Source organism: Parafrankia sp. FMc2 (genome assembly GCF_041008525.1).
In the GTDB taxonomy this organism is placed as follows: domain Bacteria; phylum Actinomycetota; class Actinomycetes; order Frankiales; family Frankiaceae; genus Parafrankia.
The window spans coordinates 1-56,372 of sequence record NZ_JBFLUG010000022.1 but is presented as its reverse complement, the minus strand read 5'-3'; the positions used below and the strand labels follow the sequence as shown (position 1 = coordinate 56,372).

The 56,372-nt window shown below is 72.7% G+C and carries 48 protein-coding genes and 2 pseudogenes (1 of these 50 running past the window's edge); 19 read left to right on the top strand and 31 right to left on the bottom strand.

The window, feature by feature from the left end; translation table 11 throughout:
- Both AB1460_RS10745 and AB1460_RS10740 read right to left on the bottom strand, forming a co-directional pair.
- On the bottom strand, window positions 1–632 hold the 5' portion of the coding sequence (locus AB1460_RS10745; protein WP_368960727.1) for a glutamate ABC transporter substrate-binding protein. It extends 451 nt beyond the left edge of the window; only the first 632 of its 1,083 coding nucleotides appear in the window; the start codon lies at window positions 630–632; its stop codon lies beyond the left edge, outside the window.
- A 14-nt stretch (window positions 633–646) separates the two neighbouring features.
- The gene (locus AB1460_RS10740; RefSeq protein WP_368960725.1) at window positions 647–2,086 is read right to left on the bottom strand and encodes a hypothetical protein; all 1,440 of its coding nucleotides are present in this window, start codon (window positions 2,084–2,086) and stop codon (window positions 647–649) included.
- A gap of 186 nt (window positions 2,087–2,272) precedes the next feature.
- Here AB1460_RS10740 and AB1460_RS10735 point away from each other — a divergent pair, with 186 nt between their 5' ends.
- Window positions 2,273–3,304, top strand: coding sequence for a sigma-70 family RNA polymerase sigma factor (locus AB1460_RS10735; RefSeq protein WP_368960724.1), 1,032 nt, complete (start codon window positions 2,273–2,275; stop codon window positions 3,302–3,304).
- Between the two features lie 30 nt (window positions 3,305–3,334).
- Here AB1460_RS10735 and AB1460_RS10730 read toward each other — a convergent pair whose 3' ends face one another.
- Window positions 3,335–3,694, bottom strand: a complete 360-nt coding sequence (locus AB1460_RS10730; RefSeq protein ID WP_368960722.1) for an STAS domain-containing protein — start codon at window positions 3,692–3,694, stop codon at window positions 3,335–3,337.
- A gap of 95 nt (window positions 3,695–3,789) precedes the next feature.
- Window positions 3,790–4,728 (bottom strand): sulfotransferase family protein, encoded by a 939-nt coding sequence (locus tag AB1460_RS10725; RefSeq protein WP_368960720.1) that lies wholly within the window; start codon window positions 4,726–4,728, stop codon window positions 3,790–3,792.
- A 248-nt stretch (window positions 4,729–4,976) separates the two neighbouring features.
- Here AB1460_RS10725 and AB1460_RS10720 point away from each other — a divergent pair, with 248 nt between their 5' ends.
- From AB1460_RS10720 to AB1460_RS10710, 3 genes are all read left to right on the top strand, one after another.
- Complete coding sequence (locus tag AB1460_RS10720) at window positions 4,977–5,897, top strand: hypothetical protein (RefSeq protein ID WP_368960719.1); 921 nt, start codon at window positions 4,977–4,979, stop codon at window positions 5,895–5,897.
- 111 nt (window positions 5,898–6,008) lie between these two features.
- Window positions 6,009–7,958: an amino acid transporter gene (locus AB1460_RS10715; protein ID WP_368960718.1), complete on the top strand. Its 1,950-nt coding sequence runs from the start codon at window positions 6,009–6,011 to the stop codon at window positions 7,956–7,958.
- 24 nt (window positions 7,959–7,982) lie between these two features.
- Complete coding sequence (locus tag AB1460_RS10710; RefSeq protein ID WP_420497242.1) at window positions 7,983–8,732, top strand: VIT1/CCC1 transporter family protein; 750 nt, start codon at window positions 7,983–7,985, stop codon at window positions 8,730–8,732.
- A 153-nt stretch (window positions 8,733–8,885) separates the two neighbouring features.
- On the opposite strand, the gene AB1460_RS10705 is transcribed toward AB1460_RS10710, so the two are convergent.
- From AB1460_RS10705 to AB1460_RS10690, 4 genes are all read right to left on the bottom strand, one after another.
- Window positions 8,886–10,382: a class I adenylate-forming enzyme family protein gene (locus AB1460_RS10705; protein WP_368960716.1), complete on the bottom strand. Its 1,497-nt coding sequence runs from the start codon at window positions 10,380–10,382 to the stop codon at window positions 8,886–8,888.
- 15 nt (window positions 10,383–10,397) lie between these two features.
- Window positions 10,398–10,712 (bottom strand): hypothetical protein, encoded by a 315-nt coding sequence (locus tag AB1460_RS10700; protein ID WP_368960714.1) that lies wholly within the window; start codon window positions 10,710–10,712, stop codon window positions 10,398–10,400.
- A 198-nt stretch (window positions 10,713–10,910) separates the two neighbouring features.
- Window positions 10,911–12,320, bottom strand: a complete 1,410-nt coding sequence (locus tag AB1460_RS10695) for a TetR/AcrR family transcriptional regulator (protein WP_420497241.1) — start codon at window positions 12,318–12,320, stop codon at window positions 10,911–10,913.
- Between the two features lie 260 nt (window positions 12,321–12,580).
- Window positions 12,581–13,600, bottom strand: a complete 1,020-nt coding sequence (locus AB1460_RS10690) for an SAM-dependent methyltransferase (RefSeq protein ID WP_368960710.1) — start codon at window positions 13,598–13,600, stop codon at window positions 12,581–12,583.
- Window positions 13,601–13,953: 353 nt separating this feature from the next.
- Between AB1460_RS10690 and AB1460_RS10685 the strand changes: the two genes are divergently transcribed.
- Window positions 13,954–14,448, top strand: coding sequence for a pyridoxamine 5'-phosphate oxidase family protein (locus AB1460_RS10685; protein ID WP_026310741.1), 495 nt, complete (start codon window positions 13,954–13,956; stop codon window positions 14,446–14,448).
- 10 nt (window positions 14,449–14,458) lie between these two features.
- Here the strand turns inward: AB1460_RS10685 and AB1460_RS10680 are convergent, their stop codons facing one another.
- Window positions 14,459–15,139: a metalloprotease gene (locus AB1460_RS10680; RefSeq protein WP_368960708.1), complete on the bottom strand. Its 681-nt coding sequence runs from the start codon at window positions 15,137–15,139 to the stop codon at window positions 14,459–14,461.
- Window positions 15,140–15,397: 258 nt separating this feature from the next.
- Window positions 15,398–16,231, bottom strand: a complete 834-nt coding sequence (locus AB1460_RS10675) for a lysophospholipid acyltransferase family protein (protein WP_368960706.1) — start codon at window positions 16,229–16,231, stop codon at window positions 15,398–15,400.
- Window positions 16,232–16,326: 95 nt separating this feature from the next.
- On the opposite strand from AB1460_RS10675, the gene AB1460_RS10670 reads away from it, so the two are divergent.
- The 3 genes from AB1460_RS10670 to AB1460_RS10660 all read left to right on the top strand — a co-directional run bounded on the left by AB1460_RS10670 (window position 16,327) and on the right by AB1460_RS10660 (window position 20,521).
- Window positions 16,327–17,061, top strand: coding sequence for a TetR/AcrR family transcriptional regulator (locus AB1460_RS10670; protein ID WP_368960704.1), 735 nt, complete (start codon window positions 16,327–16,329; stop codon window positions 17,059–17,061).
- A gap of 329 nt (window positions 17,062–17,390) precedes the next feature.
- Complete coding sequence (locus tag AB1460_RS10665) at window positions 17,391–19,586, top strand: ATP-dependent RecD-like DNA helicase (protein WP_420497240.1); 2,196 nt, start codon at window positions 17,391–17,393, stop codon at window positions 19,584–19,586.
- Window positions 19,587–19,846: 260 nt separating this feature from the next.
- Complete coding sequence (locus AB1460_RS10660; RefSeq protein WP_368960758.1) at window positions 19,847–20,521, top strand: helix-turn-helix domain-containing protein; 675 nt, start codon at window positions 19,847–19,849, stop codon at window positions 20,519–20,521.
- On the opposite strand, the gene AB1460_RS10655 is transcribed toward AB1460_RS10660, so the two are convergent.
- The 3 genes from AB1460_RS10655 to AB1460_RS10645 form a co-directional block, all read right to left on the bottom strand.
- Window positions 20,474–21,130 carry a ClpP family protease gene (locus tag AB1460_RS10655; protein ID WP_368960703.1) on the bottom strand — a complete coding sequence of 219 codons (657 nt, stop codon included), beginning with the start codon at window positions 21,128–21,130 and terminating at the stop codon, window positions 20,474–20,476. The genes AB1460_RS10660 and AB1460_RS10655 overlap by 48 nt on opposite strands.
- Before the next feature lie 219 nt (window positions 21,131–21,349).
- Window positions 21,350–21,808, bottom strand: coding sequence for a MerR family transcriptional regulator (locus AB1460_RS10650; protein WP_368960702.1), 459 nt, complete (start codon window positions 21,806–21,808; stop codon window positions 21,350–21,352).
- A 205-nt stretch (window positions 21,809–22,013) separates the two neighbouring features.
- Complete coding sequence (locus AB1460_RS10645) at window positions 22,014–22,490, bottom strand: MerR family transcriptional regulator (RefSeq protein WP_407673501.1); 477 nt, start codon at window positions 22,488–22,490, stop codon at window positions 22,014–22,016.
- A gap of 707 nt (window positions 22,491–23,197) precedes the next feature.
- Between AB1460_RS10645 and AB1460_RS10640 the strand changes: the two genes are divergently transcribed.
- Both AB1460_RS10640 and AB1460_RS10635 read left to right on the top strand, forming a co-directional pair.
- Window positions 23,198–24,022, top strand: coding sequence for an NUDIX hydrolase (locus AB1460_RS10640; RefSeq protein WP_368960701.1), 825 nt, complete (start codon window positions 23,198–23,200; stop codon window positions 24,020–24,022).
- A gap of 220 nt (window positions 24,023–24,242) precedes the next feature.
- Window positions 24,243–26,180 (top strand): serine/threonine-protein kinase, encoded by a 1,938-nt coding sequence (locus AB1460_RS10635; protein ID WP_368960700.1) that lies wholly within the window; start codon window positions 24,243–24,245, stop codon window positions 26,178–26,180.
- A gap of 13 nt (window positions 26,181–26,193) precedes the next feature.
- Here the strand turns inward: AB1460_RS10635 and AB1460_RS10630 are convergent, their stop codons facing one another.
- Window positions 26,194–26,817 carry an XRE family transcriptional regulator gene (locus tag AB1460_RS10630; protein ID WP_368960699.1) on the bottom strand — a complete coding sequence of 208 codons (624 nt, stop codon included), beginning with the start codon at window positions 26,815–26,817 and terminating at the stop codon, window positions 26,194–26,196.
- Between the two features lie 479 nt (window positions 26,818–27,296).
- Here AB1460_RS10630 and AB1460_RS10625 point away from each other — a divergent pair, with 479 nt between their 5' ends.
- Complete coding sequence (locus AB1460_RS10625; protein WP_368960698.1) at window positions 27,297–28,316, top strand: DEDDh family exonuclease; 1,020 nt, start codon at window positions 27,297–27,299, stop codon at window positions 28,314–28,316.
- Window positions 28,317–28,384: 68 nt separating this feature from the next.
- Here the strand turns inward: AB1460_RS10625 and AB1460_RS10620 are convergent, their stop codons facing one another.
- Window positions 28,385–29,026: a DUF309 domain-containing protein gene (locus tag AB1460_RS10620; protein WP_368960697.1), complete on the bottom strand. Its 642-nt coding sequence runs from the start codon at window positions 29,024–29,026 to the stop codon at window positions 28,385–28,387.
- Window positions 29,023–30,552 carry a serine/threonine-protein kinase gene (locus AB1460_RS10615; RefSeq protein WP_368960695.1) on the bottom strand — a complete coding sequence of 510 codons (1,530 nt, stop codon included), beginning with the start codon at window positions 30,550–30,552 and terminating at the stop codon, window positions 29,023–29,025. The genes AB1460_RS10620 and AB1460_RS10615 overlap by 4 nt, the downstream gene beginning before the upstream one ends.
- Before the next feature lie 184 nt (window positions 30,553–30,736).
- Here AB1460_RS10615 and AB1460_RS10610 point away from each other — a divergent pair, with 184 nt between their 5' ends.
- On the top strand, window positions 30,737–32,392 hold the full coding sequence (locus AB1460_RS10610) for an ABC-F family ATP-binding cassette domain-containing protein (protein WP_368960694.1): 1,656 nt from the start codon (window positions 30,737–30,739) through the stop codon (window positions 32,390–32,392).
- 136 nt (window positions 32,393–32,528) lie between these two features.
- Window positions 32,529–33,014, top strand: a complete 486-nt coding sequence (locus AB1460_RS10605; protein ID WP_368960692.1) for a DUF456 domain-containing protein — start codon at window positions 32,529–32,531, stop codon at window positions 33,012–33,014.
- Between the two features lie 120 nt (window positions 33,015–33,134).
- Here AB1460_RS10605 and AB1460_RS10600 read toward each other — a convergent pair whose 3' ends face one another.
- Complete coding sequence (locus tag AB1460_RS10600; RefSeq protein ID WP_368960691.1) at window positions 33,135–33,467, bottom strand: hypothetical protein; 333 nt, start codon at window positions 33,465–33,467, stop codon at window positions 33,135–33,137.
- 268 nt (window positions 33,468–33,735) lie between these two features.
- Window positions 33,736–34,008 (bottom strand): hypothetical protein, encoded by a 273-nt coding sequence (locus tag AB1460_RS10595; protein ID WP_368960689.1) that lies wholly within the window; start codon window positions 34,006–34,008, stop codon window positions 33,736–33,738.
- A gap of 151 nt (window positions 34,009–34,159) precedes the next feature.
- Between AB1460_RS10595 and AB1460_RS10590 the strand changes: the two genes are divergently transcribed.
- Window positions 34,160–35,551: a M20/M25/M40 family metallo-hydrolase gene (locus AB1460_RS10590; RefSeq protein WP_368960688.1), complete on the top strand. Its 1,392-nt coding sequence runs from the start codon at window positions 34,160–34,162 to the stop codon at window positions 35,549–35,551.
- 152 nt (window positions 35,552–35,703) lie between these two features.
- Here the strand turns inward: AB1460_RS10590 and AB1460_RS10585 are convergent, their stop codons facing one another.
- The 5 genes from AB1460_RS10585 to AB1460_RS10565 form a co-directional block, all read right to left on the bottom strand.
- Window positions 35,704–37,227, bottom strand: a complete 1,524-nt coding sequence (locus tag AB1460_RS10585; protein WP_368960686.1) for an NAD(P)/FAD-dependent oxidoreductase — start codon at window positions 37,225–37,227, stop codon at window positions 35,704–35,706.
- Between the two features lie 222 nt (window positions 37,228–37,449).
- Entirely contained in the window at window positions 37,450–37,653 is a 204-nt protein-coding gene (locus tag AB1460_RS10580; protein WP_368960684.1) for a DUF5703 family protein, read from the bottom strand.
- A gap of 289 nt (window positions 37,654–37,942) precedes the next feature.
- Window positions 37,943–39,319, bottom strand: a complete 1,377-nt coding sequence (locus AB1460_RS10575) for a mannosyltransferase family protein (protein ID WP_368960683.1) — start codon at window positions 39,317–39,319, stop codon at window positions 37,943–37,945.
- 182 nt (window positions 39,320–39,501) lie between these two features.
- Window positions 39,502–41,334: a glycosyltransferase family 39 protein gene (locus tag AB1460_RS10570; protein ID WP_368960681.1), complete on the bottom strand. Its 1,833-nt coding sequence runs from the start codon at window positions 41,332–41,334 to the stop codon at window positions 39,502–39,504.
- Between the two features lie 210 nt (window positions 41,335–41,544).
- Window positions 41,545–43,026, bottom strand: a complete 1,482-nt coding sequence (locus AB1460_RS10565) for an NAD(P)/FAD-dependent oxidoreductase (RefSeq protein WP_368960679.1) — start codon at window positions 43,024–43,026, stop codon at window positions 41,545–41,547.
- A gap of 283 nt (window positions 43,027–43,309) precedes the next feature.
- Here AB1460_RS10565 and AB1460_RS10560 point away from each other — a divergent pair, with 283 nt between their 5' ends.
- Window positions 43,310–44,974, top strand: a complete 1,665-nt coding sequence (locus AB1460_RS10560) for a glycosyltransferase (protein WP_368960677.1) — start codon at window positions 43,310–43,312, stop codon at window positions 44,972–44,974.
- Here AB1460_RS10560 and AB1460_RS10555 read toward each other — a convergent pair.
- Together AB1460_RS10555 and AB1460_RS10550 are read right to left on the bottom strand one after the other, a co-directional pair.
- Window positions 44,932–46,755 (bottom strand): glycosyltransferase family 39 protein, encoded by a 1,824-nt coding sequence (locus AB1460_RS10555; RefSeq protein ID WP_368960756.1) that lies wholly within the window; start codon window positions 46,753–46,755, stop codon window positions 44,932–44,934. The two genes, AB1460_RS10560 and AB1460_RS10555, sit on opposite strands and share 43 nt — an antisense overlap.
- Window positions 46,756–47,111: 356 nt before the next feature.
- Entirely contained in the window at window positions 47,112–49,415 is a 2,304-nt protein-coding gene (locus AB1460_RS10550) for an AAA family ATPase (RefSeq protein ID WP_368960675.1), read from the bottom strand.
- 262 nt (window positions 49,416–49,677) lie between these two features.
- Here AB1460_RS10550 and AB1460_RS10545 point away from each other — a divergent pair, with 262 nt between their 5' ends.
- From AB1460_RS10545 to AB1460_RS10535, 3 genes and pseudogenes are all read left to right on the top strand, one after another.
- Entirely contained in the window at window positions 49,678–50,631 is a 954-nt protein-coding gene (locus tag AB1460_RS10545) for a histidine phosphatase family protein (RefSeq protein ID WP_368960673.1), read from the top strand.
- An 8-nt stretch (window positions 50,632–50,639) separates the two neighbouring features.
- Window positions 50,640–51,149 (top strand): hypothetical protein, encoded by a 510-nt coding sequence (locus AB1460_RS10540; protein WP_368960671.1) that lies wholly within the window; start codon window positions 50,640–50,642, stop codon window positions 51,147–51,149.
- Between the two features lie 57 nt (window positions 51,150–51,206).
- Window positions 51,207–51,341: pseudogene (locus AB1460_RS10535) on the top strand (RNA-guided endonuclease TnpB family protein); the annotation flags it as partial.
- A 31-nt stretch (window positions 51,342–51,372) separates the two neighbouring features.
- Here AB1460_RS10535 and AB1460_RS10530 read toward each other — a convergent pair.
- Window positions 51,373–51,564, bottom strand: a complete 192-nt coding sequence (locus AB1460_RS10530; RefSeq protein WP_368960669.1) for a hypothetical protein — start codon at window positions 51,562–51,564, stop codon at window positions 51,373–51,375.
- A 115-nt stretch (window positions 51,565–51,679) separates the two neighbouring features.
- Between AB1460_RS10530 and AB1460_RS10525 the strand changes: the two are divergent.
- Window positions 51,680–51,832, top strand: a pseudogene (locus AB1460_RS10525) (IS3 family transposase); the annotation flags it as partial.
- 146 nt (window positions 51,833–51,978) lie between these two features.
- Here AB1460_RS10525 and AB1460_RS10520 read toward each other — a convergent pair.
- The 5 genes from AB1460_RS10520 to AB1460_RS10500 all read right to left on the bottom strand — a co-directional run bounded on the left by AB1460_RS10520 (window position 51,979) and on the right by AB1460_RS10500 (window position 55,697).
- A complete protein-coding gene (locus AB1460_RS10520; RefSeq protein WP_368960668.1) occupies window positions 51,979–52,308 on the bottom strand; it encodes a hypothetical protein in 330 nt (109 codons plus the stop codon).
- 132 nt (window positions 52,309–52,440) lie between these two features.
- Window positions 52,441–53,181, bottom strand: coding sequence for a recombinase family protein (locus AB1460_RS10515; protein ID WP_368960667.1), 741 nt, complete (start codon window positions 53,179–53,181; stop codon window positions 52,441–52,443).
- Window positions 53,178–53,657 (bottom strand): DUF6326 family protein, encoded by a 480-nt coding sequence (locus AB1460_RS10510; RefSeq protein WP_368960754.1) that lies wholly within the window; start codon window positions 53,655–53,657, stop codon window positions 53,178–53,180. The genes AB1460_RS10515 and AB1460_RS10510 overlap by 4 nt, the downstream gene beginning before the upstream one ends.
- Window positions 53,658–53,901: 244 nt before the next feature.
- Complete coding sequence (locus AB1460_RS10505; protein WP_368960665.1) at window positions 53,902–54,558, bottom strand: response regulator; 657 nt, start codon at window positions 54,556–54,558, stop codon at window positions 53,902–53,904.
- Window positions 54,555–55,697, bottom strand: coding sequence for a sensor histidine kinase (locus AB1460_RS10500; RefSeq protein ID WP_368960664.1), 1,143 nt, complete (start codon window positions 55,695–55,697; stop codon window positions 54,555–54,557). The genes AB1460_RS10505 and AB1460_RS10500 overlap by 4 nt, the downstream gene beginning before the upstream one ends.
- Window positions 55,698–56,372: the final 675 nt, after the last annotated feature.

Here is a 56,372-nt window from a genome sequence, read left to right as displayed (position 1 = left end):
GCCGAGAAGTCGACCTTGGCGCGCCGCTCGCAGTTGGTGGTCATGGTCGCCACGACCAGGTCGACGGTGCCGTCGAGCAGGACGGGGATCCGCTCCGCGTACGTCACCGCCCGGAAGCGCACGTGGTCGTCCGCTCCGAAGATCGCCCGGCCGATCAGGCGGGCGATCTCCACGTCGAAGCCCGCGAACTCCCCGCTGAGCGGGTCGATGTATCCGAACGGCGGGACGTCCGCGAGGACACCGACAGTGAGGTGGCCGCGGTCGGCGATCGCGCGCAGGTGCGACCCCGCGGGCATGGCGCCAGGCGCGGGCAGCACGGCGGGCGGGCGCAGGCTGGCCCGCGGGTCACCGCAGTCCGCCGGCGCGGGCGCTCCGCCGGTTCTGGTGCCGGTGCCGGTGCTCGTGCCGGCAGCGGCGGTGGCGGTGGCGGCGTCGGGAAGCGGCAGGGCCTGTTGGGGGAGCTGGTTGCCGACGGTGCCGCAGGCCGCGGTCAGCGCCAGCGCCAGCACCAGCACCGCGACGACCAGCGCTCCCGGCGGCCTTGTGGCCGCCTGGCGGCCGGGCCGTGTGTCTCGGCGCGCGGGCGGCGTCCCGTGGGGGTGCCTGCCGCCGTCTGCCCGGACTGCCGCCATCGTCGCCTCCGCTCTCATCGCCGGTAGTCGTTGATCCGGGCCTGGACACCGGCGAGGCCGGCCAGGACGGCCAGGCCGAGGAGCGCCCCGGTCACGGCCGGCAGGTGGTCGTAGGCGCCTGCCGCCGAGGACAGCCCGCCGGTGAAGCGGCGCTGGCCCGCGTCGAAGGCCGTGGCGGCATCGTCGTCGAAGCGGGTGAAGGTCGTGGTGCCGTCGCCGAGTGCGAGGCGGACCGCGTTCTGGAAGCCCCCGACGCGGCTGACCAGCTTCCGGACCTCGACGGCGGTGACCTGGTAGGCCTCCCAGCCGGGCACAAGGGCGTCCCGTGCCTGCTCGTCGGGGCCCTCGCCCGCGGTCGCGGCGGCGAGCACACCGGTGCCGGTCGGGTGGCCTGCCGGGTCGTAGCCGAGGCGTTCGACCGTGCGCCGGGCATCGGCGTCGAGCGCGTCGCTGTTGCCGCGGGCGATCAGAGAGAGGCTCTCGTCGTCCCAGGCCCGCAACGCCAGCACCCTGGCCTGGGCGACGACCGCCATCGGGCGGTAGGCCTCGTCCCGGCTGTCGATCAGGCGGGCGCGCCCGGTGCCGAAGGCCGCCAGGACGAGCCCGGTCGCGGCCAGCGTCAGCGCGGTCGCGGCGACCAGCGGCGGGTTGAACATCCGGTGCGTCCGCCGGAACAGGCGAAGCTGGATGTGGAGCAGAACGCCGGCCGCGAGCGCGCCGACCGCCGCGATCAGCACCGGCTGATACCAGCGGGTGGCGGCGGCGTAGCCGCGGTCGATGTCGCGCGCGTCGGCGGCGGCGAGGCGGTCGACGGCGGGCAGGATCGTGGTCTTCATCAGCTCGGCGGCCTGGCGCAGGTAGGCCCCGCCGACGACGTTGCCGACCCGGTTGTTGGCCCGGGCCCGTTCGACCAGGCCGGTGTAGACCGGCAGCTGGGCGGTCAGCACGCTGAGCGGCTCCCGCGGCCCGCCGGCCAGGGCGAGGTCGATGATCCGTCCGCTGGCGGCGGCGAGGCCCTCCTGGTAGGCCGTGACCTGTGCGGGGGGCTCGACCCCACCGGCCAGGAAGGCACGGGCGATCGTCGCGTCCGCGCCGGAGAGCTCGGCGTGCAGCTGCTGCGCCGCGACGAAGGACGGGCCGGAGTCGCCGTCGAGGGTGGCCAGCGCGCGCTGCCGGGCAAGCGTGGTCAGCAGGGAGACGACCAGCAGGGCCACCAGCGCAGCGGTCAGCACCGCGGCAAGCAGGCGCAGCCGGCCGGGTGGTGACTGGGTCACTGCCCGCAGTGCCCGCAGTGCCCGCACGGCCGCCGGACCCGGCCGGGATCCGGGGGTGGTGGCGGGCGCCCCCGCGCGTCGCGGAACGGATGCCGGAGTGGCGATGGGGGGAGCGGGCACCGCGGCGGTGGGATTCCCCGTTGCCGGGCCCCCGGCCGGAAGCGTGCCTGCGGCGCTCATAGCTGTTGATCTTCCCCTGCGTAGTCGCGGGGGAGAAGTGCCCCGGGATGTCGGTTGGCCGTCACCGCCATCACGATTTCTGTCGGAGGCGGGAGTCACACTGGCGGTCGTGGGGATGGCGACAGCAGGCGGTACCGGCGATCAGGGCAGGCCAGCCGGGTCGTCTCAGAGGAGTGAGGGTGTGCGATGAGCGAGGTTCTTTCGGACCCGCGGGCTGATGAGCCCGCCACCGGCGAGGCCCGGGCCGAGGCCGCGAGCCTGCTGGAGCCCTTCCGCCGGGAGCTGACCGGTTACTGCTACCGGATGCTCGGCTCACCGTTCGACGCGCAGGACGCGGTGCAGGAGACGATGATCCGTGCCTGGCGCGGCCTCGACCGGTTCGAGGGGCGCTCGGCGCTGCGGTCGTGGCTCTACCGCATCGCGACCAACGTGTGCCTGACGATGCTCAGCGCCGGCCAGCGCCGGGCCCGCCCGATGGATCTGGCCGGCCCGTCCACCGCCCAGACCGCGCTGCGCGCCCCGCTGCCGGAGACGGCCTGGATCGTGCCCGCGCCGGACGGGCAGGTCCTCGCCAGCGGCACCGACACCACCGACCCGGCCGACCTGGCCGACCGCCGTGAGACGGTGCGGCTCGCCTTCGTCGCGGCGCTGCAGCATCTGCCGGCGCGCCAGCGCGCGGTCCTGATCCTGCGGGAGGTGTTCGGCTGGTCGGCGAGCGAGACCGCGCAGCTGCTGGACTCGTCGGTCGCCTCGGTCAACAGCGCGCTGCAGCGAGCGCGGGCCACGATCGCCTCCGCCGGGATCTCCGAGGCGGAGCCGCTGCGCCCCGCCGACGACGCGCAGCGCGCCCTGCTCGCCCGCTACGTCGACGCCTTCGAGCGGTACGACATCGAGTCGCTGGTGGCGCTCCTGCACGAGGATGTGACGATGTCCATGCCCCCGCTGGACCTCTGGCTGCGCGGCCACGCCGACGTCCGCGGCTGGCTGGTCGGCACCGGCAGCGGCTGCGCGGGCTCGCGGCTCGTGGCGACCGTCGCGAACGGTCACCCGGCGTTCGGGCAGTACCGGCCGAGCGCCACCGGTTCCGGCCACGACGCCTGGGGGCTGGTGGTGCTGGAGATCTCGGCCGGCCGGGTCGCCGGCATCAACACCTTCCTGGACGTCGAGCGGGTGTTTCCGCTGTTCGGTCTGCCCGGGCACATCTCGGGGCCGGCGTAGGCGGGCCGGTGCGGGCCCGCCCCCGCCCGGTCAGGGGCGGTCGCCGCCCGGTGGGCCGTCGGCTGGTCGCCCGTCGAGCAGCTGGGTGAGTCCGGTCAGCCAGAGCAGCTCGCGCAGCGCCGGCGGGGCGACCACCCGCAGCGCCCGGCCGTGGCGACGGGCGAGGAGGGTCAGTCGGGCGACCGTCTCGACCAGGACGGCGTCCACCCCCTCGACGGCGGACGCGTCCAGGACGACGGGCGGGCTGGTGTGGTCACGGAGCAGTGCCTCCAGCCGTCCGCACAGGTCGGGCAGGGCCGCCCGGTGCAGCAGCGCGGGCAGCCTGAGCACGGAGCTGCCGCCGTCGCCCGCGGCCGGGAGCGGCGGCAGGGCTGAGGTGTCGTCGGGCATGACCGGGCCTCCCGTCCGCGGGGGAGCAGATGGCTCGCCCACCGGCGCCACCTGTCCACAGACAGAGACCGCCGGGCCGCCGGGAACTCATCGGCTCAGTCGTCGAAGAGCTCCGGTTCGAGGCCGGCGGTGAGCCAGTCCGCGTAGAACTCGCCGGTGACCTGCTCCAACAGGGCGATGTCCTCGACGAAGAAGGGCAGGATCGCGGCCCGCTGCGCGGGTGTGATCGTGGGCCGGCCACCCCGCTGGCGCTGCAGGGCCCGCAGCAGCGGCCGGTGGACCGTCGTCCGGACCCGGGATGGGAAGTGGTGGCCGATCCGCCCACCGGTGCGCAGCACGGCCCGCAGACCGGCGTTGACCGCGGTGTCGGCGACGTAGGGGGTCACGTTCTCGGACGGGACGGCGTCCAGCAGCCCGGTCTGCACGCCGAGGAAGTCGCACACCCGGTCCAGCGTCCGCACGGGGGAGTCCCGCAGGTCGCGGTAGCGCAGCAGCAGGACCTGCTCGCGGCCGAACAGGGTGAGCAGGTGCTCCAGCTGACGCCCGTAGAGCCCCTGTCCGAGGTAGTGCCAGAAGTGGGCCCAGCCGTCGGCGCGGCGGCGTTCCTCCAGCGCGCAGGCCCGGACGAAGTCGCGCTCGGGCTCCAGGCCCGCGGCCCACAGATGCGTCCAGTTGGAATGGGCGCGGTCGACGGGGTTGCGCAGCATCACGATCAGCTTCGCCTTCGGGACGAGCCGGCGGATGCGGTTCTGCGCGTCCAGGTCATACAGGTAGAACGGCGTCGCCTCGCCACACAGCGCCTCGGCGGGCGCGGGCGCGAACAGGGCCTCGTAGTCCGCGCGGCGCCAGACGTGCTCCTGATAGGTCTGGGCGTCGCCGGGGCCGCCGCGGGCGGGCGGCGGCCCGTCGGACAGGAAGAACTTGGGTTCCTTCACCCGCGACAGGTACAGCTCGGGGTGGCGGGTGAGTGCGGCGTGCATGGCGGTGGTGCCGGCCTTGGGCACCCCGAGCACGAAGAAGTCGGGCAGGGCCATCGGTCGTAACGCTCCCAGGGGCCGACGTGGCGGTGGCGGGCACCGCGGTGACCAGGCCGGAGCAGCATAAGTACTTTCTCGATCGGGAAACACCGAAAACGCCGATCCCGTGGCGGACGACGCAGCGGGCCCGGCCCCCCGGACCGGCCACCTGGCCTGGCCGGCTGGACCGGGCGGTGGAGCGAGGGCGGGGCGCGGGGCCGCGGCGTCCAACGGCAGTTGTCTACCAGCTAAGTAGGATGCGGCGCGTGGTGACGTACGAGACCGGCCAGACCGCCCCGGACATCCCTCTGCCGACCCAGGACCGCGCCGTGACGGTGGTGGCGCCGCCCGGTGACGGCCCGGGCTACTGGGCGGGAGCGCCGAGCGCCGTCCTCGCGGATGGCGTGTTCTACCTCGCCTACCGGCTGCGGCGTCCCGTCGGGCACGGCCGTGGATACGCGGTGATGATCGCCCGCTCGGTCGACGGTGAACAGTTCACACCGCTCCAGCGGATCGACCGGGACGACTTCCCCGCGGAGTCGCTGGAGCGGCCGGCACTGGTGCGCGCTCCGGACGGCCGCTGGCGGCTCTACGTGAGCTGCGCCACGCCCGGCAGCCCGCACTGGTGGGTCGACGTGCTGGAGGCGGACACCCCCGACGGGTTCGACCCGGCCACGCGGCGGACCGTCCTGCCCGGTGACCGGGCGACGGCGGTGAAGGACCCGGTCGTCGTCTGGCATGACGGGCAGTGGCATCTGTGGGCGTCCTGCCACCTGCTGGACGACCCCGCCGCGACCGACCGCATGGACAGCCGCTACGCGACCAGCCCCGACGGGGTGTCGTGGACGTGGCACGGCACCGCGCTCGCGCCGCGGGCCGGCGCCTGGGACGCCCGCGGCGTGCGTATCGCCTCGGTCGTCGTCGGCTCCGACGGCGGCACCTTCGCCTACTACGACGGCCGGGCCAGCGCGGCGGAGAACTGGTCCGAGCGCACCGGTCTCGCGGTCGGCACCTTCGAACGGTTCGAACCGGTCGGGGACGGGCCGGTGGCGGTCTCGCCGCACGGCGGCGCGCTACGGTACGTCAGCGTGGTGGCACTGCCCGGCGGCGGCTACCGGCTCTACTACGAGCAGGCCCGCGCCGACGGGTCCCACGAGCTGCGCACCGAGGTGTACCCACCGCGCTGACCCAGCGCCGCGATCGACCGGGGGCCCACCGCCGTGCCGTCAGCGCCAGGGCCGCCCGGGCCGACCACACCCGCCGCGACCACACCCGCTGGGCCCGGCCCGCCCCCTGGCGTGACCACGCCGGCCGGTCCGACGGCGCGTCAGCGGCTGGGGGACTGGTTGCTCGCTGGGTCCGAGCAGGCCCGCCGGCACAGCGGCCCCCACACCCAGCCCGAACCCGAGCACCAGCGGCACCACTGGCTGCGGGTCATGTGCCTGACCGGGGTGGACTACTTCTCCACCCTTGGCTACCAGCCCGGTATCGCGCTGCTCGCGGCCGGCGCGCTGAGTCCCGTCGCGACCGCGGTGCTCGTCGTGGTCACCCTGTGCGGTGCCCTGCCGGTCTACCGCCGGGTGGCGGCGGAGAGCCCACACGGCGAGGGCTCGATCGCCATGCTCGAGAAGCACCTTTCCTGGTGGAAGGGAAAGCTGCTGGTCCTGGTGCTGCTCGGCTTCGCCTGCACCGACTTCCTGATCACGATCACACTCTCGGCGGCGGATGCCTCCGCCCACCTCCTCGAGAACCCGTACGCGCCGGACGTCTTCGCCGGCCACCACGTGGCGCTGACGCTTCTGCTGCTCGTGGCACTCGCCGCCGTGTTCCTGCGCGGGTTCACCGAGGCGGTGGGCGTCGCGACCATCCTGGTCGCGGTCTACCTCGTCCTGAGCCTGACCGTGATCTCGGTGTCGCTGGTCAAGGTCGCGAGCCATCCCTCCCTGCTCGGGGACTGGCACCGGCTGCTCGTCGCCGAGCACCCGAACCCGGCGGCGATGGCGGGCGTCGCGCTGATCGTCTTTCCGAAGCTCGCGCTCGGGCTCTCCGGCTTCGAGACGGGTGTGGCGGTGATGCCGCTGATCCGCGGCGCGCCCGGCGACACGGAGGACCGGCCCGCCGGGCGGATCCTCGGCGCCCGGCGGCTGCTCACCACGGCGGCGCTGATCATGGCGGTGCTGTTGCTCTCCAGCAGCCTCGCGACCGCCGTCCTCGTTCCGGAGCGGCTCGCCGAGCCGGGCGGGCCGGCGAACGGGCGGGCGCTCGCCTACCTCGCCCACCAGGAGCTGGGCAACGCGTTCGGCACCGCCTACGACGTCAGCACGATCGCCATCCTGTGGTTCGCCGGGGCGTCGGCGATGGCCGGCCTGCTCAACCTGGTGCCGCGCTACCTGCCCCGGTACGGCATGGCACCGCACTGGGCCCGCGCGATCCGTCCGCTCGTGCTCGTGTTCACCACGGTGGGGTTCGTGGTGACCATCGTCTTCGACGCGAGCGTGGACAAACAGGCAGGCGCCTACGCGACCGGTGTGCTGGTGCTGATCACCTCGGCATCGGTCGCGGTCACCCTCTCCGCGTCCCGCCGCGGTGACCGGCGGGCCACCGGAGTCTTCGGTGTGATCTCCGCGGTGTTCGTCTACACGACCGTCGCCAACATCATCGAGCGGCCGGACGGCCTGATCATCGGATCGATCTTCATCGTGACGATCCTGGTGGTGTCGTTCCTGTCCCGGGCCGTGCGCTCGTTCGAGCTGCGGGTGACCGGTGTCGAACTCGACCCGACGGCTGCCCGCTGGGTGGCGGAGGCGTCGCGGGCCGGGCCACTGCATCTGGTCGCCAACGAGTTCGACACCGGTGACGCCGCCGAGTACGCGGACAAGGCCAGCAAGGCCCACGAGCAGCTGCATGTGCCGGGCGCCCAGCATCTGCTGTTCCTGGAGGTGGCCGTCCTCGACTCGTCGGAGTTCGAGAGCGAGCTCACCGTCCACGGCCGCCAGCGGCACGGGTACCGCATCCTGCGGCTGACCAGTACTTCGGTACCGAACGCCATCGCGGCGCTGCTGCTGCACCTGCGGGACACGACGGGTGCGCGGCCGCACGTGTACTTCGAGTGGTCCGAGGGAAACCCGGTGCAGAACCTGGCCCGCTTCGTGTTCGCCGGCGTCGGGGAGGTCGCCTCCACCACGCGGGAGATCCTGCGCGAGGCCGAGCCGGACCCGGAGCGCCGCCCGTTCGTGCACGTCGGCTGACCGCGATCCGTACCCTCGTCTACCGTGGCACCTGACGCGCGCGACCCGAAGCGGTCACCGTCCGAGAGCGGCCACGGATCCGGGAAGCATCATGGGAAGCAGCACGGGCCCGGCAGTGGCTGGCTGCGCCCCGCCGTCTTCGGCGCGATGGACGGGCTGGTCAGCAACGTCGCGCTGATCAGCGGCTTCGCCGGCGGTGCCGCGGCGCGGCCGGCGGTGATTCTGGCCGGCCTCGCGGGCCTCGCCTCCGGCGCCTTCTCGATGGCGACCGGGGAGTACACCTCGGTCCGGTCCCAGAACGAGGCGATGCGGGCCCAGATCGAGGTCGAGCGCCGGGAGCTCGAGCTGTACCCGCAGGCCGAGCAGGCGGAGCTGGCCGCGTTCTTCCGTGCGCAGGGGGTGGAGGAACGAACCGCCGACGCGGTGGCCCGGCAGCTGGGCCGCAGTCCCGACAGCGCGTTGCGGGCCCATGTGCAGAGCGAGCTCGGCCTGGATCCGGACGAGCTCCCGTCACCGCTCGCCGCCGCCGTGGCGTCGTTCGGCGCGTTCGCGCTCGGGGCGCTGATCCCGGTGACGCCGTACCTGCTCGGGTTCGCCTCGTTCGCCGCCGCCGCGCTGCTTGCCGGCCTCGCGCTGTTCCTTCTCGGTGTCGCCGTCAGTCGGTTCACCGACCGGTCGGCGCTCTACAGCGGCGCGCGCCAGCTCCTGCTGGGCTTCACGGCCGCCGCGGCCACCTACGGCGTCGGCATGCTCGTCAACACGTCCGTCGGCTGACCCCGGCCGGGTCGACGGACGGACCCGGACCGCTCGAAAAGCGGGAACAGACCGGCTGAAAAGCGCACAGGCCTCAGGCCTGAGGCGCTGACTGCGCGGGGGCGGGTCGCCGCACCGGCCGATGCCCGGCCCGGCGACCCGCCCCGCGCGCTGTCAGGCGAAGGCCTGCTCCAGCTCGGTGCGCAGTACCCGGCGCAGCAGCTTGCCGTTCTCGTTGAACGGCAGCTCGGTGCGGAACTGGATGTGCTCCGGCGTGCGGCTGGAGCGCAGCTTGGCCCGCACGTGGCTCCGCAGCTCGTCCTCGGTCACCTCACCGGTGACGACGACGGCCGCGACGACCTGCTCGCCCCAGTCGCGGTGCGGGATGCCGACGACCGCGGCCTCCTCGACAGCCGGATGGGTGATCAGGACGGCCTCGATCTCACCCGGCGACATGTTCTCGCCGCCGCGGACGATGACGTCGTCCAGCCGGCCGTGCACGTACAGGTAGCCGCCGGCGTCGAGGTGGCCCTCGTCGCGGGTCGGGAACCAGCCGTCGTTCTCGATCCGGCCGATCCCGAGATACTCGCCGGACACCTGCCCGCCGCGGACCCAGATCTCCCCGTGCTCACCGGTCGGGACCTCGACGCCGGCGGCGTCGCGGATCGAGACCTCGAGGCTCGGCAGCGGGCGCCCGACAGAGCCGAGGCGTGCCCGCACCGCGGGGTCGTCACTGCTGATCGCGGCCTGGTGGTCGTCGGGGCCGAGCACGGCGATGGTGCTGGACGTCTCGGTGAGCCCGTAGGCGTTCACGAACCCGACGCTCGGCAGCATCGTCACCGCGCGCTCGATCACCGGCAGCGGCATCGGACCGCCGCCGTAGGAGATCGACCGCAGCGAGGGCAGGCCCTGCCCGTCGGCCTCGATGACGTCGAGGATCCGGCCGAGCATGGTCGGCACGACCATCGCGTGGGTGACCGCCTCCGCCCGGACCAGGTCGACCCAGGCCCGCGGCTCGAAGCTCTCCAGCTGGACGATGCGGCGCCCCGAGTAGGTGGACGAGCACGCGGCCGACACACCGGCGATGTGGTACGGCGGCACGCTGACGACCGCGACCTCGTCCTCGGCGGAACCGGCGAACTCGACCGTGGTGATCACGTACTCGGTCAGGTTGCGGTGGCGCAGGACGGCGGCCTTCGGCTCGCCGGTCGTGCCGCTGGTGAACAGCAGCACGGCGATGTCCTCGGCGTCGCCGCCCCAGCCGTCAGCCTCCTTCGCCTCGGGATCCGCCCCGATGGCGAGCAGCTCGTCCCGGGTGATCAGGTGGATGCCCTCGATCTCCCCGAGGCGCTCGGCGACGCCGGCCCCGACGACGACCGTGGCGGGGGCGGTGCGGGTGACGATCGCCCGCAGCTGCTCGTCCGCCAGCCGGTAGTTGATCGGCACGAACGGCTTGCCCGCGATCGCCGACCCGAACAGCGTCAGCGGCACGGCCGGGGAGTTCAGGTCGATCAGGCCGACACGGTCGCCGGGCAGGGTTTGCAGGGCGGCGCCGATCCGGCGGGCCCGGTGCGCGAGTTCGGCGAAGGTGAGCCCGCCCACGCTGGGCCCGAGGGCGATGCGGTCGGCCAGGCCGTCCGCCGCCATCTCCAGCAGCATCCCGAGGTGCATGTGCGTTCCCGCCCGTCAGTCAGAGGAGGGGAGCGGCTTGGCGTCCTTCAGTGGCAGCGGCACCTCACCGATCGACAGCGAGCCGGCACCACCCTTCGTGGCCAGCAGCTCCAGGCCCGACTCGGGGTCGGAGAACCGCTTCCCCAGCGGCGTGCCGCCGGAGAACGCCGGGTCGAGAGCAAGCCCGGCGGGAACCTCCGCGCCGACCTCGACCACCGGCTGCCCACCGCAGCGCAGGTCGATCGGGCCGGACGATGGCTTGACTATGATCACCTCGGTGTCGCACACCGTGGACTTGTAACGCGTACCCGGCTTGACCAGGGTGCTCACCCGTGTGACCTCCTCGATCGGGCGTCCCGCCGTGCATTGTGCGGGTGGTCCGTGCGTGGGACAGGCCAACAGGTTATGCGTGTTCTGTACATCACGCGCGAAGTCGCTGCATGCGACAGCGTGACGCCCCGGGGTGACTGACCTGGTCGAACGGCGGCGGTCGAACGGCGGCGGTCGGGCGGTGGCGGTCGAACGGGGCTACGAGGGGGTCTGGCCCGCCGGGCCGGCCGCGGGCGTGGCGGGCGGGCGGAGCCGGGTGCGCTCGAGTGCCGTCGCGACCAGGTCGACGATCCCCGCGACGGGGCGGCCGCGGTCCATGCCGAGCAGCGCCTCGGGCAGCTGCTCGACGAGAGCGAAGAACGCGATGCTCGCCACCTGCGGGTCGAGCGGGTGCGGCAACCGGCCGGCCCCGACGAGACCGCCGTACCCGGTGCGCAGCCGCTCGCCCACCGCGGCCCGGGCCGCCTCCAGCCGCGGATGCTGCGGCTGCTGGTCGAGCCAGATCCGGGTCACACCGAGGTAACGCAGCGCGAAGGTGACGACGTCGGTCAGCCAGCTCCGCAGCGCCAGCGGATCAGGAACGGTGGCCGACCCGGCCCGGCACATCCGGTCGTCGAGTTCGGAGATCGTACGGAGTGCCTGGTCGCTCAGTGCGACCAGCAGGTCGAGTTTCTCGTCGAAATACTTGTAGAAGGTTCCACGGGCGTAGCCGGCGATCGAGACGACGTCATCCACCGAGCATTGGTGGTAACCCTTTTCGGTAAAGCACTCGACGCCCGCGTCGAGCAGTCGGCCGACTGTGGCGGAGGCGCGGCTGCTGAGTGCCGCGAACCTGTCCTCGGGCGGCGGCGGGAGGACCGCGGGGCGAAGCGGTGCGACCGGCGGTGCCGACCAGAGACGTTCACCGGTGCTGGGCGGCCGCGGTGCCGGAATATCGCGCCCCAGCTGGGCGAAAACGGTCGGCGGGGTCTGCGGGAAAAGAAGGAGCTGGACGATCACGGCCAGGCTGTCGGTCAGCTGCTCCGCACCGATCACACCGGCGGCGCCGGCCCGGGGGGAAGGACCGCCCATGCCCGCGGCGCTGGTCGCGGAGCCAGGTGTGGTGCCGGCGGGGCCGCCAGACCGCCCGCCCCGTGCCGCCGGGCCGGCGTGCCTCGCGTAGTTACAGGCGTTCACCAGCGTCGTCAGCATGATGGCCGCATCCGTGGGGTCGATGCCAGACACCCCGGAGGAGGCCAGCCGGCGGGCGATCCGCTCGTGGTAGTCGGCCAGGAAGCGGCTGGCCATGTCCGGGATGGACGTGCCGGGAGAGCTGATGTTCGCCCACTGGACGAACATCGTGGCGTACTTGTCGTAGACCCAGGCCCACTCGCCGAGCCACCAGTGCAGATTGTCGAACCCGAGCTCGGTGGGTTCCAACGGGCCGATCCGGCGGACCACCCGCATGAGTGCGGTTCCGCATTCCTGGAGCAGCTCGACGAAGATCTGCTCCTTGCTCTCAAAATACTGATAGAGCGTGGCGCGGGACACACCGGCAGCCGTGGCGATGTCATCCACCGACGTGCCGTGGAAGCCCTGGGTCTCGAATAGCGCCAGTGCCGTCTCCACGACGCGTGCGCGTGTGCGTGAACCGCGCGTCCCGACCACCGGACTGGTCGGCCCGTAGCTCGATCGTCGAAGGATCTCGTTCTCGGACATCCATGTCAGAGTATGCGAACAGGCGGCATCGCATTCACTTCCGCGCGGCCGGGCGCCCACGTCCGCCGGAAAGTGGAATTGGTCGTGTGCGGCGCGGGCCCGGGCGGCCGGGGTGCGGGCAGACGGGTGTGGCGGGCAGACGGGTGTGGTGGGCTCGGAGTCCGGGTGCGCTACGAAATGTCGCCGCCGTGACCGTTGGAGCCCTGCACAGGGCCCGAGCCGCGGCCCGTGCCGACACCGACACCCGCGCTGACACCCGCGCCGGCGCCCGCGGCGGTCGGTGCGGTGGCGCGGGTGACGCCGGTCTCCTCCCACGACCCGGCCCGGCGGGCTGTCACGAAGTAACCCTCGACTGGCAGCGCGGCGGAGATCGACCGGTTCAGGTTGGCGGCGATCCGGGCGAACGGGGTCTCCCGCCCGCGCCAGCCGTGCGCGCCCAGCCACGCGGGTGACTCTCCTTCGAGCCCGCCCTTCCACAGGTCGGCGAACTGGCCCATCGGGGAGTTCCGCCGGATCTGGTCGAGCATGCCCCCGGCCAGGTTCCTCGCGTCCTCCAACGCGAACCGGCTGGACGGCGCGGAGAGGTCGGTGATCTCGGCCAGCAGCCGCTCGGCCTGGTCCTCCGCCAGATACACGAGGATGCCCTCCGCCAGCCACGCGGTCGGCTCGGCGGGACGGAAGCCAGCCTGGAGCAGCCGGTCGGCCCAGTCCTCGGTCAGGTCGGCAGGGACGACATGGCGCTCGCACCGGGGCCGGACGCCGGTCCCGGCAAGCACCCGCTCCTTGAAGGACATCATGGCCGGCTGGTCCAGCTCGAACAGCCGCGTCCCGGAAGGCCAGGGCAACCGGAAGGCACGGCTGTCGAGGCCGGCGGCCAGGATCACCACCTGCCGGCAGCCCGCGGCCGCGGCGGCGGTCAGCTCGTCGTCGAAGAAGCGGGTGCGGACGACCAGGTAGCTGCTCATGGTCTCGACCAGGTCGTCAGCCCCGTCAGCCTCGCTGGTCGCGTCAGCTCCGTCGGTTCCGTCAGCCCGCAGGGCGCCATGGATGGGTACCGCGTCGCCGGCGGCATCCACGAAGGACCGCGCGAGCCAGTCGTCGAACAGGCGGTCCGGCCGGCAGCTCGCCTCGGCCCGGATCCAGGCCGTCGCGAGCGCTGTCCGGCCCACGCCCTGAGGAACCTCGTCCATGTACTGAAGGTCCATGTACCGAAAGTAGTCGCCTCTTCTCGGATGGTGGTGGCGCCTGGTGGCTACGCCCCCGGACGTGCGCTTTGTCGCCTGGAGCCTGCGTCCGCGTTGATGCGGGCGGCCGGCCGGGAGGCGGCCATCCGGCCCCGCACCGGACCGCCGGACGGCGGATCGGGCGCCGGCCGCACGAACCACCCGAACACGGCGACCGACACTGCCCGCGCCGGGCGGCCCGCGCCTACGGTGGCCCCGTACCCACGCAGAGCCGTCCCCGCGCGCCACCCGGCGGGCGGGCTGCGGACCGCACGACCACGGACCACACGACCACGCACCACACGATCACGGAGGCCGTCATGACGCGGACCGACGCCCCTGCCCCGGCGCCCACCGACCTGGGCGGCATCCCGGGGCAGGACATCCCGCGCGACCACGCCGGCTTCGGCGTCCTCACCTTCGACATCTGCCTGCGGCTTGTCGGCGGGGAGCGGATCGGCCGGGTCGCCTTCTCCGCCGACGGCGAGGTCCTCGTGCTGCCCGTGAACTTCATCGTGGATGGGAACACCATCGCGTTCCGTTCCCGGGTGGGCTCGAAGCTGTCCGCGGCGACCAACCACAGCACCGTCGCCTTCGAGGTGGACGGGTACGACCCCACCGTCCGTGTCGGCTGGAGCGTGCTGATGAACGGCTACGCCGAGGCGGTCCGCGACGACGCCGAGATCGCGCGGCTGGAGGCATCCGGCCTGGCCCCGTGGGCGGCGAACCTCGAGCGGCCGACCTGGGTCCGCATCCACTGGGACTCGGTCTCCGGCCGGACGACGACCCCCGGCCCCGCCACCAGGAGCCGCTGAGCCGCCGGCCTCAGACGGTGCTGACGCTGCCGTCCGGGGACTGCCCGATGTGCCGGCAGGTCGTGATGCCCTGCTGGTAGCCGAGGGAGAACGACTGCGCGCGCTGCGACGGGGTGCCGTGGGCGTCCGGTGCCGACGAACCCTCCTGGTCGAACCAGCCGCCCCGGGTGTCGCCGAGGCTGTAGAACAGCATCGAGCCGTTCACCGCCTCGCTCGAGGTGAGCCGGCCGGCATCCACGGCGTAACGGGCCTGACTGCCGGCGTGGCAGTCCGCCTGGTTCTCCTCGGCGCGGGACACCGGCCCGAGCGTGCCGCTGATCTTGTCCGCGCGGTGGCCCAGCTCATGCATGATCACGAATGCCGGGTAGGAAGGCCCGCCGGTGTCGGAGAGCTGGGCCATGAAGTCCATGCTGTACGCCACGGTGTCGTCCAGCGTGCAGTACAGGGCGTTGTCGGCGAACACCCGCGGATCGTCGACGCCCTCGGCGCAGGCGATTGCCGGGATCTCGCCGTTGCGATAGGGGACGTAGTGCGGCTGGCTCCAGGACGTGCCGAGCTGGCCGCGCCAGTAGCCGTTGACCGAGCCCGGGCAGTCCGCCGACTCGCTGATCAGCGTGGTGACGTCCTCGTTGGACTCGATCCGGCCCCCGCACGCCGCCCCCGGGGTCTGCGCCTGCGCGGCTGCGTTCATCCCCGGCGAAAGACCTGTCCAGCTCCCAAGCAGAAGGATCGAGAGGGCGAATACGGCCACAAAGGCCCTTCTGGCGCGCACGAAGGTCACCGTAAAGGCGGAGGTGCGGCTTTTGTGGCGCGCGATGGCCTGTGCGGATACCCGAAACCGGGGGGATGGCCTTTCCGGGTGCGCTCGGAAACACCTGTCGTGACGGTTCGGCCAGGCCACCGCCACTGTGGCGGCCGCCGCTCCCGGCTTTCGGGTCGGGTGTGACGGTCATCCCGTGCCCGGGGGAGGCGGCACCGACGGGTCACCCGTCGGCCCCGTTGGCGAAGTGCCGATCGCCCCGGGCCGGACACCGCCGAAGCCCCCGAGGGAGGTCGGCCCACCGTCGGGTCCCGGTGCCTTCCGGTGGTCCCCTGCATACCTGTCGACGTACTCCTGCGGCGAGTGCTGGGCGATGACGCGCATCACCTCGTCCGTCACCGCCCGGACCACGGCTCGCTGCCGCATGGAGGGCAGGCCTGAGGTCTCCAGCCCGGCCGGCCCCAGCGCACCGCGGTAGCGAGAGACGTCCAGTGGTTCGCAGACAGTGATGTGAACCCGGCCGCGTCGCCAGCGGCGGCTGCCACGCGGACTCACCTGTGCGCTGCCGGTGATCACCACCGGGACCAGCGGGGCACCCGTGGCGAGCGCGACCCGGGCCACGCCGGTCCGGCCCCGATAGAGCCGTCCGTCCGGGGAGCGGGTTCCCTCCGGGAAGACGCCCCAGACCCCGCCGGCCCGCAGCACCCGCGCGCCCGCGGCGAGTGCCCCCGCCGCGGCGGCGCCTCCGGACCGGTCGACGGGCACCTGCCCCGCAGCGGTGAACATCCAGGCCACCAGTCGGCCGCGGACACCCCGGCCGGTGAAGTACTCCCGCTTGGCGACGAACGAGATCTTCCGGGGAACGAGCCGAACCAGGAAGAAGGAATCCGAGACGGCCAGGTGGTTGCTGGCGAGAATGACCGGCCCGCGGCGCGGAATGTGCTCGGCGCCCGTGACGGTCGGCCGGGACAGCAGTCCGAGGAACGGGCCGATGAGCAGGATTCGGAAAAGCCAGTACCACATGCCGGCTCCGTGGATCAGTGCGGTGAACGGACCGGGAGCCAGGTGGCTCCCGTCGGGTAGACAGTGTCTACCAGTTGGTGGTAGACACTGTCTACATGACGGCTGACGGGTCCCTGCGCGAGCGCCTGGTCGAGGTGGGCGTCGAGATGCTCGACGCGGAGGGCCTGGGCGCGCTTGGCCTGCGCGCGATCGCGCGGCGGGCGGGTGTCTCCCACGGCGCTCCCCGCAGGTACTTCCCCACGCACGCCGCGCTGCTCGCCGCCATCGCGGGCGAAGGGCTGTCTGATCTCTCGTCCCGGTTCGACCGGGTGCTGAGCACGTCATCGCCGGCCCCCGACTCGACCGGCGTCACCTTCGGCGCCAGCGTGGCCGCGGACCGGGCGGTGCGCGTCGGGATCGAGTACGTCCGCTTCGCGCGCGAGCGACCCGGCATGTTCGAGCTGATGTTCCGACACGATCTCCTGGTCGGCTCCGGGGAGAACCTTCGCTCCCGCAGCCTGCCGATGGTCGAGCACTGGACGGGCCTCGTCGCCGCGGTGCTCGCCGAGCGCGCTGCTGGCCCGCCCGCGGAGGGCCCGCGAGCCGGCGGGCCGCCAGCGGGTGGTCTCGTCGTGGCTGGTTCGGGGGTGGACGACCCGCCGCCGACCGGCTCGGAGCGGGCCCGCCGGCAGGCGCTGCTCGCCTGGACGCACCTGCACGGCATCGCCGTGCTCGCGGCCCGGCACAGCCTGGACCTGGTCACCGGATCATCCGACCCCACGGACATGGTCGTCGAGGCGCTCGGCGCCCACCTGTTCGCGGGCCCGGGGGCGGAGGCCGTCGGGTGGTGACCCGGCAGCCGTAGCCGGCGGGCCGATGGGCGAGGATGGCGGGATTCCCGCCGCTGCCGCCGGGGCGCGGCGCCCGGCGCGTCCGCCGGTTCAGGTACCGGCGGGAATCAGTCGGACAGTCCAAGCCCCGCGGAGACAACGTGCACCGTCCCGAATCCGGCCCGCCCCCCGGCTCCGCGCCCGTGGATGCGCCGCCCGCCGGGCCGCGGCCTGCCGATTCGCGGCCCGCCGGGTCACCGTCCGCCGGGTCACCGTCCGCCGGTTCGCCTCCGGGCCGGGGGCGCCCCGCCCCGCAGGGCCCGGCCGGACGCCCACCGTTCCAGCTGGCAGTGCTCGAGGCTGTCCTGGAACGGGTCACCTTCGCGAACGAGGAGACCGGCTACACCGTCGCCCGGGTCGACACCGGGCGCGGCGGCGAGCTGCTGACCGTCGTCGGGGCGCTGCTCGGCGCGCAGCCGGGGGAGTCGCTGCGGATGCGCGGGCGGTGGGGGTCGCACCCGCAGTACGGCCGCCAGTTCCAGGTCGAGGACTACACCACCGTCCTGCCGGCGAGCATCCAGGGCATCCAGCGCTACCTGGGCTCCGGGCTGGTCAAGGGGATCGGGCCGCGCTTTGCCGAGCGGATCGTCGACCACTTCGGCACCGCCGCGCTGGACGTCATCGAGAGCACGCCGGAGCGGCTGATCGAGGTGCCGGGCCTGGGCCCGAAACGCACGAAGGCGATCGCGGCCGCCTGGGAGGAGCAGAAGGCCATCAAGGAGGTCATGCTGTTCCTCCAGGGTGTGGGGGTCTCCACCTCGTTGGCCGTGAAGATCTACAAGAAGTACGGGGATGCCTCGATCGGTGTCGTGCGTACCGAGCCGTACCGGCTGGCGGCGGACGTGTGGGGCATCGGCTTCCGCACCGCGGACACGATCGCGCAGGCCGTCGGCATCCCGCACGACAGTCCCCAGCGGATCAAGGCCGGTCTGCTGTTCACCCTGTCCGAGGCGACCGACGGCGGCCACTGCTTCCTGCCGGAGAACCGCCTCATCAGTGACGCCGTGCGCATCCTGGGCGTCGACACCGGCGCGGTGATCGAGAGCCTCGCCGAGCTGGTCGCCGAGGAGGGAGTGACCCGGGAGGAGGTTCCCGGCGAGGACCCGGAACAGCCCGTCACCGCGGTCTACCTGGTGCCGTTCCACCGGGCCGAGGTCTCGGTGGCGGCGCAGCTCCTGCGGCTGCTGCGGGCTGGCACCGACCGTCTCGGCGCGTTCGCCACCGTCGACTGGGAGCGGGCGCTGGACTGGCTGCGCGGGCGCACCGGTTCCGAGCTGGCCGAGGCGCAGCGTGCCGCGGTCGCCCTCGCGCTCACCTCTCGGGTGGCCGTCCTGACCGGTGGCCCGGGCTGCGGGAAGAGCTTCACCGTCCGCTCCGTCGTCGAGCTCGCCCGCGCGCGGGGGGCGAAGGTCGTGCTCACCGCCCCGACCGGACGGGCCGCCAAGCGGCTCGCCGAGCTCACGGGGCATGAGGCGTCCACCGTGCACCGGCTGCTGGAGCTGCGCCCCGGCGGCGATGCCGCCTTCGACCGCGACCGGCCCCTCGACGCCGATCTCATCGTGGTCGACGAGGCGTCCATGGTCGATCTGCTGCTGGCCAACAAACTGATCAAAGCGGTCGCGCCCGGCGCGCACCTGCTGCTCGTCGGGGACGTCGACCAGCTCCCGTCGGTCGGCGCCGGGCAGGTGCTCCGCGACCTGCTCGCGCCGGGCACCCCCATTCCGCACGTCCGGCTGACCCAGGTGTTCCGCCAGGCCAGTGAGTCGGGCGTGGTCACCAACGCGCACCGGATCAACCGCGGCGACCATCCGCTCGTCCGCGGGTTCGACGACTTCTTCCTCTTCACCGCCGAGGACGCCGAGGAGGCCGCCCGCCTCACCGCCGACGTGGTGGCCCGGCGCATTCCGGCGAAGTTCGGCCTGGACCCGCGGCGTGACATCCAGGTCCTCGCCCCGATGCACCGCGGCCCGGCCGGCGCGGGCGCGCTCAACATTGCGCTGCAGGAGGCGCTCACCCCGAGCCGGCCCGGCCGGCCCGAGCGCAGGTTCGGCGGGCGGGTCTTCCGGGTCGGCGACAAGGTCACCCAGATCCGCAACAACTACGACAAGGGCGCGAACGGGGTGTTCAACGGGACCCTCGGCGTCGTCACCGCGCTCGACGACGAGAACCAGACGCTCACCGTGCGCACGGACGAGGACGAGGACGTCGACTACGCCTTCACCGAGCTGGACGAACTGGTCCACGCCTACGCGGTGACGATCCACCGCTCGCAGGGCAGCGAATACCCGGCCGTGGTGATCCCGCTGACCACCAGCGCCTGGATGATGCTGCAGCGCAACCTGCTGTACACGGCGGTCACCCGGGCGAAGAAGCTGGTCGTGCTGGTGGGATCGCGGCGTGCGATCGGCCAGGCGGTCCGCTCGGCCGGGCATGGCCAGCGGCACACCGCCCTCGCTCACCGTCTCCACGCCGCCGCCGGCGACTGACCGCCGGCCGCGCCGCGCCCGGTGACTGACCGCCGGCCGCGCCGCGCCCGGCGGCTCCGTGCCGTGCCGCTCCGTGCCGCGCTGGGGCGGTCCCGGGCAATGCCGGACCTCAGTGCTGTTCCGTCCGCCCGCCCGCGTACCCTGCGCGCAGGGGTCGATGGTGTCGGGAACGGTGGAGAGGCGGGGGCAGCGCGGTGACGAACGGAGCAGGGGCCGCCGGAAGCGGTGTCACACCCGAGCACCGGGTGGCCACGCCACCGCTGCGTGACCTGTTCGGCGAGGTGCTGCGCAGGGTGCGACGCCAGCAGGGCCGCACCCTGCGGGACGTCGCCGCGGCCGCCCAGGTGTCGATGCCCTATCTCTCGGAGGTGGAGCGCGGGCGCAAGGAGGCCTCCTCGGAGGTGCTCGCGGCGATCTGCCGCGCGCTGGGTATCCGGGTGGTCGACCTGCTCGCGGCGGCGATGAGCGAGCTGGTGCGGTATGAGCCGCTGCCGGCGCGGCACACCATGCCGGCCAGCCCCGACCGGATCCGGCCCGACAGTGTCGTGGCCAACGGTGTCATGGCCAACGGTGTCGTGGTCGACGGTGTCCTGGTCGTGGTCTCCGGAACGCACCCGACCGTACCCGCAGCGGGAGCCGGTGCCGCCGCCCACGAGATCGTCGCGGGCCCGGAGCGGCGGGGTCCGGTCGCCGCCGTGGGCGGGGCCCGGGTGATACGGCCGGCCGGCCGGTACGAGGCGCGTGCGGCCACGGGCCGGCAGGTGATCCACCTGGGCACCGGCGGCCCGCGGCGCGGCCCGTCCGTGCTCCGGCACGCGGTCCGGCCGGGGCCGGGGCGCCCGGCCCATGTGCGCGCCCACACGCGCACCCGCGCGGGAACCGGCGGCTCAGGCGGTGCGTGGCACGGAGCGTGGGGCGTGCCGGTCTCGGTGTGAGGCGGTGGCCATCCGGCCGGCGCTGTCGATGACCTCGTCGACCAGGCCGTATTCCCGGGCCTGGTCAGCGGTGAACCAGCGGTCGCGGTCGGAGTCGGCCTCGACCCGTTCCACCGGCTGCCCGGAATGCGTCGAGATCAGCTTCTGGATCAGGTGCTTGGCGGCCAGCAGCTGCTCCGCCTGGATCGAGATGTCCGCGGTCGATCCGCCGATCCCCCCGGACGGCTGATGCATCAGCACCCTGGCGTGGGGCAGCGCGTACCGCTTGCCGGGCGCACCGCTGGTGAGCAGCACCTGCGCCATCGACCCGGCCATCCCCAGGGCGACGGTGGCGACGTCGTTCCCGATGTACTGCATCGTGTCGTAGATGGCCATGCCCGCGCTGACCGAGCCACCCGGCGAGTTGATGTACAGGAAGATGTCGGCTGTCGGGTCGTCGGCGGCGAGGAGCAGGAGCTCGCCGCAGATGGCGTTGGCCATCGCGTCCTCGACCACCGCGCCGAGGAAGACGATGCGGTTCGCGAGCAGCCGCTGGAACACCTGGTCCTCGAACGGTGCGGACGCGGCGGCAGGCGCGTGCCCGGTGTGCTGCGTGTGCAGGGTGCTCATGGCTGTGGTGACCTCCCGCCGGCCCGGCGGGGTCGGGGATCACGTGCAGGGGCCGGCGAGGCCAGCCTCGCCGAGAAGGCACCCCGCGGGAGGGGATGTCTGCCCCCGGCAGATCTGCCCGTGGCAGACGGCACCTGGCACCTGTGCCGCCCGGCCTGGCGCGGGTGCGGCGCAGGGAGGTGGGCCAGGCGGGAGGCGGGCCAGGGCGGGCCCGTCAGATCAGAAGATGCCCGGGTCGCCGTCGAAACGCAGCCGGGTCCGCGCGGTGTCGTCGTGCAGCATCACCATGAACGCCTCCGCGACGCGGACCTGCTCCTGCAGAGAGGCCAGCTTCTCCTCGGCGAGACTGACCCAGGTGGCGAGCCGCTCACGCAGTTCCTCCCGGCGCTCGTGGGGGAGACCATCCCGGTCGATCTCCTCGCGGAGACCGACCAGCGCCCGCATCTCGTCGAGCGTGAATCCCAGCGGCTTCATCTTCTTGATGAGCAGGAAGCGCTCGAGTGCGTCGTCGTCGTAGAGCGGATAGCCGCCAGCGGCCTGCCCGACGGCCACGAGCAGACCGGCCTCCTCATAGAAACGGACCGTCCGCAGGGACAGCCCGACCAGGGTGGCGACCTCGCCGATCTCGTAGACGCCGCGGTGGGCTGCGGAGGGGGTGATGTTCCCTGTCGTGGACAATTCGACCCTTATGTCGGTATCGCGGGCAGATGACGGTGGGTGGGCGCGACCGCTGGCGGTACCGGATCCGGATGGCGCGCTGCCGCCGGCGGGACCCGTCCCAGCATATTGCGGGCCCGCCGTGCCCCGACGACCCGGCGCCGGGCATATTGCCCGTCCGGGCACGGTCCCATCGGCAGGGCCGCCCTGGTGCTCCGGTGGCTCGTCAGTGCTCCGGCAGCTCGTCGTGGCTCTCGCCCTGGACCGTTGTCTGTGATCTCTCGACATCATCGTGCAGACCGACGACGAAATCCTCCGCGACACCGGCCTGCTCGCGCAGGGTGGCAAGTTTCTGCTCGGCCAGAACGACCCAGGTACGGAGCCGCTCCCGCAGCTCGGCCCGCCGCTCGGATGCCAGCTGCGGGTCGATGAGCTCATCACGAACGGCCAGCAGCGAGCGCATCTCGTCGAGGGTGAAACCCAGCGGCTTCATTTTCCGGATGAGGAGCAGGCGGCTGACGGCGTCGTCGTCATACAGACGGAATCCGCCCGGGGTCCGGCCGGTCGGAACGAGAAGCCCGGCCTCCTCGTAGTAGCGCACCGTACGCAGCGACAATCCCACCCGCTCGGCAACCTCTCCGATCTGGAGAGTGTTGCGTCGGACCAGACTGGGAACGGATTCGTCCCTGCGCATCGTCGACAAAGCTACCCTTACGTCAGGGCCGGGAATCGCGGGCCGTGGCGCTGACCGGTGGCCGAGCGGGTGACTCCCGAGCACTCTACTTAGACCGTGTCATTGGTACGGAGCACTGTACGACGTCCCGGAGCCCGGCGAAAATCGGCCCGAGGGCTGATCTTAACGGTCATCTCGGACACGACGACGTCCGTACCGTACGCGTTCGCGTCACGCCGTCCTGTCACCATCCCGGTGCGGATCGCGCCCCGGGGGCTGCGTCAGGTGATCCGGCCAGATCTCCGCGGCCGGTTCACCGCCATGGCGGACGGCCGGTTCACCGCCATAGCGGAGTGTTCTCCTGGTGCCCGTGCCGCGTCGGGCGGATCTGCGGGCGGTGCGACCGCGGGCGCGGGGCGAGATGCCGAACCGGCCGGGGCGTGCCACCGGCCGCGGCGGGCACGTCCCGTCGAATCCACCGGCCTGCCCGGTGGTCCGCCTCCGGGCAGCCCAGGCGGTATCGGAAATACACGGACGGCGTAAAGGTGTCGTAAATCGGACTGAGCGCCCGGGAGTTCTTCGACATACTTCCGCGGCCCGCCCGGTGAGTGGCGAAGGAGCGTTCTCCGCGCCGCGCGAAAGCTCGTGATACCGCCCTGTTCCCCCGCGATGGCCCGGGTTGGGCGATGATCGGGGTGGCTGGGTCCGGCGGCGGGCACGGAATCGGAGGCGGCGCAATGAGCATCACCAACGAGGCGGTCGGGCAGGCACTGCGTTCCTGCCTGGCCCGCCACCCCGGTGACCACAGGCGGCTCGCGCCACTGCTGCGGGCCGCCGACAGGGCCGGCGCCGGTTCCTCCCGGCTCACCTGGCGCAGGACACTGCCAGGCCACGTCACCTGCTCGATGGTGGCGGTCAACGTGGAGGGCCGCGTCCTGCAGATCCATCACCGGGCTTCCGGTCTGTGGCTGCAGCCCGGCGGCCATGTCGAGGACCGCGACCTCTCCCTGTTCGGCGCGGCCCTGCGGGAACTCGCCGAGGAGACCGGAATCGGCCGCCGTGGCGTCGATCCGGTCGTCCCCTACCCGGTGGACGTCGACATCCACTGGGTGGGCGCGCACCCGCACCGGCGCGAGCCACAGGATCACATGCACTACGACTTCCGTTTCGTGGTCACGATCCGCAGCGACGACCTGTCCGCCGGCAGCGCCGCCGAGGGCCGCCCCGTCCCGGTGAGCCCCACCTCGCCGGACCCCACCACTTCGGTGGGCGGACGGTCAACCGCATCCGGGGGAGCCGGCCCGGCCAGGCTGCGGACGGGTCGGGTGGCGCTCGGCGCCGGCGGGCCGGGCGGGGTTCCCGCCAGCAGGGTGGAGCCGGCGCCGCGCGCCGGCACGGGCGGTACCCGGAGCCACCAGCCGGGCGGGGCCCACGACCTCCTTGTTCTCGCCGCCGACGAGGTCGCCGGCGCCCGTTGGGTGGAGGTCGCGGACCTCGACGGGCGCCTCGCCGAGCGGGTCGCCGCGGTGCTCGGCCGGCCCGGCGGCCCCGCGAGGCCCTGAGCGCTCCGGGCTGCGCCGGCTGGTCCGAACGGGTGTAAGCGGCGGCACGGTCCGGGCCGAAAGCCCCTCATGCCCCCTGGGCCAGGCACGCTTCTCCTGGGCGCTCGTCGGCCTCGTCCCGGTTCGGGACGGGGCGCCGTGGAGATCTGGACGCCGGACATCGACGTCCCGCCCCGGACGGCAGCGCCCCATGCCAGTCAGACCGGGGGGAGGCCGGCGGATGGAGATTCCGCGGAAGTTGGGGCCGTTCCTGCTGACCCGCCGCATCGGTACGGGCGGCATGGGGACGGTCTACTACGGGACCCAGGACGGTCCGGACGGTCCGCCGGCCGCGGTGAAGGTCATCCGGGCGGAGTTCGCCGATCATCCTGAGTTCCGCGCGCGTTTCCGGCGCGAGATCGAGGTTGTCCGCCGGGTGGCGGGCGCGTGCACGGCCCGCGTTCTGGCGGCGGACCCGGACGGTGATCCGCCCTACCTGGCCACCGAGTACCTCGCTGGTCCCAGCCTGGCCGAGTACGTGCGCGAGCACGGCCCGCTGGCCGGCGACGCGCTGCGGACGCTCGCGGTGGGCCTGGCCGAGGCGCTGGTCGCGATCCACGAGGCCGGGGTCGTGCACCGTGACCTGAAACCCTCCAACGTGCTCCTCACCCGCGACGGCCCGCGGGTCGTCGACTTCGGCATCGCGCAGGCTGCCGACACCATCTCGCTGACCGGCGCCGGATGCTCGGTCGGAAGCCCCGCCTACATGAGCCCCGAGCAGGTCAGCGGGCGGTTCAGCGACCCGGCGATGGATGTCTTCGCCTGGGGGTGCACGGTTGCCTACGCGGCCACCGGCCGTTCTCCCTTCGGGGGCGGCTCGGCCGACGCGGTGCTGTTCCGCGTCCGGCACGACCCGGCGAACCTCGACGGGGTTCCCGGCCGGCTCTACGGGCTTCTCGCCCGGACGCTCACGAAGAACGCTCGGGCCCGCCCGAGCATCCCCGCGGTGCTCCGCGAGGTCCTCGCGATGTCGGACGTCGGTGCGGCGGTCAGCAGCGACGCCGAGGACGCGGATCTCACGGCACTGGTCAACCAGGTGATCGCGGAGGGCTGGCTGTCCACCGCGCATCTCGACCCCCGGATCCTCGACCTCGACGCACACGACCGGCCGCGACTGCCGATCGTCCGTGCCCCGAGCCCGGCGCCGACACCCGTACCGGCGTCGGTGCCGGTTCCAGCAGCACCGTCGGTTCCAGCAGCGCCGTCGAAACCGGCACCCGGGCGCAGGCCGGTGCACTCCGCGGAGTCGCCTGCGCCCAACCCGCTGCCCGCACCGACGGTCAGCCCCGGACGGGCGACCCGGCCGGCCGCGGCGACCCGCTCCGGCGCCGCCGGCTCGGCGACTCCGGCGAGCCGGTCGGCTTTCATGCCTCGGGCTGCCGCCGGGGAACCGGCCCGGTACGCGGTTCCCCGGCAGCGCACGGAGGACCAGCACCTCGGCAGTGCCGACACCACGGATCCGGGCCAGCCCAGCGCACCTGGCGCGCCGCGGGGAAGCGGCGCGCCTCGCGGGTCCGGCCGGACGGGCGGGGCCGGCGGCAGGTCGGGCGGCGCCGGCGGATCGGCTGGCGCCGGCAGCCGCCACAGCGCCTCCGGACGGCCGACCCGAGGTCTCGGCGTGCGCGGGGCCGGTGGGACGAGCGGGCGTGTCCGGACGGGATCGTCCGCCGGGCGGGCTGAGCCCGGTGGTCCCGCCACCCGGGGAAGCCGCCCGGGTGGCGGGACCGGCTCGGCGACGTCCGTCATGCCCCGCCTCACCCTGTCGGTGCCCACTCCGTCGGTGCCCACCGCGGTGGCGGACGACCGCGGGCCTGCCCGGCCCCGGCATCGGCGGGCGGGCGGCGCCCATTCCCAGCGGGCCCACGCCCGGCGCCAGACAGCCGAGAGGCAGGCAGCCCAGAGGGCGACCGTCGGCCTGCCTGCCCGACCCATGGCCAGGGCCGTCGTGGCGCCGGCAGGGCGGAAGGCCCCCCGGCGGGGGAGAGGAGCGCACCGAGGCTCCCGACAGGTGCACCTCCCGATCGGGTGGATGACCATGGGACCCGGCACCCCGCTATGGATCATGATCGTGTGCCTCGCGGTCATGCTGGTCGCGCTGATCGCGGTGGCTACCCGCTGAGGGCGGGCAGCGGTCATCTCCGCACGGCCCGCCCGTGCGGCGCCCGCTCACCGAGGTCGCGCCGGGGGGCCTCGGCCTCCCGCCGACCCGCGACCGTGAGGTGGCCCGTACCAGTGCGGGCCGGCCCGCCGTGGCGGCCCGCGCGGGCCATTGCGACGCGCACGGCCGAGCTGCGGATCAGGGTCGTGTCCAACACCAGATCGTCGACCGGGACGGTGAGACCCTCCTCGACCAGCACCGCCGCCGTCATGCTGTCACCGGTGAGCAGCACCTCCCGGAGCTGCTCGAGGATGCCGCGCAGCGTCGCGATCTGCTGGGCGCATGACGGTGTGCCGAGCGTCGGCAACCAGGCCGGCCACGGGTGGGCCGTCACCTCCTGGTCCGGCACACCAAGCTCCCGGGCGAGGGCGAGCTGCGAAATACGATCGGGGATTACCCCACGGTTCTCCCAGCGCCAGATCTTCTGGCGCTGGGCCGCCATACTGGCGACACCGAGTTCACGTGCCCGGGCCGCGACGATACGTGCCACGGTTTCGTAGGACCAGCCATGCAGCGAGCGAAGCCGGCGCAGGGGGTGGGTCGACTCGGAGACTGATTCCTGCAGAGGAAGCGGGTGGTCGGGCTGTATGACGAACATTCGTTCCACCTTTTCGTGTGCGCCCCCGCCCTCCCATCCCTCGCCTGGTCCCGAAACCGCTCGGGTGTCGCCTGGCCGCGGCATCTCGGCCCGCACTCCTGACCGGACGACGCCGCCGTGACGCATCCGGGTGTTTCCCAACAGGCGCAGGACGCGCCTGGCCGTCCCCGACAACGACCGGCGCACGCCCGGTGGGGCCTCACGGGCACCACCGGGCCAACCACCTGTCAGGCCCTGACTCCCACCACCCGCGAGTTCGGGGGACCACCCGCGAAGCGGGCCCTCCACGCGCGTGACGACGGGCACATAAACAACGGGAGAACAATAGCATTACTGCCTGTCGCGGTCCGCTTGTTTCCCTCGCGCGGCACTCCGCGTCACTCCGGGTCACTCCGGTCGCACCAGGATCGCTCAGCCGCCGCACTGCACCCGGCCGCGGGGCAACGTCCTGTCGGTGGTCTGCGTCATGATTCCCCGCTGTGAGTGCTGAGAATGCTGACCCCCTCGGCTCCGCCGCCAGGTTCACCCACCCGTACGCGGTCGTCGACGTCGAGACCACCGGTCTTTCCCCGGTGCGGGACAGGGTGCTGTCCATAGCCGTGGTCCTGACCTCGCCGGACGGCACCGTCGAGGGTCGCTGGTCGACCCTCCTCGACCCCGGGTGCGATCCCGGGCCGGTGCATATCCACGGCCTCACCAGGCAGCGCCTGGCTGGCAGCCCCACGTTCGCCGCCGTCGTCGATGAGCTGGCGGACCTGCTCGCCGGCCGGGTGCTGGTGGCTCACAACGCGGCGTTCGACTGGCGGATGCTCGCCGGGGAGGCCCTGCGCATCGGGCGGACACTGCCGGTCGAGTGGCGGCTGTGCACCCTGACTCTCGCCAGCCGTCTCGGTCTGGAGCTGACAAGCCTGCGGCTGGCGGCACTGGCGGCCCACTGGGGGATCGCCCAGCGCCGCGCCCACGACGCCGAGGACGACGCCGAGGTACTGGCCGCGCTGCTTCCACGCATTCTCGAGCGGGCCAGGGAGCAGTATCTGGAGCTGCCGCTGACACGGTGCGGCGTCGAGCGCGAGGGCATCGCCGTGTACCCCCCGCGCTACTCGGCGTCGGGTCGGCCGCCGCCGTGCCGGTACCACAACCCCGGCCCGCTGGCCCCTGGGGCGCCCCTGGTCCAGGGCATGCGGGTGGTCTTCACCGGTCCGACGACGACGGAGCGCGCCGCCCTCGTCGACCGTGCTGCCGCGGCCGGTCTGCAGGTGTCCGCAAACGTCAGCCGCCGGACGAGCGTGCTGGTGACGAATGTCCCGGGCGGCGCCACCGAGAAGGCAAGGGCGGCTGCGCGCCTGGAGATTCCCGTCCGGAACGAGCAGGACTTCCTCGCGCTGCTGGAGGCGGTCGCCCCCGGCGATCCCGTTGCGGAGCTCGCCACCGCGTCGGCTGGGCCCCCTGCGAAGGCCGGGGCTGCCGGGCCGCAGGAGCCGGTGGGCCGTCGGGAGTAGGCGCGCAGTCGGGAGGGCTGTGCCCGCCGGTTGGTGTGTGCAGGTCCCCGAGCAGAATGCCTGCCGGGTCAGCGTCTCAGGAGCCGCGGTGGCCGGAGATCCGCGCTCGGCCGGCAGTCCCGCTCAAGCAGGCCGAGCTGCGCGGTGGCCCACCGGGCCACGCCAACCAGATCAAGGTCCTGCCCCCAGTCGCTCCTGGGCGCCTCTCCGGTGGTCGAGGGCTGTCTGGCGGTCGGTGTCTCTCCGCCGAGGTCGGTTGGTCGGGGGGTGGGACGGGTCTCATGCGCCCCTCGCGCTGTCGCCTCGCAGAGTTCTCGCAGGTGGGGCTCGAGCTCGGTCAGCCCGCGTCGCAACAGCGCGACCGCACCGCGGCAGTTCCCCCGTGCGGCATGCACCAGACCGACCACGATCTGGGTGAGACCACGCCAGAGGCCACGCTCCGCGCTCGGCGCCGCTCGCCAGGCCGCCTCCAGCACCTCGTGAGCCTGGAAGTAGAGACCATCGTCGAGGAGGTTCTGAGCAGTCTCCAGGATCGCCCGCGGGCTGTCCGGGAGATGCTCCGGCAACGGAGGGACGCCGACTGACCCATGCGGCAGCGGGCGGCCGAGACGGTCGCGGGGCCGCTGCTCCACCTCTCGCCGGGTTCGCTCCCCGTGGGTCAGCGGGGCAGCCTGCTCCGGGTGGTCACCGCGCGGCGGCGGATCCGTCATGTCGCCAGGAAGGTGATCATCACAAGAACGAGCATCGCTGCCACGGCGATGCCAACCACGGCGATGCCGATCCGCACCGCCCGCGCACCTGGCCGCATTGTTGCGTCAGGCCCCGCCGGTTCGTGCCCGTCGCCGGGAGCGATCTGCACCGTGGCGAGGGCACCCGCCCGGCTGTCCGCGCCCCGTCGGGTCTGCGTGCCCGTCTCCCGCTCGGAGGCCTCGGTGCCCGGTCCCGGTGGGGTCCCCACGGGCACAGTGCTCCCCATGACCTGCGCAGCGTGCTCCGTTGCCGGCCCTGCGCCGGCCGGTCGAGTGGCACCGGTGGGCGCCGCGTCTCCGGCGGGAGCGCTCGTAACCGGCGGAGCGGCCTCCGCGGGCGGGCGGGCGTCGGCTGGCGGTTTGTCCTCGCCTGGCGGTGCCGTGTCGGCTGGATCGGCTGGATCGGCTGGATCGGCTGGCGGTGTGCTCTCGCCTGGCGGAGCGGCGTCGGTGTCGGCGACCGCGGAGTCATCCAGCACCAGTTCCAGCCCGTGGTCGGTGCGGCCCGGGCGGTTCGGGTGGTCCGGTGCCGGTGCTGGCGCGGCCGGCGCGGGATGAGGGCTGGCGGCGGCCGCGACCGCCTCGTCCAGGACAGCGGAGACGCCCGAGCGGGCGAGCCAACCAGGGCCGCGGGAGCGGGCCATGGCCTGGGCCATGGCGAGCGCGAACTCGCGCGCATCCGCCGGGCGGCGTGCCGGCTCCTTGGCGAGAGCGTGCTCGACGACCCGGGCGACTGGCGCCGGGACGCCGGTGAGCGGCCGTGGCGTGACGGTGAGGTGGTGCCGGGCCCAGTGCTCGGCTGTGGGCGGCCGCACGTGGAACAGCGGGCGACGGGCGAGCAGTTCGTACAGCACCACGGCGAGCCCGTACAGATCGGTCGCAGGCCCCAGTTCGTCCAGGGTGAACTGTTCGGGCGCCATGTACCGGGGGGTTCCCCCGGGAGCGGGCCCGCGGCGTCCGGAGCCGGGGCCCTGGGCGTGCGCGATGCCGAAGTCGGTCAGCTTCGGCGTCCCGTCGGCGGTGAAGAGGATGTTGGACGGCTTGATGTCGCGGTGGAGGATGCCGCGGGCGTGCACGTGCTCGAGCGCCGCGGCGGTGGCGAGACCGATCGCGCAGGCCGTCTCGGCGGAGACGCCGGCCGCGGCCCGGCTCTGCAGGCTGCCGCCGTCGAGCAGCTCCATGACGATCAGCGCGAGGTCCTCGTGTACGAGGTGGTGGGAGACCTGCACAAGGTGCGGGTGGTCGAGCGCGGAGAGCAGCCGGGCCTCGGCCGCGGCGTCGGGCCCGGCGGCCGCGACGGCCCTCGGGGCGCCGGTGGCGCCGAACACGGCTCGTTCCTCGACACCGAGCGCCATCGCCTTGACCGCGACCCGGCGGCCGGCATCGTCGGTCGCGGCGAGGACCACGGCAGACCCGCCGCGGCCGAGCTCGGGTCCGAGGTCGTAACCGGGCAGCGCCGCGGCCACCCGGGCCCGATCGATGATCATTTTGGGCCCCGGGTCGCGGTGACGGAGATCCCGATTTCAGGCGCATGTCGGGAAGCGTGGGAAGAGTGCATGGTCGCACCATTGTGGGTGTTCCGGCCCTCCCGTGGCGGGTCGGCAGCCCGCCTGACGGGCGGCGGGGTCACCAGCCCGCTCGGGCGGTACGGCCCCCGGCGACACTGGACCCATGTCCGCCACTCTTGTCGCGTCCGATCTGACTGTGCTGCGCGGCGGCGCCGTCGTCCTGGCGGGGATCTCGCTCACTGTCGTGCCCGGTGACCGTCTCGGCGTGGTCGGGCCGAACGGGGTGGGCAAGTCGACCCTGCTGAGGGCCCTCGCCGGCCAGGTGCCGCCGGACAGCGGCCGAGTCGACCTCTCGCCGCCCACCGCTGCCGTCGGCCTGCTGCCCCAGGAGCCCGACCGCCGCCAGGACGAGACCCTCCGGCAGTACCTGGCCCGCCGGACCGGCGTGACGGCTGCCCAGGAAGCCCTCGACCGGGCCACCGCGGACCTGTCCGACTCGGTCGCCGGCGCCGACGACCGCTACAACGAGGCCCTGGAACGGTGGCTGGCGCTCGGCGCCGCGGACCTGGACCACCGGGCCGAGCAGGTCGTCGCCGAGCTGGGCCTGCCCGCCGGGTCGCTGGACCGCCCGACGGCCACGCTCTCCGGCGGCCAGGCGGCGCGTGGCTCGCTCGCGAGCGTCCTGCTCTCCCGCTTCGACATCACCCTGCTGGACGAGCCCACCAACGACCTCGACTTCGACGGCCTGGAGCGGCTCGAGCAGTACGTCACGCAGATGCCGGGCGCACTCGTCGTCGTCAGCCACGACCGCGAGTTCCTGGACCGGACGATCGACGCGGTCGCCGAGATCGACCGGCACCAGCACTCCGTCACCCGGTACGCCGGTGGTTGGGACGCCTATCTGGAGGCCCGCGGGCTCGCCCGCCGGCAGGCCCGGGAGCGGTACGAGCGTTTCGCCGACCGCCGGGCCGACCTCGTCTCGCAGGTCCAACGCCAGCGTGAGCAGTCGGTCCGCGGAGCGGTGCGGGCGAAGCGGCGCGCGCCGGACGCGGACCGCTCCGCCCGCGGTGCACGGATCGAGGCGGCCACCAAGAGCGCTGGCCGGGTCCGCTCGCTGCAGACCCAGCTCGAACGCCTGGAGAGCGGTGGGGAGGCGGTCGCAGAGCCGCGCAAGGAGTGGCAGCTGCGGATGTCCATCGCCACCGCCCCCCGCTCGGGCGATGTGGTGGCCACGCTGTCCGGCGCCGTCGTCGAGCGGCCGGGCTTCCGGCTCGGGCCGGTGGACCTCACCGTCGCCTGGGCCGACCGGGTGGTGATCACCGGCCCGAACGGAGCAGGCAAGAGCACGCTGCTGGCCGCGCTGCTCGGCCGCCAGCCGTTGACCGCGGGGCGGCACATGCTCGGTTCGGGGGTGCTCCTCGGCGAGATCGACCAGGCCCGGTCGCGCTTCCGGGGGGAGGCGACGGCGGCCACTGTCGCCGAGAAGGCCACCGGAGGCACGGCCGCCGACGTCCGCACACTTTTCGCGAAGTTCGGGCTCGGGGCGGATCAGATGACGCGGCCCGCCGCGTCGCTGTCGCCTGGCGAGCGCACCCGGGCCGCGCTGGCCCTGCTGCAGGGCGCCGGGGTGAACTGTCTGGTGCTGGACGAGCCCACCAACCACCTGGACCTGCCCGCCATCGAACAGCTGGAGCAGGCCGTCGAGGGTTTCGAGGGGACCCTGCTGCTGGTCACCCACGACCGGCGCCTGCTCGAGGCCGTGCGGGTGACCCGCCGGCTCACCGTGGCGGACGGCGAGGTCCAGGAGAGTCCGGCCTGATCGGCGGTCGGGAGCCACGGCGGGGGGTATTTTCGGGCGGAGCGGGTGTCGGCGCCCCGAACCGGGGCGGGGCACGAGGGCGGAGCGCGAGCGGCCCACCGCCGCGGAGGCGGGCCGGTGTCGGGAGGTCATCGCCATGAGCGGCGTGGAGCTGTTCGCGGTCGCCCTGGTCATGGCTCTCGGCCTCGTCGGAGTCCTGGTGCCCGTGCTTCCGGGCCTGCTGGTCGTCTGGGGCGCCGCGGTGTGGTGGACGATCGCGGACGGTGGCGGAGCCGCGCGCTGGCTGGTGCTCGCGGTCATCAGCGCGCTGTTCGTTGTGGGGTCGCTGGCCAAGTACGTGCTGCCGGGGCGCGCCGCCTCCGCCGCGGGGGCACCGTTCGGGACGATGCTCGTCGGCGCGGTCTGCGCTGTGATCGGGTTCTTTGTCGTGCCTGTCATCGGCCTGCTCGTCGGTGGCCTCGCCGGGATCTATCTGGCCGAACTCGCCCGCCTGCGCGACCCCGGTCAGGCCGCGGCGTCCACCTGGGCGGCGACGCTCGCCTTCGGCGTCGGGCTCCTGGTGGAGATCTGTGCGGGACTCGCGATGGTGCTGGCCTGGGGCGTCGGTGAGCTGATCACCTGACGCCGGGGAACGGAAACGTCGGCCTCCGCGGAACGGTGGCGACCTCCGGGGCGAGCCGGTCGCCACCTCATTCCGTTCCCCGGCCGGCTTCAGCTGTGTGGAACCTGCCTGGTCAGCGGACTACCAGTTCCAGTCCCAGTTCCAGTCGTCCTTGCCCCGCTTGTCCTTGTCCCAGCGGTCCTTCTCCCACTTGTCCTTGTCCCAACGATCCTTATCCCACTTGTCCTTCTCCCACTTGTCGTTCTTCCACTCGTCCTTCTCCCACTTGTCGTCCTTCCGGTGGTCCTTGTCCCAGCGGTCTTTCTCCCACTTGTCCTTGCCGTACTGCTCGTGGTGGCCCTTGTCGTCCCAGAAGGCCTGCGCGGAAACCGCGCCCGGACCCAGGCCGAGAGCCGCGACGGTGGCACCCGTCGCAACAAGAACGAGAATTCTACGTGGTGCGGACTTTCCCATAGTTCCCCCATGGATCAAATTCCTGTGCGGCGGCCCCGCACCAGCAGGGGGCCTGCCACTCGGCAGGCCATGCCAAACAAAGAATCTTTGCGGGTGTGTGTTGGGGGAATTTGGGGCCGCGGTATTTCCCGATTTCCTTCGGGTGCGCGGGCGGCGGACGCCCTCGGGGAATTGGTGGGGGTGTGGACCGGCTTCCTGCGGGTGCGGTCCGTGGGGGCGACGGTTCGCCTGCGCCGCGGTACCGTTCACCGCGGGCCCGCAGGAGTGCTCACCGGGCTGGCCCGCCCCGCTCCACGACTCTGGTGTCCGGGTGGTGTACCTGTGCGGTGGTGAGTGTCCCGGAACCGCCTTCGAGCCCGTCCGGGACCCGTCGGACGGGCTTCGGCCCAACCGGGAGTGTCGTCGTTTTCGTCATGCTGGCGAAGAACCGCTGGAGTCGTCCGTAGCCGTGTGCCAGGTTCAGGTGGTAGTCAAGGTCGCCGGTGGTCGGGAAGACCGCGGCGCAGCCAAGGTCTGCGCGCGGGCATCGGTACACGGTCATGGCGGGTCCTCCTGCCGGTCGGGTCCTCCTACCAGGTGGCGTGCCGGGCCATCACGGATCGTTCACAGGCCGGAAACCGGTGCGGAACGCCTCGTGGCGACGCTACGTCCCTGCTCCGATGAACGCATGGCCGGAGGGGCAGACTGGAGTCATGGCAAACGCGTCCCTCGATCCCCCTGACGTCCCTGCCGCCGCCGAGAACCGGCCGGCGGCCGCCGCGGGGCAGGCGGCAAGCGCCGGCGCGGCGCTGACGGCCGAGTCCGAGGTGGTGGACCTGTGTCGGGATCTGCTCCGGTTCGAGTCCGTCAACCGGGGGAACGGCGACGGTCACGAGCGGCCGATCGCCGAGTTCGTGGCGGAGAAGCTGGCCGAGGTGGGCCTGGAGCCGGTCCTGCTCGAGTCCGCCCCGGGCCGCACAAGTGTCGTGACCCGGCTGGAGGGCTCTGATCCGTCCCGCTCACCGCTGCTGATCCACGGCCATCTGGACGTCGTCCCGGCCGACCCGACGGACTGGCGCGTGCACCCCTTCGCCGGTGAGGAGCTCGACGGCTGTCTGTGGGGGCGGGGCGCCATCGACATGAAGGACATGGACGCCATGACCCTCGCGGTCGTGCGTGACATGGCCCGCTCCGGCCGTCGTCCGCCGCGTGACCTCGTGGTGGCCTTCGTGGCCGACGAGGAGGCCGGGGGCACCCTCGGGGCGCGCTGGCTGGTCGACAACCACCCCGACCACTTCGCCGACTGCACGGAGGCGATCAGCGAGGTCGGTGGGTTCTCCTACACGGTCTCGGACGACCTGCGGCTCTACCTCATCGAGACGGCCGAGAAGGGCATCGCCTGGATGAAGCTCACCGTGGCCGGGCGGGCGGGCCACGGGTCGATGCTCAGCGAGGACAACGCCGTCACCAAGCTGTGCGAGGCGGTGGCCCGGCTGGGCCGTCACCAGTTCCCGATCGTCGTCACGCCCACGGTGCGGGTGTTCCTCGACTCGATCGGCGAGGCACTGGGCATCGAGCTCGACGCGGGCGACATCGAGAGCACGATCGCGAAGCTCGGTCCGATCGCCCGCATGGTCGGCGCGACGATCCGCAACACGGTGAACCCGACCCAGCTGGCGGCCGGCCACAAGGTGAACGTGATTCCCGGGGAGGCCACCGCCTACGTGGACGGGCGCTACCTGCCCGGCCAGGAGGAGGAGTTCCTGCGCCAGGTCGACGAGCTTCTCGGGCCGGAGGTGCGGCGCGAGTGGGTGGTCAACGACCAGGCGCTGGAGACCGGGTTCGACGGGCCGCTGGTGGACGCGATGGCCTCGGCGCTGCGGGCGGAGGACCCGGCGGCGCGCGCCGTCCCCTACATGCTCTCCGGCGGCACCGACGCGAAGTCGTTCTCCCGTCTCGGCATCCGCTGCTTCGGCTTCTCGCCGCTGCTGCTGCCGCCCGACCTCGACTTCGCGGGGATGTTCCACGGCGTCGACGAGCGGGTGCCCGTCGACGCCCTGCGGTTCGGTGTCCGCGTGCTGGACCGCTTCCTCGCCTCGTCCTGACCGGAGCCTGACCGCCGCTGCGCGGGCAGCGGCGGTCACCGGCGGGCAGGACGGTCAGGGGGCCCGAGCCCGGACGGCAGCAGGCCCGGCTCCGGGGCGCTCGGCTCCGGGGCCGGGCCTGCTGGACGGATCCGTCCGGCCCGCGCCCGTGGTCAGGCGGTGCCGGTGGAGGTGCTGCCCGAGGCCGCGCCCCCGGACGGCGTGCCGTCCGGGGTGAGACGGGGCGCGTCCGTTCCCGCCTTCCGGGCCGTGGGGACGGCCCCCGGCTGCGCTGCCGGGCGGGTCACCGCGGACGGGCCGCGGGAGGCCCAGTCGTCGGGCAGGGTCGGCATGAAGCCTTCCCCGAGGCGCTGCAGCGCAGACCGGGCGAAGATCTGCTGCTGGGTGACGGTCCGCTCCGACCGACCGCGGCCGATGAAGCTCACCGTCCAGTGCAGCAGGGTCGTCACCCGGTGCTTGAACCCGATGATGTAGACGAGGTGCACGGCGAGCCACATCAGCCAGGCCAGGAACCCGCTGAGCTGCACGCCCTTGATGCTGGCCACCGCGCTGAAGCGCGAGATCGTGGCCATGCTGCCCTTGTCCTTGTACTCGAAGTTGCGCATCGGCGGGCCGCCGCGCAACCGGGTGGCGATCGTCTTCGAGGCGTACTTGCCACCCTGGATGGCGACCTGGGCCACACCAGGAAGCCGGTCGAGGGTGGCCATGTCCCCGACGACGAACACCTCGGGGTGACCGGGCAGGGTCAGGTCCGGCTGCACCTGGATCCGGCCGGCCCGGTCGAGGACCGCGCCGGACTGCTCGGCGAGCTGCCTGCCGAGCGGGCTGGCGGCGACGCCGGCGGCCCAGATCTTGCAGACCGACTCGATCCGGCGCCGGGTGCCGTCGGAGTCCTCGACGTCGATGCCGCGGGAGTCGACATTGACGACCCGGGCGCCGAGCTGGATCTCGACGCCGATCTTCTCCAGCTTCGCGGTGGCCTTGGCGGCCAGCTTCTCCCCGAAGGTGCCGAGCACGGTCGGCGCGGCGTCGAGGAGAATGATCCGGGCCTTGGTGGTGTCGACGTGCCGGAAGTCGTGGCGCAGCGTCCGATGCGCCATCTCGGCGATCTGACCGGCCATCTCCACACCGGTCGGGCCGGCACCGACCACGACAAAGGTCATGTAGCGCGCGGCGTCGGCCGGGTCGGGCGAGGTCTCGGCCACCTCGAAGGCGCCGAAGATCCGCCCGCGCAGCTCCAGCGCGTCGTCGATGCTCTTCATGCCCGGGGCGTGCTCGGCGAAGTGGTCGTTCCCGAAATAGGACTGACCGGCGCCGGCCGCGACAATCAGGCTGTCGTATGGCTGCACTTCCGTGCGCCCCAGCAGGTTCGACGTCACGGTCTTCTCGGCGAGGTCGATACCGGTGACCTCGCCGAGAACGGTCCGCACGTTCTGCTGGCGGCGCAGCACCTCACGGGTCGCCGGGGCGATCTCGCCCTCGGAAAGGATGCCCGTCGCAACCTGGTAAAGCAGTGGCTGGAACAGGTGATGTGTGGTCTTAGCGACGACAGTCACCTCGACGGGCTCGCGGCGCAGCGCCTGGGCGGCGAACAGCCCGCCGAAACCCGAGCCGATGATCACGACCCGATGCTTTTGGTGCCCGTCGCTCGTAGCGGTCACAATCGCTCCCCACATGCCGAAGGGTGTCTGACGGAGTGGTTCACGGTCCGTCCGCCTCACCATCTTCCGCCGCGTAGCGGAAGGGAGATCGTGGCGATACTCACGTCACGGGACGCCGCTGTCACGCAGGCGGGCGGCACACCGAACAGGACGTGTTGTACCCATCGGAACCAGGGCAGCGTGCCGCCACCGCCGGGCAGCCGCGGCCAGCGGGCGGCCGGGAGCGACCGGGCGAACTCAGGTGGGCAGATATCCGGGAAGGCCGCCCGGTCGGCGCCGCCGACGTAGCACCACTCGGCGGGTCCCATCGGGGTGGATCCGGGAGCGGTCGAGCTCCCAGTCGCCGAACTCGGCGTGCAGAGTGAGGATCGCGACCGCGGTCCGCCGGTCGGTACCCGGGGGCATGGTCAGCTTCTGGTACTCGAGATCCCTGTCCGCCAAGACGCGTGCACCTCCCGCTGCGCCGGCCCAACGCGCCGGCGGTCCTCCCGTGCGCGGACGTCCGCACCGGCGCCCGCGGATCGGTGCCGCGGCCCCGGTGGGTCTGTGAACGCCGGGTCTCCTGAGGGGAAACCTTGGCGTAGCGGCCGATCGCGCACAAGAGTGTGGCCGCATCGCGGCCACACAATCATCGGGAGGTCGCGGATCAACCGGCCGCGGGTCAACCGGCCGCGGGTCAGCAGGCCGCGCCGGGCACATGCCGGGGACGGGCCCCTGGCCGGGGGACGGGTCAGGGGACGTAGGAGAGCGTGAACGCCAGCGTGGCATAGACGGTCATCGCCGCTGCCGAAACCGTGATCACCAGATTCCACGCCTCGCGGCGAGCTGTGGCCATGGCGGCCACCAGCAGGAACGGGAAGGCGCCATACAGGTAGCGCTCGGACGAGTCGAGATTGCTGCCGGTGACCACGGCCGCGAACACCAGCCCGGACCACACGGCATACGACACCGGCAGGGTACGGACCATCACCACCAGGGCCGCCACGGCGAGCAGCAGCCAGGGAACGTGCAGGGCCGTGCCGAGCTCGCCGGTCGTCGCTCCGCGGGCCGCGTCGATGATGGTCGCGAGCGGATTGCCCGTGCTGCCGTGCCGTGCCGCGTCCCGCTGCATGGTGAGCGGGGCCAGCCCGTCCCCGTGCGCCGAGGCGGACCACATCAGATACACACCGGCGCCGACAACCGGGGCGATGACCGCAGCGAACCGGCTGAGCATCTCCCGGCCGGTCGGCCCGCCGGCCGCCACGGGACGGACCAGCGGCCCGGGTGCCCCCGCCGCCCCGAGCCTGCCAGTCAGCGGCAGGCGCAGCCCCCGGGCCGCCTCGATCGCCACCGGGATGGCCAGCAACAGGCCCAGCGGCCGGCACAGGCCGCCGAGTAGCCCGGCGGCGGCCGCGATCTCCCAGCGGCGGCTGCGTGCCCCGAGGATCACGGCGGCGGCGAGCAGCCCGGCCAGCGCCTCCGCATAACCCATCACCAGGACGAAGGCGGGCGGTGCCAGCGCTGAGATCCAGATCAGCCGCTGGATCGCGTCCTCACCGAAACCCTCCGTACGCGCCACGCCGACCAGCGCCAACGCGAACCCGAGCGCCAGCACGTTGACCAGCACCACCAACACCGCGCCGCTGTGACCGCCCAGGCCCGGCAGGACCGTGAACACCCGGACCAGCAGGGGCAGCAGGGGGAAGAAACGGCGGCTCTCGTCCCCGGACGCCTCGTACCCGTGCTCGGCGATGGTGAGGTACCAGCCGGCATCCCAGCCGAGCAGGCCCGTCGTCTCCAGCCCGGCGGCGTTGTCCTCCCGGACGCTGTCGGCGAGGAAACGGGTCAGGCCCAGCGCGGCTCCGACCACCACCCGGGCGGCGAGCCAGGCGACCAGGATCTCCCGGAAGTACCAGCGCCGAGCCCAGGCACCCGCCGCCGCCGCGGCTCCGCGTTCGAGGGCGGGAGCAGAAGCGGGGGCGGAGGCGCCGCTGGCATGCCGGCCCGCCCTCCCTCGTCCCGCGCCGGCCACCGGTACCTCGCCCGCCGCGGGAAGGAGCGCGCTGGCAGGTGCCGGACGGGGGGCCGGCGCGGCCGCGCGTTCCGGCGGCACCGTGCCGTCCGGCACCTGCCGCTCTGGCGCCCCCGGCGCAGGTGCGTCCGAGATCGCCGCCCCGGTGCCCCCGTGCGGTGTCGGCATCGGTTGCGGTTGCGGTTGCGGCGGGGCGGGGCGGCGTCGGTCCGGGCGCGCAGGCCGAGCGGTCTCGAACCAGGAACCTCCCCCGGCAGCGCCCGGTGGTCCGGGCTCGGTCACGACGCTCGGAAGCGCAGCAGGGCGTAGTTCTCGTAGACCCGCGTCGGCAGGCCCTGCTCCATCACCTCGTCGGCGTTCGGGCGCCGCTCCTGCAGGGTCGTCCGGACCTGGGTGCACAACTCCTCGTAGGTCCGGTAGGCGCCCGAGCCGGCCATGAAGACAGTGTTGGTCCCCGCCTCGGCCAGCGCCCGCTCCGCGAACGCGACCCCGTTGGCACCTTCGTTCCGTTCCTCGTAGTCGACCCAGTTCACCCGGTCCGGCCCGGCGTAGGTCGGCACCACGTACACCTTGAGCCAGGACGGGACGGTGCGTGCGAGCCCGGGTCCGAGCTGGTCCGGGCACACCAGCAGGATGTCCCCGGGGCTGGCCAGCCGGGTGAGGACAGCCGCGGCCTCGCCGGCCTGGGAACGCTCCCGCCGGACGTCGCTCGTGCCGGCGACAACACCGGCCAGCGCGGCTATGGCGAGCACACCGTGGAACACGCGCCGATCCGCCAGCATGGTCGCGCCGAGCCCGACCACCAGCAGGAACGGGACGAAGGCCGTCGCGGTGTAGCGGTCGGCCCAGGCGTTGCCCACGGCCTTGCCGGCGGCGACGGCGACGATCAGTGTCCCGGTGGCGAGGAGGAACAGGGTGCGCCCCGGCTCGAGCCCCTTCAGATCGAGCAGGAGGAACCGGCCGCCGAGCGGGCGCCCGGCGATGCCCGCGGCGACCAGGCCGGTGATCAGGAACAGCAGCAGACGGCCGAGGGTGGTCGGCCCGCCGGCCCACTGGCCGTAGGCGTGGCTGACGGCCGCGAAGGTCGCCGGCTCACCCCAGGGCGTGCCGGTGTGCGCGAGCTGGGAGAAGAAGTTCGGCAGCCAGGGCGCGAACACCAGGCCGCCGGCGACGATCCCGACGATCCCCGCCAGCGGACCGCGCGGGGACCAGGGCGGCACCGTCCGTCCGGAAGCGTCCACCGTGTCGGCGAGGACCTCGGCCGGGTGCCGGCCGCCAGCCCACTGGTCGGCGGTCTCCGCCAGCCCTGCGGCCGGCGTGCCGTTGGACGGCACCGGACTGACAGCCGTCGCCGCGGGGCGCGGGGCGCGGACCGAGCCCGGCCGGTGCCCGCCACGCGCGCGCCCGCCGGGGCGGGTGGAGCGCGCGTCGCGCACCGCCCGCGCCGCCGCGAGCCGCCGCCGCAGGAAGACCAGGCCGATCAGCCACGCGCCGACGGTGACCAGCAGGTAGAGGCACCAGTAGTGGGTGAGCGCGAGGCAGCCGGAGCAGAGGGCCAGCGCGGCGATGTTCTTCGCGCGCGGCTCCCGCAGCACCCGCTCCAGGGCCAGGCCGCCGAGCGTGGTGAGCAGCACGATGAGGCTGTACATCCGCGTTTCGGTGCCGAAGTACAGCGCGAACGGCGAGGTCAGGTAGAACACCACCGCGACCTTCGCCGCCCGCTGGCCGACCAGCCGGCGGCCGAGGTAGTACAGCGGCACCGCCGAGCCGAGGTTGATCACCGCGGACATGGCCCGCACCGCTCCCGTGCCGTCCCCGAGAACGGACGTCCACAGATGCAGGAGGATGTAGTAGAGGGGTGGCGAGCCGTCCTCCAGCAGCCCGTCCCACATGGTCGGGCCGGTCCCGGAGAGGGGGAGGCGGGCGATCGCCACGCTCTGCGCCTCGTCCAGCCAGAGCGGCTGGCGGGCGACGAAACGCAGCACCACCGCCGCGGTGATGATCAGTACGAGTGCGGCCCGGAAGATCCGCTCCTCGCGGCCGGGCCGCGCGCCGGCCCTGTCGACCGGCTCGGGCGTGTTTTCCGCCGGCCGCACCGCGACGTCGGTCACGGTCTGTCCCTTCGGTGCCAGGGGCCGCGGGGCGGACCGGCCGTTCCGCGCAGGGCGGCCGGCCGGCCCGCGCTCGCGGGCACATTGCTGCGGGTGAACGTCGACGCGCTCAGGATGACGCGCCCAGGCGCGCACCGGCCACGCCGGGTGCGCGGAACACATCCGGATCCCACCTCACCGGAGGTGGGATCACAACCGCGCGCCCGCGGTCTAGGCGCGCTTCGTGGAGGAAACCTCGTGGTAATCCTCCTCGACGTTCACCTCCCAGACGTCGTGGGACTTGCCGTCGATGATGTTCTCGACCGTGAGCATCGCGGTCAGCATCGAGTGGTCCTGGTTGTTGTAGCGGTGCATGCCGTTACGGCCCACGGGGTGGACGTTCGGCGTGTTGTCCTCGAGCCACCCGCGGATGATGTCGACGTTCTTCTTGTAGTCCATGTCGTAGTACGGGTAGGCCTTGGGCATCCGCACGACGTAACCGGCCTCGACCTTGGCCGATCCGACCAGGCCGAGCTTCGCCAGCTCCCGGGTGCCGAGGGCGATCAGGTCCTCGTCCGAGGAGTTCCACATCTCGTCACCCTCGAAGACGAAGTACTCGAGCCCGAGGCAGGTCTTGCCGTCCTTCACCAGGAACGGCGACCATGACGCGAAGTTCTGGATGCGGCCGACCTTCACGTCCGGGGCGTGGATGTAGATCCAGTTGTCCGGGAAACCGGCGGACTCGGGGACGACCAGCGCCACCGTCAGGAAGTCGCGGTACTTGAGCGCGTTCGCGGCGGCGAGAACACGCGGCGGGACCGGCGGGTCCATCACGCGCACCAGCGAGGAGAACGACATCGACGAGATGAAGTGGTCGCCGGTGTACTGGTACTCGGTGCCGAGGTCGCTGCGGGACGACTCGGGCGCCCCGGCGCCGGGCCCGTAGCCGCCCGTGACCACCGTGGTGACGCCGGTGGCACGCCCGTTCTCGTGGTGGATCTTGCGAACCTTCTCCTCGAAGATGATCCGCCCGCCCTGCTTGGTGATCTTGTCGGCGGCGGTCTCCCACATCATTCCCGGCCCGAACTTCGGGTACTGGAACTCCTCGATGAGGGAGGTGATCTCCTTCTGGTTCCGCTTCGGCAGCACCGCGTTGATGATGGCGTTGCTCATGGAGAGGCTCTTGATCCGCTGGGCGGCCCAGTCGGACGGCATCTCGCTGACCTGCACGCCCCACAGCTTCTCCGTGTAGGTCTTGAAGAAGGTGCGGTAGAGCCGCCAGCCGAAGCGGGCGACCAGCCAGCTCTCGTAGTCCGACTGGTCCTTGGGCGGGCGCACCCGGGCCGCCGCGTACGAGCCGATGCAGCGGGCCGCCTCGAGAACACCGAGGTTACCCAGCGCGTTGCCGGCCTTCAGGGGGTAGTCGAAGAACTTCCCCTTGTAGTAAATACGGCTGGATCGCGGCCGGAGCAGGAAGTCCTCATCCGGCAGGATCTCGTGCCACAGCTTTTCGACCTCGGGGACCTTGGTAAAGAAGCGGTGGCCGCCGATGTCGAACCGCCAGCCGTCCCGCTGGGCCGTACGGCTGATTCCACCGACTACCGAGTCACCCTCGATAATCGTCACGGGGATCTCCCGCTTCATCAGTTCCCAGCCGGCGGACAGACCGGCCGGCCCGGCTCCGATGACGACTACCTCTGGCTTTTCGGTCACTGTGCCGGACCTCTCCTCAACGACATCGTCCGTGGTCAGTAGGGGCAGGCCTGCGGCATGTTTCACGCCCGCGGCTGACGGAACCCCTCCCGGTGCCGGAACCTTCGCATCCGGCCTCCGGGGCAGTCTCGCATGGTTGTTACCGTCGCTTCACCGGACCCCCCGGCGCCGGGCCACCGCAGCGGTTCCCAGGCGTTCGCAGCGAGCGGGAAGGCCGCGACCCGACGCGGGCCCGGTAAGGTCGGTGGCTCGCCGACGCGGGGCGCTCTGGGATCGTGCGGACATGTCCCGCGCTCTGCCCGACCCCCGCGAGCCGCCGGCGGCCGAGCCGACCCGCCGGCCCGTCCGTTCCGGCGCGGCCCGCGGCGCCGCCCCGGGTGGCACCGGTCCCACACCGCCCGCCGACGCACCCGCACCGCCTGGCACCGTGCGGCGTGGCAGCGCGTCTCGACGACTGCGGGTCGATCTGCTCCTGCTGGGCTGGTGCGGGACCGCGGTGGGGATCAGTCTGTCCGACGGGCGGTACAGCCCGCTGGCCCTTGCCGCGGTCCTGTTCGGGGCAGCCGCGGTCACTGTCGCCCTCGGCTGGCCCGCCGAGCGCCGGGGTCGCTGGGCGAGGCCGGCCGCGGCGGCGAGTGGCCGCGTGGCGGTCGCGTTGTGTGCTGTCGTGGTCGCGGTCGGCCCGGTCGTGCGGCACCCGCGGTACTACGCCACCGGCCCGGCAGCGCTCGCCGCGGATGTCCTCGCCGCCCTCGCCGGTGCCCTGGCGGCCGCGGCCCTCCTCGGCTCGTTCCTGCGACGCGCGCGCCCGGGGGGCACCGATCGTCGCGGCCGCTGGCTCGGCGGCTCCTGGTGGGCGGGGGACGGCGTGTTCCGGGGGGTGCTCGGGCTCGCCATCGCCGCGGGGGTGGCCACGGTCATCGCCGCGCCGCGGCCGCGCATCGATGTGTTCCACCTGCTGCAGGTGTCGACCTCCGGTCTCGCCCGGGGCGAGAACATGTACCGCCAGCAGTGGGGTCCGGACCGGGCCACCTACACCGCCGGGGGCCTGTTCGACGTCTACCCCTACCTGCCCGGCACCTCGCTGCTGCTCGCCCCGTTCCGGTGGGTCTTCGGGGACGTTCGCTACGGCCTGCTGCTGGCACTGGTCCTGGCGGCCGTCGCGGCGCGTGCTGTCGTCGCGGGTCGCCCAGCCGGCGAGGCCCGCGGCGGCGCTGCACCCGGCGGCGCCGCACCCGGTGCCGGCGAGCCCGGTGGCGGCGAACCCGCGGGTGACGGTGGGCCCGCAGCGGCGCCGCCGTGGGCCCTGACCGTCGCGCCCGTGCTCCCGCTGCTGGTCACCGTGTTCCCGGAGTCGATGTACGCCCTCCAGCAGTCGTGGACGGAACCGCTCCTCGTGCTCCTGCTGACGGGGACTGTCTGGGCGGTCACGACCGGGCGTACCCGGCTGGCCGTGGTGGCCTTCGCGCTCGCGCTGGCCAGCAAGCAGCACGTGGCCCTTGTGCTCCCGCTGGCCGCCTGCTGGCCGGCGTTCGGGCCGCGCCGGGCGCTCTGGGCGGCCGGCCTCGGGCTGGTGGCCGTCCTGCCCTGGGTGGTCGCCTCCCCGCGGGACTTCTTCGACGACGCCGTGCGCACGAATCTCGACTACCAGGTGCTGGACCACTCGCTCTCCGTCCCTGGCTGGGCCCACCACTTCGGGATCACCCTCGGATTCGGGGTGACCGCGGTCGTGCTGGCCCTCAGCTACCTGCTGGCCTGGCGGGCCCGTGGCGGAGCCGCCGGCTTCTGCGCGGGCTCCGCCCTGGTGCTGCTGGCCCTGGACCTGATGAACAAGCAGACCTTCTTCAACCACTACACGCTGCCGATGGCGCTGCTGGTGCTGGCGGTGTGCGCTGCGGCGGGTGATCAGCGCAGCGTCGAGAACCGTTCCAGGGACGCACCCTCGTAGAGGTTGCGCTTCTCCACCTGGAGCGCGCGGTCGCGCAGGGCCGCGAGCTGGTCGGAGAGCACGGCGCAGGCGCCCTCGAGGAAGCGGTACCCGTCCGCGCGAACGAGCAGGACGGCATGGTCCGGCCCGGCGAGCTCGTTGACCTCGGCGGCGAAGGCGGTGCCGTTCGCACGCTTCATCCGGTCGGCGTAGTCGACCCAGTCGACGAGCGCCGGGCCGGTCTCGTCCGCGTAGACGATCTCCCGCACGTCGATGTCCCCCCGGCGCACGATCGCCCGGTGTACCGCCGGACCCAGCTGGTCCGGGCAGTAGGCGACGACGTCGCCCGGGCGGGCGATCCGCGCTATCCGGTCGGCGATCTCGCCGGCCTGCGTCCGTTCGGTGCGGGCGAGCTGGTACCCGCCCAGCAGACCGCTGACCGAGGCGGCCACGAGCACCGCCGCGAACGCCCGGTGTACGGGAACCTGCGCGATCCCCAGCGACGCCAGCAGCAGGCAGGCCGGCAGCGCGATGCCGGTGTACCGCTCGGCGTAGGCGCTGCCGCCGAACATGTTGACGAAGTAGGCCAGGAGCAGTGGCACCAGCCAGATCGCGGCCAGGTACCGCCCAGGGGACCGGCCGGAGATCTTGACGTGCAGCTCGCGGCCCAGCGGCCTGGCGGTGAGCCCGATCAGGGCGCCGCCGAGAAGGATGATGCCCAGCAGGGCCCCGGTCGACTGCGGCCCGGCCCAGTCGAAGACGGTGTCGAGCAGCACCTGCGCCTGCACCCGGGGCGCCCAGGGCGTGCCGGTGTGCAGCATCTGGAACAGGAACACCGGCATCCAGGGTGCGAACAGCACCGCGGAGGCCGCCATCGCCCCGAACGCCCGCAGTGCCGGGCGCTGGTAGGTCCGCCGCCGCCGCGCCTGCACGAGCAGGAACGCGGCGACGGTGAACACCAGCAGGAACGTCCAGTAGTGCGTGTAGACCAGTGCGGCCGTCGCGAGGGTCAGCAGGGCGAGGCGGGGCAGGCTCGAGCGGTCAAGCGCCCGCACGATCGCGAACCCGAACACCAGGACCAGCAGGACGACGAGCGAGTACATCCGCGTCTCGCTGCCGTACCGGATCGCGTACGGCGAGCAGGCGAACAGCAGCAGAGCCGCGAGACCGACCCGGTGCTCGGTGGTGGGCCCGCCGTTGCCGAGCGAGGCCGCGGCGCGGCCCACGAAACGGCCGGCGAGCCAGGCCAGCGGGAGCGTGGCCAGGGAGAGTACGCCCGACAGCGACCGTACGGCGATGTCGCCGTCGCCGAACAGGGTGATCCACCCGTGCAGGAGCAGGTAGTACAGGGGTGGTGACCCGTCGTGGCGCAATGCCTGCAACAGGTCCGGCACAGAACGTGAGGCGATGCCGACCGTCAGCGACTCGTCCAGCCACAGATGGCTCGGTGTGGCGAACCGCAGCACGGCGCCGATCGCGACCGCCAGCAGCGTCCCCGCGAGGAACAGTTGTGGCGCCACGGTGACGACCCAGCGCCCCGCGCGCGTTCCGTCGACCGCCAGGCGATGCCTCCACGCGGCCGCCTGCGGGCGCGCAGTCCCCTCGGAGTTCCGCACCTCCCCGGACCGCTCCGCCGGGGTCGGTTCCGCCGGGCTGGCCGGTCCCGTTGCCTCAGGGCCGTCCGCGGGGGCGGGGGCGGGGACCTCGTGGACCGGCACCACCTGCTTCCCCGGGCCCGCCCGCTCGATCGGGACCTGCTCGGCGGCCAGCGGATCGCGGGCCCGGGCCGTCGACGCCGGCATGGCGACCCGCTCGACCAGCGACGCAGGGTCACCGGACGGATCCGGCGACGCGTCCTGGCGGAGCCGTCTCGGTGCGTCCGACAGATCCGGCGAATCCGGCCGAGCTGTCAGATCCGGCACATCCGGCGGCGTGCGCGGCATCGGTGCCCGTGCCCCCGTGGGTTCGGCGCCGCCGGGCTGGGTCGGCCGTGGCTCCCGCGGGGGAGTGCCCGGGTCCTCCGGTGCCGAGGACGGTTCCCCGACCTGACCGGCTGGCAGGTCGTCTGCGCTCACCACCCGCACGCTACCCATGCGCACGGCACGCGATCTTGCCGTGGGGCGGTGTACGGAGCGTCAGTCGTCTCATCACTGTCCTGTCACGTGCTGGCGGGAGCCGGGGCGGCCGCCGCGGTGAGCCTGTCGGTCAGCTCACCGCCGTGGCTCCCGGCCGCACCGATCTCGTCCTCGTCGTCGATGTCGTCGATGTCGTCGGCCAGACCGAACGGATCCGCGGAGCCGCCGGCGAGCAGCGCTGGCAGCAGGGTCATCCGGCGCCGCCCACCCGCGTCGCGGACGGCCGCGCGCAGCGCCGGTCCGTTCACCGACACGACGGAGAGGTGGCTGCGCGCCCGGGTGATCGCCGTGTAGATCAGCGGCCGGTTCAGCATCCGCCCGGCCTCCGGCGGGAAGACACCGACCACTGCGGCCCATTCGCTGCCCTGGGCGCGGTGGACCGTCACGGCCCAGCCGTGTCGGAGGTCGACGACACCGTGGGACGGGATGTCCAGCTCGCCGCCGGGGAAGGCCACCCGTAGCCCACCGCGTTCGCCGAGCGCCACGACGACGCCGATCTCGCCGTTGGCGAACCCCAGGTCGAGATGGTTCGCCGTCGCCACGACCCGGTCACCGACGTCGAAGCCGGAGACCTCGCCGGGACCGGGGTTGAGCGTCCGCTTCAGCGCGGTGTTCAGCGCGGTCGTCCCCGCCGGCCCGCCGTGCACCGGCGTGACGACCTGGACCTCGGCCGACGGGATGCCCAGCGCACGCGGGATCGAGTCGCTGACGAGCTGGACCACCCGGTGGGCGGCCTCGCCCGACGAACGCGCGGGCACGACGACCACCTCGCGGCCCGGGCCCGGCGGCGGGGGCGGCAGCTCACCGTGGCGGACCGCCGCGGCCATCGTCGCGATCGCGCCGCCGTCCGCCTGCCGGTAGAGCCGGGTCAGCTCCGTCACCGGGACGGTCTCGGACTCCAGCAGATCGGCGAGCAACTGACCGGGGCCGATACTGGGTAGCTGGGCGGGATCGCCGACCAACAGCAGATGGGTGCCGTCGGCGCACGCGTCCAGGAGGGCGGCGCCGAGCTCGGCGTCGAGCATGGATGTCTCGTCGACGACGACGAGGTCGGCGTCGAGCGGGTTGTGCTCGTCCCGGCTGAAACCGCCGCCGCGGCCCTGAGCGCCCAGCAGGCGGTGCAGGGTGCTCGCCGGCGCACCGCACAGCTCTTCGAGCCGCTTGGCGGCCCGCCCGGTCGGGGCGGCGAGCGCCACTTCCACACCGGCAGCCTCGGCGAGCCGGACGACCGCTGCGACCGTCCGGCTCTTGCCCGTGCCCGGACCGCCGGTCAGCACGCTGACGCCGACCTCCAGCGCCGTGCGCGCGGCCAGGAGCTGGACCTCGTCCAGGCCGGCGACGGCACGGTCAGCCTCGGCACCGGGGTCGGCGGCATCCCCGCCCGCCGCGTCGCCACCTGCCGAGGGGCCGCGACCGTCGAGGGCGCCCGGTTCGTCATCTCCCGACCGGGCGCCGTCCTCGGGCTCGGCGTCGGTGTCATCGGTGTCGTCGAACATCGACATGGTCGCCGGCGGAGGCGGAGGCGGCGGCGCGGCCGCTGGCCCGGCTCCGTCACCGCCGTCACCGCCGTCGCGGCGGGCCCGCCGCGACGGCCCGTCCGCGCCGGGTCGCAGCGGCTCCGCGGTCGCGAGGAGGCGTTCCACGCCGTCGGCGACCGCCTGCTCGGCCATCGCGTACCGCTCCAGCGCGACGCGGTCGTCGACCTGCACCGCGCGGCCGGTGTCGAGCGCGGCGGTCAGCGCCTCCGCCGGATCGGCGACTCCTTCGCGGGCTGTGGCGCGGGTCACGTCCTCGACCGGCGCGGCGGTGTCGCCCGCGCGGCTGGCGGCGCGGCCGAGCAGGTGGGTGACGACTGCCGGACCGCGCCGCGGGTCACCGCGGTCGAGCCCGAAGTGGCGGGCGAAGCGGTCGGCGTCGCCGAGCTCGGCCGTGCCGCCGTCGAGCAGGGACCACGGGTCGGCGCGCAGCGCCTCGGCGGCCTGCGGACCGAGGGCGTCGGTAAGCCCGCGGGCCAGCCGCGCCGGCATCCGGGCCGCGACGAGGAGCTCCACCGCCGCATAGGCCGGCTCCGCCGCGCGGAAGCTGTCGAGCAGGCGGCGAGCCCGCGGCCCGGACACTCCGGGGACGGCGGACAGCCGGGCCAGGTCCACCTGCTCACGGCATTCGATACCCGCCTCGCCGAGCCGGCCGGCGGTCGTCCGCCCCAGCCCGGGCCACAGGCCCGCGTCGCAGAACGCCGCGAAGACTGCCGCGTCATCGGGTGCCGCGCCCCGGTCCCCAGGCGCGGAGGTGGGTGCAAGCGGGATGTCGACGGCATCTTCGGGCATGGCCGAAGCGTAACGACGCCTCCGACAGTCCCGGGTGCGCCTGCTCGGTAGCGTGGTGCGGTGGGTGGTCCCCGGGTGGTCTGATCACGCGCCGTCACCGTGGTGCGTGGACGCCCTCACGGGCACGTCCGACCTGGTCACCATGCCAGTCCGACCCTCGTCGGCCGGGCGGGACGGCCGACGAGGACGGCTCGTGTGTCCGACCGTGTCGCCTGGTGGGCGCCCGCCCCGTCTGCTGTGCATGGGTGAAGGGAAGTCTGGGTTGACCACCGTCCTGCTGGTGCGACACGGTCTCACCGAGGTCACCGGCAAGATCCTGCTCGGCTGGACCCCAGGGGTCGGCCTCGACGACCGGGGCCGCGCGCAGGCCTCGGCGCTGGCCGAACGCCTCGTCGGGATCCCGCTGGCCGCGATCGTGTCCAGTCCGCTCGACCGCTGCCACCAGACCGCCCAGGCGATCGCGGGCCGTCGGCCGGAGGGCCCCGCGGCCCCGGGCGGCACCCAGGACGTCGTCACCGACGACCGGGTGGGGGAGTGCCACTACGGCGACTGGACCGGCAAGGAGCTTGCCGCCCTGGCCAAGGAACCGCTGTGGAAGATCGTGCAGAGCCAGCCGAGCGCGGTGACCTTCCCGGGCGGGGAGGCGCTGCGTGACACCCAGGCCCGCGGGGTGACCGCGGTGCGCGAGTGGAACGAGCGGCTCGGCCCCGACGCGACCTGGCTGCTGTGCTCGCACGGCGATGTGATCCGCACCGTGGTCGCCGACGCGCTGGGCATGCACCTCGACATGTACCACCGGATCACGGTCGATCCCTGCTCGCTGACCGTGGTGCGGTACGGCGACCACCGTCCGTTCGTCCGGCGGATCAACGACATCGGCGGGTCCGTGGCCGACCTGCTGCCGGCTCCGCCATCGCCCGGCGGCACGGGCGGGGACAGCGGTGCCGGTGGGGGCGGTGGGGGCGGGAATCTGGCATCCGCCGAACCGGGTGTACCCGGGGAGCAGCGATGGTGCGGTGCGGGCCCGGGCGGTGTCGCAGGGCGGACCGCTGACCGCGGCCGCCGCGTTCACCGCGGTGGATCCCCGGCGGAATCAGCACACCGTCGCCAAGGTCCTCTCCGCGGTTGTCCGTACCCGCAGCACCGACCCGGCGCTGCGTCCACCCCCGCCGCTGATCAGACATTTCCGGTATCAGTCCGTCGAATCATGCGCTAGAAACGAGAATGATGAGAAATCAGGGCTGGTGGGGTGGGCGCCGGGCATGGCTGCCACTGGGAATGGCGTCGTCCTTCGTACTGGTGGCGGGAGCGGCAGTAGCGCTGTTGGCGGGGACGGGCGGGGCGGCGGACAACAGCGGCGAGACCCGGCCCTGCCAGCGCGACGGGCCGGTCGTGGAACCGGTGTCGGTACCGTTGGGCGAGCCGCTGACGGTCTCCAGCCAGGACAACGCCTGCGAGCGCGCGCTTTCGTCGGACGGCGGGCACCGACTCGTCCTTGTCCAGACGGGGAAGGACGACATCGATCTCGGCCCGGTCCCCGTCCGTGAGGACGGCACCTTCTCCATGGTCACGGCAGTTCCGCTGTCGGCGCGTCCGGGCCTCGCCTGGGTCAGAGTCACCGACGCGCGCCCGCTTCCCTGCGACGGCACCATCAGGCCTGGCGCCATGCGGCTCATGACCAGCTGCGTCGGCTACGAGGCCCGCCTCAACCTCGAAGCCCGGCAACCGTCCTGACCCGGAAGGCCGCGGTCGGCGCGAAGATGGGTGTTCTTCGCTTCTTCAAAGGCACATTACGACGTGATCCGCGTCGAAGACCTGCGGGTGAAGGCCATGACCCGGTCGGCGTGCGGCACCCTCGACCAGCCCGGCCGGAACGTCTGGCAGAAAGCCGGCCTGAACCGGGGCATCCTCGCTCAACGCCTCGAGACGTCCGGCTGCCGGCAGCCGGACATCTGTCTCACCAGTTGTGGATGATTGTCCCTGCGCTGTTGGCCATCTTGAACGAGCCGTCACCCACGTCGATGATGCAGCCGAAGTGGAGCGGTCCCGCTTCCGTGGACAGACCGAACTCAACCGGTCGTCGCAACACCGGCCACGACTTCGTCGCCTTCTGCCGCGACAACAACGTCCGGAACTCGGTCGGCCGCACCGGGATATGTTTCGACTGCGAGCATCATGTTGTCGCTGCCACGCTGGTCTGACCCTTGTTACGACCGGCCTCTCGGGTGCCCTGGCGTTGATCTGTCGGCCGGAACGCCGCCGCAGAATCCTTCTGGGCCACCCTCAAGAAGGAGCTCATCCATCTCCGCCCCTTCGACACCATCGACCGCGTCCGAGCCGGAGTCTTCGAATACATCGAGATCTACTACAACCGGCAGCGGATACATTCCGCGATCGGCTACCCCACCCTTGTCGAGTTCGAGGAGAAATTTGACGAACCGGGTCTTTGTGTAGCACAGTCAGTACTGTCCACAAAATCGGGAACGCTCCAAAGAGTCAGGCGGCGGAGCGCCGCGCCGACGTGGTGCGCTCCAAAGCCGCGGACGGCGCCGGCCGGCCCGTACTACGACGTGCTCCTGCGCGGGCCGCGTTTGACACCAGCCCGGCCAGTGCCAGGGCGACTGGCCATCCACGCCCGGACCGTGCTGACCTTCCACCGTGGCCGGGCCTCGATCGCCGAGCCGTCCGGCTCGCGTGCGTGGTCGTCCGGCTCGGGGATCAGCCGCCGCTCGGCCGGCCGGCCTTTCGACTTCGTGCCGTAGTGCCGCAACGTGCCGGTCCGCAGGCCCGTCAGGCGCGAGAACCCGGCGTAGTCGACCATCCGGTCGTCGGGCCAGGCTGCGGGATCATCGTCCACGCCGCCGGCCGCACTGGTGTCCTGATTGGTGTCCATCCAGCGCAGAATGCCGCACCACACGTTAGCCAGACTGGAGGCCTGCACAGAACGATGGGGCGTCGGGGCGGCCGGCAGTCAACCGGCGGCGGGCACGACGCCGGCCGCACGAGCCCCCCACTGACAGACGCGTCATCGGGTCCCCGACCGCGCCACCTTCACCTGCCCCTGATCCGCTCCGTGGGCGACGGTCAGGTTCGCCGTGCCCACCTGGACGCGGGTCAGGACTTGGGGGTCGGGGAGGACTGGTGCAGTCGTTGGCGGTAGCGATGATCTAGCGGGGTGGCGTTGCCATGCCGGCAGGGTCCGGGTCCAGGTGACGCCGGGGAGTGCGTGGTGTTGCAGGGCCCGGTACACCGTCGAGCGCCCGACCCCCAACCTCCGCGCGATCTCGCTGACCGACTCGCCCCGGGCCCGCCGGGCCTGCACCACCGCGAGGGTGTCCTCATCGACCCGGACCGGCCGTCCGCCGCGCCGCCCGGCGGCCTCGGCGGCGCGCAGCCCGTCCAACGTCCGCTCGCGGATCAGTTCCCGTTCCGTTTCGGCGGCCATGAACAGCATCTTGTCCGCGATCGTCGCCCCCGCCGGGCGGTGCAGGCCTGCGCAGATGCCGGTGAGGATGTGGAGGTTGATCCCGCGGGCGTGCAGCTCGTCCTCGAGGAGCACCAGGAGTTCCTTCATGGAACGGGCGACCCGGTCGGGCTTGTAGATCACCAGGGTGTCCCAGTCCCGCAGCAGCCCCAGCGCCCGCCGCAACTCCGGCCGTTCGCCCCGGGTACTCGCGGTCTCCACGAATACCTCGCGGCAGTGCGCGACACCCTGTTCTGACCGGATTCGCGTCCCGAACAGGACGGGGACCGTTCTTGGGTTCATGCTTGCTGCTGGGCGCGAACGGTTTCACGGTCCGGGCTGGTCGCCGACGGTGCGGTGCGGGGCCAGGTCCAGGCGTACCGCACGATGAGGGTGAGTAGGATCAGTTCCAGTACGATGCCAAGGCCGTAGAAGTACAGCCAGGACTCGCCCACCGCGTTGAATGCCGTGACGGGAACGTAGAGCGAGGCCACGATGAGGTTCGTGATGCGGGTCGCCGGGGCGGGCAGCGTCATCGACAGCACGACCATGAGGATCGGGATGGCCACCAGGGTCAGCGCCGTGGTCGAAAAGGTCTGGGAGAGGTCGAACTCGAAGACCTTGCCGTCGAGGATGTCTTCGATGACGCCGGGCGTGAAGAAGTTGAGAATGTCCACGTAGGCGTACAGGAACATGAAGCTGGTCCACGCCGCGGCGAGTTTGGCTCTCACCGGGATCGGCTGGTCTTCCAGTGTGGTGGTGGGTTGACGCGTTCTCATCATGGGCTCCGTCGTCGGTGAGGATCGGTACGTCCACGATCGCTGAGCCCGGCGGCGGGCACACCGGCCCGGAGGCCGGAGTTCGCCTGGCCGATGAGATGGTCTCTCTCTCGTGCTTTCGGCTGATCCGCCGCTGCCGCGCTGTCCCTACACTGGACAGAAGGTGACGAAGGCGCTGCGCTCGTTGTGGGCCTCGGTCGCTCCCGGCCGGGACCAGTCGTCGTGCATGTACGTCAGGTTCGGTTCAGTGCCCCACCCGGCCGGTGTCGTAGGCCCACATCGCGAGCTCGACCCTGTTCCGGGCGCCGATCTTGGTCAGCAGGCTCGCGACGTGGGTCTTGGCGGTCGTCAAGCTGATGAACAGCTCGGCGGCGATCTCCGCGTTCGTGCGGCCGACAGCGACCAGTTTCAGCACCTCCTCCTCGCGTTGGGTGAGCGGCTCGATCGGTTGGGTACGGCGTTTCGACGAGGCCCCCGCGGCAAGGGTCGCCAGCAGCCTGCGGGTGATGTTCGGCGCGATCAGGGCATCGCCGACGGCGGCGGCATGGACAGCCTGCACCAGCAACTCTGGCCCGGCATCCTTGAGGAGAAATCCTCGGGCTCCGGCCCGAAGCGCGCCGTGGACGTACTCGTCCAGGTCGAACGTCGTGATCACCACCACCGCGATGGGGTCCGCGACGCCCCGCCCTGCGAGGAGTTCGGTCACCTCGATGCCGTCCAGCCCGGGCATCCGAATGTCGACCAGGCACACGTCGGGGCGGAGCCGATGCGCCAGCTCGACGGCGGCGTTGCCGTCGGCGGCTTGGCCGACGACCTCGATGTCGGGCTGGGCGTCAAGGATCATCGACAGGCCGGTGCGCACCAGATCCTGGTCGTCTGCCACCAGCACGCGCGTCGTCATAGGGGCAACTCCATCGGCAGCTCGGCGTCGACCGCCCACCCGCCCTCGATCGTCGGCCCAGCGCGTAGCGTGCCGCCGAGCAGCTGCACGCGCTCGGTCATCCCCAGCAGCCCGAAACCGTGGGTCGCTGGCCGCGCCGGGTCGATCTGGCCGTCGTCGGTCACGCGGAGCCGCAGCCTTCCTGCGCCCTCGACGACCCTGATCTCCACACGCGAGGCGTTTCGGGCGTGCCGCAGCGCGTTGGTCAGCGCCTCCTGCGCCATCCGGTACACGGCGGCGTCGACCTGGGGCCGAAGTCCGGCCAGATCACCCGCCAACTCCACGTCGACGACGGGGTCCGGTTCGCGGCGGGCGAGGAACACCAGGTCGGCGACGCCGGGCTGGGGACCGTACTCCGCCGGCGCTCCGTCACGCAGCACCCGGACCATCGCTCGCATCTCCGCCAGCGTCCGCGACGCTTCCCCCTCGATGATCGCAAGCGCCTCGAGCGCCGCTTCAGGTCGCTTCGCGGCCATCGTCATGCCAGCCTGCGCTTGCAGAATGATCGCCGAGACGTGGTGGGCGACCGAGTCGTGCAGCTCGCGCGCGAGGCCGACGCGCTCCTGGCTGCGGACCTGGTCGAGCGCCCGGCGCCGACTCTCGGCGCGGTAGCGGAACGCCGCTCCGCCCGCTGCCGCCGCCGCCAGGACCGCCAACCCGCCGAAGAGCTCGGCTGGCCCGGTGTAGTCGGTCGCCAAGCTGAACACCGCGGCGACCGCAACCACCAGCAGCCCCATCACGATCTGACGCCCTGAGCCCCAGCGGACCAGCGAATAGACGAGCACCAGGATGTAGATCATCGTGTTTAGGCCCACGCCTGGGGTCCCGCCCAGCCAGCTCGCCAGTCCTAACGCCATCCCGGTGCCGAAGCCCACCACGACGCAGACCAACGGGTGAGTACGCCGCCATAGCAGCACCGGCGCAAGTCCGACCGTCACGATCGTCACGACCGGCCGCCAGGTGACGTCCTCTCGGAGGGTTCCTTCGAGCAACGCCGCCACCATCACCACGCCGACCAGCACCCGGTCGAGCCACACCCGTTCGGGCGTGTCCGCGGCGCGGGGCTCGTCCCAGAGCGAGCGCAGGCCGGTAGTGAACACACACCCAGCCTAGAGACAGCCCAGGCGTCGGAGACCCACCGAAAGAACGAGACGCCGCTCCCCCCAATGGCGGAGGCAGGTCCGGCCTCGAAACCGATGTGGGGGTCGAGGAGGATCGGAACGGAAATTGGCCCTAAGCGGAGGCGTCGTCTGACGGCTGGTCGGGCTGCGCGGGCAGGTTGAGGTGGTACCGGTACTCCGGTCGGTGCCGTACATCTGGTGCCGGTAGGTCACTGGGATGTGTCGGCAGACGGTGCGCAGATAGAGCCGGTTGCCGCGCCGGTGGGCGTGACCGGCGTCGAGGTAGAGATGAGCGGTCGTCGCGAGCTGGTCGGACAGCAGTCCGTCCTCGCCGGTTCGGGCGACGGCGGCCATCTGGCGCCACAGCCATTCCGACAGTGCCCAGCGCGGTCGGCTCGCCCGCGCAGGGGTGCCGTTGTGGGCTCGGACCGCGGCCCGCCCCGCCCGGGTCAGCCAGACCGACACCAGGTCGGAGAGCAGACCGGGCTCGGTGTCGGTCTCGATCAGGCCCCGGTCCCGCAGCGCGGCTAGCCCTGTCTTCCGCACGTGCGTGCGGTGAGCCAGCTGCTTGGTCTCTTGTTCGGATCACGTCGGGGTGACCGCGATCGGTAGTGACAGGCCTGGGACTGTTCCTGGCTGTGACGGTCGTGATGG

Bases quoted from the DNA above. Each gene is read 5' to 3' on its own strand.
- AB1460_RS10670 (WP_368960704.1), top strand. From the start codon at position 16,327: ATGACGGCTGACGGGTCCCTGCGCGAGCGCCTGGTCGAGGTGGGCGTC.
- AB1460_RS10515 (WP_368960667.1), bottom strand. From the start codon at position 53,181: ATGAACCCAAGAACGGTCCCCGTCCTGTTCGGGACGCGAATCCGGTCA.
- AB1460_RS10600 (WP_368960691.1), bottom strand. From the start codon at position 33,467: ATGGGAAAGTCCGCACCACGTAGAATTCTCGTTCTTGTTGCGACGGGT.
- AB1460_RS10605 (WP_368960692.1), top strand. From the start codon at position 32,529: ATGAGCGGCGTGGAGCTGTTCGCGGTCGCCCTGGTCATGGCTCTCGGC.
- AB1460_RS10690 (WP_368960710.1), bottom strand. From the start codon at position 13,600: ATGGACGAGGTTCCTCAGGGCGTGGGCCGGACAGCGCTCGCGACGGCC.
- AB1460_RS10610 (WP_368960694.1), top strand. From the start codon at position 30,737: ATGTCCGCCACTCTTGTCGCGTCCGATCTGACTGTGCTGCGCGGCGGC.
- AB1460_RS10540 (WP_368960671.1), top strand. From the start codon at position 50,640: ATGATGAGAAATCAGGGCTGGTGGGGTGGGCGCCGGGCATGGCTGCCA.
- AB1460_RS10585 (WP_368960686.1), bottom strand. From the start codon at position 37,227: ATGTGGGGAGCGATTGTGACCGCTACGAGCGACGGGCACCAAAAGCAT.
- AB1460_RS10520 (WP_368960668.1), bottom strand. From the start codon at position 52,308: ATGGACACCAATCAGGACACCAGTGCGGCCGGCGGCGTGGACGATGAT.
- AB1460_RS10640 (WP_368960701.1), top strand. From the start codon at position 23,198: ATGAGCATCACCAACGAGGCGGTCGGGCAGGCACTGCGTTCCTGCCTG.
- AB1460_RS10635 (WP_368960700.1), top strand. From the start codon at position 24,243: ATGGAGATTCCGCGGAAGTTGGGGCCGTTCCTGCTGACCCGCCGCATC.
- AB1460_RS10550 (WP_368960675.1), bottom strand. From the start codon at position 49,415: ATGCCCGAAGATGCCGTCGACATCCCGCTTGCACCCACCTCCGCGCCT.
- AB1460_RS10590 (WP_368960688.1), top strand. From the start codon at position 34,160: ATGGCAAACGCGTCCCTCGATCCCCCTGACGTCCCTGCCGCCGCCGAG.
- AB1460_RS10675 (WP_368960706.1), bottom strand. From the start codon at position 16,231: ATGTGGTACTGGCTTTTCCGAATCCTGCTCATCGGCCCGTTCCTCGGA.
- AB1460_RS10555 (WP_368960756.1), bottom strand. From the start codon at position 46,755: ATGCCGGCGTCGACGGCCCGGGCCCGCGATCCGCTGGCCGCCGAGCAG.
- AB1460_RS10725 (WP_368960720.1), bottom strand. From the start codon at position 4,728: ATGGCCCTGCCCGACTTCTTCGTGCTCGGGGTGCCCAAGGCCGGCACC.
- AB1460_RS10615 (WP_368960695.1), bottom strand. From the start codon at position 30,552: ATGATCATCGATCGGGCCCGGGTGGCCGCGGCGCTGCCCGGTTACGAC.
- AB1460_RS10595 (WP_368960689.1), bottom strand. From the start codon at position 34,008: ATGACCGTGTACCGATGCCCGCGCGCAGACCTTGGCTGCGCCGCGGTC.
- AB1460_RS10735 (WP_368960724.1), top strand. From the start codon at position 2,273: ATGAGCGAGGTTCTTTCGGACCCGCGGGCTGATGAGCCCGCCACCGGC.
- AB1460_RS10730 (WP_368960722.1), bottom strand. From the start codon at position 3,694: ATGCCCGACGACACCTCAGCCCTGCCGCCGCTCCCGGCCGCGGGCGAC.
- AB1460_RS10705 (WP_368960716.1), bottom strand. From the start codon at position 10,382: ATGCACCTCGGGATGCTGCTGGAGATGGCGGCGGACGGCCTGGCCGAC.
- AB1460_RS10560 (WP_368960677.1), top strand. From the start codon at position 43,310: ATGTCCCGCGCTCTGCCCGACCCCCGCGAGCCGCCGGCGGCCGAGCCG.
- AB1460_RS10655 (WP_368960703.1), bottom strand. From the start codon at position 21,130: ATGAGCACCCTGCACACGCAGCACACCGGGCACGCGCCTGCCGCCGCG.
- AB1460_RS10740 (WP_368960725.1), bottom strand. From the start codon at position 2,086: ATGAGCGCCGCAGGCACGCTTCCGGCCGGGGGCCCGGCAACGGGGAAT.
- AB1460_RS10620 (WP_368960697.1), bottom strand. From the start codon at position 29,026: ATGACGGATCCGCCGCCGCGCGGTGACCACCCGGAGCAGGCTGCCCCG.
- AB1460_RS10510 (WP_368960754.1), bottom strand. From the start codon at position 53,657: ATGAGAACGCGTCAACCCACCACCACACTGGAAGACCAGCCGATCCCG.
- AB1460_RS10685 (WP_026310741.1), top strand. From the start codon at position 13,954: ATGACGCGGACCGACGCCCCTGCCCCGGCGCCCACCGACCTGGGCGGC.
- AB1460_RS10680 (WP_368960708.1), bottom strand. From the start codon at position 15,139: ATGAACGCAGCCGCGCAGGCGCAGACCCCGGGGGCGGCGTGCGGGGGC.
- AB1460_RS10630 (WP_368960699.1), bottom strand. From the start codon at position 26,817: ATGTTCGTCATACAGCCCGACCACCCGCTTCCTCTGCAGGAATCAGTC.
- AB1460_RS10505 (WP_368960665.1), bottom strand. From the start codon at position 54,558: ATGACGACGCGCGTGCTGGTGGCAGACGACCAGGATCTGGTGCGCACC.